This is a genomic window from Sphingomonas sp. P3_C6, from assembly GCF_056402595.1.
Window position 1 is genome coordinate 169,429 of record NZ_JBFUHB010000004.1, and the last position, 54,600, is coordinate 224,028.

Annotated in this window: 59 protein-coding genes and 1 riboswitch (2 of these 60 cut by a window edge); of the genes, 27 read left to right on the top strand and 32 right to left on the bottom strand. The window is 65.1% G+C overall.

The window, feature by feature from the left end:
* On the bottom strand, positions 1-201 hold the 5' portion of the coding sequence (locus AC1DT7_RS07120) for a hypothetical protein (protein WP_478035202.1). 54 nt of this gene lie to the left of the window's left edge; only the first 201 of its 255 coding nucleotides appear in the window; its start codon is at positions 199-201; its stop codon lies beyond the left edge, outside the window.
* Between the two features lie 89 nt (positions 202-290).
* Positions 291-971, bottom strand: coding sequence for a lipoyl(octanoyl) transferase LipB (lipB, locus tag AC1DT7_RS07125; protein ID WP_478035203.1), 681 nt, complete (start codon positions 969-971; stop codon positions 291-293).
* 109 nt (positions 972-1,080) lie between these two features.
* Between lipB and AC1DT7_RS07130 the strand changes: the two genes are divergently transcribed.
* Both AC1DT7_RS07130 and AC1DT7_RS07135 read left to right on the top strand, forming a co-directional pair.
* A complete protein-coding gene (locus AC1DT7_RS07130; protein WP_478035205.1) occupies positions 1,081-1,905 on the top strand; it encodes a hypothetical protein in 825 nt (274 codons plus the stop codon).
* Entirely contained in the window at positions 1,902-2,648 is a 747-nt protein-coding gene (locus AC1DT7_RS07135; protein WP_478035207.1) for a hypothetical protein, read from the top strand. The genes AC1DT7_RS07130 and AC1DT7_RS07135 overlap by 4 nt, the downstream gene beginning before the upstream one ends.
* Here AC1DT7_RS07135 and AC1DT7_RS07140 read toward each other — a convergent pair.
* The 3 genes from AC1DT7_RS07140 to AC1DT7_RS07150 form a co-directional block, all read right to left on the bottom strand.
* Positions 2,615-3,211 carry a GNAT family N-acetyltransferase gene (locus tag AC1DT7_RS07140; RefSeq protein ID WP_478035209.1) on the bottom strand — a complete coding sequence of 199 codons (597 nt, stop codon included), beginning with the start codon at positions 3,209-3,211 and terminating at the stop codon, positions 2,615-2,617. The two genes, AC1DT7_RS07135 and AC1DT7_RS07140, sit on opposite strands and share 34 nt — an antisense overlap.
* 4 nt (positions 3,212-3,215) lie before the next feature.
* Positions 3,216-4,055 (bottom strand): oxygen-dependent coproporphyrinogen oxidase, encoded by an 840-nt coding sequence (gene hemF, locus AC1DT7_RS07145; protein WP_478035210.1) that lies wholly within the window; start codon positions 4,053-4,055, stop codon positions 3,216-3,218.
* 79 nt (positions 4,056-4,134) lie between these two features.
* Positions 4,135-4,584 (bottom strand): tRNA (cytidine(34)-2'-O)-methyltransferase, encoded by a 450-nt coding sequence (locus tag AC1DT7_RS07150; RefSeq protein ID WP_478035212.1) that lies wholly within the window; start codon positions 4,582-4,584, stop codon positions 4,135-4,137.
* 46 nt (positions 4,585-4,630) lie between these two features.
* Here AC1DT7_RS07150 and AC1DT7_RS07155 point away from each other — a divergent pair, with 46 nt between their 5' ends.
* The 8 genes from AC1DT7_RS07155 to AC1DT7_RS07190 all read left to right on the top strand — a co-directional run bounded on the left by AC1DT7_RS07155 (position 4,631) and on the right by AC1DT7_RS07190 (position 9,956).
* Positions 4,631-4,768: a hypothetical protein gene (locus AC1DT7_RS07155; protein WP_478035213.1), complete on the top strand. Its 138-nt coding sequence runs from the start codon at positions 4,631-4,633 to the stop codon at positions 4,766-4,768.
* Entirely contained in the window at positions 4,769-5,353 is a 585-nt protein-coding gene (petA, locus tag AC1DT7_RS07160) for a ubiquinol-cytochrome c reductase iron-sulfur subunit (protein ID WP_478035214.1), read from the top strand.
* Between the two features lie 11 nt (positions 5,354-5,364).
* Positions 5,365-6,654, top strand: coding sequence for a cytochrome b (locus AC1DT7_RS07165; protein WP_478035216.1), 1,290 nt, complete (start codon positions 5,365-5,367; stop codon positions 6,652-6,654).
* Between the two features lie 15 nt (positions 6,655-6,669).
* Positions 6,670-7,515, top strand: a complete 846-nt coding sequence (locus AC1DT7_RS07170) for a cytochrome c1 (protein ID WP_478035218.1) — start codon at positions 6,670-6,672, stop codon at positions 7,513-7,515.
* Positions 7,490-8,095, top strand: coding sequence for an adenine phosphoribosyltransferase (locus AC1DT7_RS07175; protein ID WP_478035219.1), 606 nt, complete (start codon positions 7,490-7,492; stop codon positions 8,093-8,095). The genes AC1DT7_RS07170 and AC1DT7_RS07175 overlap by 26 nt, the downstream gene beginning before the upstream one ends.
* A gap of 96 nt (positions 8,096-8,191) precedes the next feature.
* Complete coding sequence (locus tag AC1DT7_RS07180; RefSeq protein ID WP_478035221.1) at positions 8,192-8,614, top strand: hypothetical protein; 423 nt, start codon at positions 8,192-8,194, stop codon at positions 8,612-8,614.
* Positions 8,615-8,773: 159 nt separating this feature from the next.
* Positions 8,774-9,316, top strand: a complete 543-nt coding sequence (locus AC1DT7_RS07185) for a DUF5681 domain-containing protein (RefSeq protein WP_478035223.1) — start codon at positions 8,774-8,776, stop codon at positions 9,314-9,316.
* Positions 9,317-9,437: 121 nt separating this feature from the next.
* Positions 9,438-9,956 carry a hypothetical protein gene (locus AC1DT7_RS07190; RefSeq protein WP_478035225.1) on the top strand — a complete coding sequence of 173 codons (519 nt, stop codon included), beginning with the start codon at positions 9,438-9,440 and terminating at the stop codon, positions 9,954-9,956.
* A gap of 20 nt (positions 9,957-9,976) precedes the next feature.
* Here the strand turns inward: AC1DT7_RS07190 and AC1DT7_RS07195 are convergent, their stop codons facing one another.
* The 9 genes from AC1DT7_RS07195 to AC1DT7_RS07235 all read right to left on the bottom strand — a co-directional run bounded on the left by AC1DT7_RS07195 (position 9,977) and on the right by AC1DT7_RS07235 (position 17,620).
* Complete coding sequence (locus tag AC1DT7_RS07195) at positions 9,977-10,426, bottom strand: MaoC family dehydratase (protein WP_478035226.1); 450 nt, start codon at positions 10,424-10,426, stop codon at positions 9,977-9,979.
* Entirely contained in the window at positions 10,426-11,676 is a 1,251-nt protein-coding gene (locus AC1DT7_RS07200; RefSeq protein ID WP_478035227.1) for an alkaline phosphatase family protein, read from the bottom strand. Before AC1DT7_RS07200 ends, AC1DT7_RS07195 begins: the two co-directional genes overlap by 1 nt.
* Positions 11,677-11,700: 24 nt before the next feature.
* A complete protein-coding gene (locus AC1DT7_RS07205) occupies positions 11,701-13,143 on the bottom strand; it encodes a hypothetical protein (protein ID WP_478035228.1) in 1,443 nt (480 codons plus the stop codon).
* A 53-nt stretch (positions 13,144-13,196) separates the two neighbouring features.
* Positions 13,197-13,565 (bottom strand): hypothetical protein, encoded by a 369-nt coding sequence (locus tag AC1DT7_RS07210; RefSeq protein ID WP_478035230.1) that lies wholly within the window; start codon positions 13,563-13,565, stop codon positions 13,197-13,199.
* A 14-nt stretch (positions 13,566-13,579) separates the two neighbouring features.
* Complete coding sequence (locus AC1DT7_RS07215) at positions 13,580-14,290, bottom strand: DUF2490 domain-containing protein (protein ID WP_478035232.1); 711 nt, start codon at positions 14,288-14,290, stop codon at positions 13,580-13,582.
* Positions 14,291-14,312: 22 nt separating this feature from the next.
* Entirely contained in the window at positions 14,313-15,413 is a 1,101-nt protein-coding gene (gene ychF, locus AC1DT7_RS07220) for a redox-regulated ATPase YchF (RefSeq protein WP_478035233.1), read from the bottom strand.
* 115 nt (positions 15,414-15,528) lie between these two features.
* Positions 15,529-16,131: a TIGR02466 family protein gene (locus AC1DT7_RS07225; RefSeq protein ID WP_478035235.1), complete on the bottom strand. Its 603-nt coding sequence runs from the start codon at positions 16,129-16,131 to the stop codon at positions 15,529-15,531.
* On the bottom strand, positions 16,128-16,703 hold the full coding sequence (gene pth, locus AC1DT7_RS07230; protein WP_478035237.1) for an aminoacyl-tRNA hydrolase: 576 nt from the start codon (positions 16,701-16,703) through the stop codon (positions 16,128-16,130). Before pth ends, AC1DT7_RS07225 begins: the two co-directional genes overlap by 4 nt.
* Before the next feature lie 230 nt (positions 16,704-16,933).
* Positions 16,934-17,620 (bottom strand): 50S ribosomal protein L25/general stress protein Ctc, encoded by a 687-nt coding sequence (locus AC1DT7_RS07235; protein ID WP_478035239.1) that lies wholly within the window; start codon positions 17,618-17,620, stop codon positions 16,934-16,936.
* Between the two features lie 228 nt (positions 17,621-17,848).
* Here AC1DT7_RS07235 and AC1DT7_RS07240 point away from each other — a divergent pair, with 228 nt between their 5' ends.
* Positions 17,849-18,013 carry a hypothetical protein gene (locus AC1DT7_RS07240; protein WP_478035240.1) on the top strand — a complete coding sequence of 55 codons (165 nt, stop codon included), beginning with the start codon at positions 17,849-17,851 and terminating at the stop codon, positions 18,011-18,013.
* Positions 18,014-18,107: 94 nt separating this feature from the next.
* Here the strand turns inward: AC1DT7_RS07240 and AC1DT7_RS07245 are convergent, their stop codons facing one another.
* Positions 18,108-19,037 carry a TraB/GumN family protein gene (locus AC1DT7_RS07245; RefSeq protein WP_478035242.1) on the bottom strand — a complete coding sequence of 310 codons (930 nt, stop codon included), beginning with the start codon at positions 19,035-19,037 and terminating at the stop codon, positions 18,108-18,110.
* A gap of 50 nt (positions 19,038-19,087) precedes the next feature.
* Positions 19,088-20,101: a TraB/GumN family protein gene (locus tag AC1DT7_RS07250; protein WP_478035243.1), complete on the bottom strand. Its 1,014-nt coding sequence runs from the start codon at positions 20,099-20,101 to the stop codon at positions 19,088-19,090.
* A gap of 202 nt (positions 20,102-20,303) precedes the next feature.
* Here AC1DT7_RS07250 and AC1DT7_RS07255 point away from each other — a divergent pair, with 202 nt between their 5' ends.
* From AC1DT7_RS07255 to AC1DT7_RS07275, 5 genes are all read left to right on the top strand, one after another.
* Positions 20,304-21,143, top strand: a complete 840-nt coding sequence (locus tag AC1DT7_RS07255) for a glycine--tRNA ligase subunit alpha (protein WP_478035359.1) — start codon at positions 20,304-20,306, stop codon at positions 21,141-21,143.
* A gap of 136 nt (positions 21,144-21,279) precedes the next feature.
* Positions 21,280-23,643, top strand: coding sequence for a glycine--tRNA ligase subunit beta (glyS, locus tag AC1DT7_RS07260; protein ID WP_478035245.1), 2,364 nt, complete (start codon positions 21,280-21,282; stop codon positions 23,641-23,643).
* A gap of 81 nt (positions 23,644-23,724) precedes the next feature.
* Complete coding sequence (ppdK, locus tag AC1DT7_RS07265) at positions 23,725-26,391, top strand: pyruvate, phosphate dikinase (RefSeq protein WP_478035246.1); 2,667 nt, start codon at positions 23,725-23,727, stop codon at positions 26,389-26,391.
* Positions 26,392-26,523: 132 nt separating this feature from the next.
* Positions 26,524-27,099 carry a DUF1214 domain-containing protein gene (locus tag AC1DT7_RS07270; protein WP_478035247.1) on the top strand — a complete coding sequence of 192 codons (576 nt, stop codon included), beginning with the start codon at positions 26,524-26,526 and terminating at the stop codon, positions 27,097-27,099.
* Entirely contained in the window at positions 27,096-27,617 is a 522-nt protein-coding gene (locus AC1DT7_RS07275; RefSeq protein ID WP_478035249.1) for a DUF1254 domain-containing protein, read from the top strand. The genes AC1DT7_RS07270 and AC1DT7_RS07275 overlap by 4 nt, the downstream gene beginning before the upstream one ends.
* Here AC1DT7_RS07275 and AC1DT7_RS07280 read toward each other — a convergent pair.
* The 7 genes from AC1DT7_RS07280 to AC1DT7_RS07310 form a co-directional block, all read right to left on the bottom strand.
* Positions 27,614-28,609 (bottom strand): type II secretion system F family protein, encoded by a 996-nt coding sequence (locus tag AC1DT7_RS07280; RefSeq protein WP_478035250.1) that lies wholly within the window; start codon positions 28,607-28,609, stop codon positions 27,614-27,616. The two genes, AC1DT7_RS07275 and AC1DT7_RS07280, sit on opposite strands and share 4 nt — an antisense overlap.
* Before the next feature lie 21 nt (positions 28,610-28,630).
* The gene (locus tag AC1DT7_RS07285) at positions 28,631-29,605 is read right to left on the bottom strand and encodes a type II secretion system F family protein (protein ID WP_478035252.1); all 975 of its coding nucleotides are present in this window, start codon (positions 29,603-29,605) and stop codon (positions 28,631-28,633) included.
* A 72-nt stretch (positions 29,606-29,677) separates the two neighbouring features.
* Entirely contained in the window at positions 29,678-30,967 is a 1,290-nt protein-coding gene (locus AC1DT7_RS07290) for a pilus assembly protein CpaE (RefSeq protein WP_478035253.1), read from the bottom strand.
* The gene (locus tag AC1DT7_RS07295; RefSeq protein WP_478035255.1) at positions 30,968-31,597 is read right to left on the bottom strand and encodes a CpaD family pilus assembly protein; all 630 of its coding nucleotides are present in this window, start codon (positions 31,595-31,597) and stop codon (positions 30,968-30,970) included.
* A gap of 23 nt (positions 31,598-31,620) precedes the next feature.
* Positions 31,621-33,285, bottom strand: a complete 1,665-nt coding sequence (locus tag AC1DT7_RS07300) for a type II and III secretion system protein family protein (RefSeq protein WP_478035256.1) — start codon at positions 33,283-33,285, stop codon at positions 31,621-31,623.
* Position 33,286: 1 nt separating this feature from the next.
* On the bottom strand, positions 33,287-34,312 hold the full coding sequence (gene cpaB / locus AC1DT7_RS07305; protein WP_478035257.1) for a Flp pilus assembly protein CpaB: 1,026 nt from the start codon (positions 34,310-34,312) through the stop codon (positions 33,287-33,289).
* A gap of 49 nt (positions 34,313-34,361) precedes the next feature.
* A complete protein-coding gene (locus tag AC1DT7_RS07310) occupies positions 34,362-34,835 on the bottom strand; it encodes an A24 family peptidase (RefSeq protein ID WP_478035258.1) in 474 nt (157 codons plus the stop codon).
* Positions 34,836-34,884: 49 nt separating this feature from the next.
* Between AC1DT7_RS07310 and AC1DT7_RS07315 the strand changes: the two genes are divergently transcribed.
* From AC1DT7_RS07315 to AC1DT7_RS07325, 3 genes are read left to right on the top strand one after another with little or no spacing between them, the layout of a single operon-like run.
* The gene (locus AC1DT7_RS07315; protein ID WP_478035260.1) at positions 34,885-35,826 is read left to right on the top strand and encodes an alpha/beta fold hydrolase; all 942 of its coding nucleotides are present in this window, start codon (positions 34,885-34,887) and stop codon (positions 35,824-35,826) included.
* Positions 35,827-35,842: 16 nt separating this feature from the next.
* On the top strand, positions 35,843-36,937 hold the full coding sequence (locus AC1DT7_RS07320) for an NAD(P)/FAD-dependent oxidoreductase (RefSeq protein ID WP_478035261.1): 1,095 nt from the start codon (positions 35,843-35,845) through the stop codon (positions 36,935-36,937).
* A gap of 47 nt (positions 36,938-36,984) precedes the next feature.
* A complete protein-coding gene (locus AC1DT7_RS07325; RefSeq protein ID WP_478035262.1) occupies positions 36,985-37,155 on the top strand; it encodes a YegP family protein in 171 nt (56 codons plus the stop codon).
* A 9-nt stretch (positions 37,156-37,164) separates the two neighbouring features.
* On the opposite strand, the gene rnhA is transcribed toward AC1DT7_RS07325, so the two are convergent.
* The 3 genes from rnhA to ispH are packed head-to-tail and all read right to left on the bottom strand — an operon-like array spanning position 37,165 to position 39,540.
* Positions 37,165-37,626 (bottom strand): ribonuclease HI, encoded by a 462-nt coding sequence (gene rnhA / locus AC1DT7_RS07330; protein WP_478035264.1) that lies wholly within the window; start codon positions 37,624-37,626, stop codon positions 37,165-37,167.
* Positions 37,623-38,579 carry a homoserine kinase gene (gene thrB, locus AC1DT7_RS07335; protein ID WP_478035265.1) on the bottom strand — a complete coding sequence of 319 codons (957 nt, stop codon included), beginning with the start codon at positions 38,577-38,579 and terminating at the stop codon, positions 37,623-37,625. Before thrB ends, rnhA begins: the two co-directional genes overlap by 4 nt.
* A gap of 4 nt (positions 38,580-38,583) precedes the next feature.
* The gene (gene ispH / locus AC1DT7_RS07340) at positions 38,584-39,540 is read right to left on the bottom strand and encodes a 4-hydroxy-3-methylbut-2-enyl diphosphate reductase (protein WP_478035267.1); all 957 of its coding nucleotides are present in this window, start codon (positions 39,538-39,540) and stop codon (positions 38,584-38,586) included.
* A gap of 156 nt (positions 39,541-39,696) precedes the next feature.
* On the opposite strand from ispH, the gene AC1DT7_RS07345 reads away from it, so the two are divergent.
* From AC1DT7_RS07345 to AC1DT7_RS07375, 7 genes are all read left to right on the top strand, one after another.
* Positions 39,697-40,302: a hypothetical protein gene (locus AC1DT7_RS07345; protein WP_478035360.1), complete on the top strand. Its 606-nt coding sequence runs from the start codon at positions 39,697-39,699 to the stop codon at positions 40,300-40,302.
* Positions 40,299-40,946: an MOSC domain-containing protein gene (locus AC1DT7_RS07350; RefSeq protein WP_478035269.1), complete on the top strand. Its 648-nt coding sequence runs from the start codon at positions 40,299-40,301 to the stop codon at positions 40,944-40,946. Before AC1DT7_RS07345 ends, AC1DT7_RS07350 begins: the two co-directional genes overlap by 4 nt.
* A 77-nt stretch (positions 40,947-41,023) precedes the next feature.
* Positions 41,024-41,156, top strand: a riboswitch (glycine riboswitch).
* Between the two features lie 170 nt (positions 41,157-41,326).
* A complete protein-coding gene (gcvT, locus tag AC1DT7_RS07355; RefSeq protein WP_478035270.1) occupies positions 41,327-42,454 on the top strand; it encodes a glycine cleavage system aminomethyltransferase GcvT in 1,128 nt (375 codons plus the stop codon).
* Between the two features lie 3 nt (positions 42,455-42,457).
* Positions 42,458-42,829, top strand: coding sequence for a glycine cleavage system protein GcvH (gene gcvH, locus AC1DT7_RS07360; protein ID WP_478035272.1), 372 nt, complete (start codon positions 42,458-42,460; stop codon positions 42,827-42,829).
* Positions 42,830-43,042: 213 nt separating this feature from the next.
* A complete protein-coding gene (gene gcvPA, locus AC1DT7_RS07365; protein WP_478035273.1) occupies positions 43,043-44,401 on the top strand; it encodes an aminomethyl-transferring glycine dehydrogenase subunit GcvPA in 1,359 nt (452 codons plus the stop codon).
* Positions 44,398-45,966, top strand: coding sequence for an aminomethyl-transferring glycine dehydrogenase subunit GcvPB (gcvPB, locus tag AC1DT7_RS07370; RefSeq protein WP_478035275.1), 1,569 nt, complete (start codon positions 44,398-44,400; stop codon positions 45,964-45,966). The genes gcvPA and gcvPB overlap by 4 nt, the downstream gene beginning before the upstream one ends.
* Before the next feature lie 99 nt (positions 45,967-46,065).
* Positions 46,066-46,581: a CcdC protein domain-containing protein gene (locus AC1DT7_RS07375; RefSeq protein ID WP_478035277.1), complete on the top strand. Its 516-nt coding sequence runs from the start codon at positions 46,066-46,068 to the stop codon at positions 46,579-46,581.
* Here the strand turns inward: AC1DT7_RS07375 and AC1DT7_RS07380 are convergent.
* The 3 genes from AC1DT7_RS07380 to AC1DT7_RS07390 form a co-directional block, all read right to left on the bottom strand.
* Positions 46,578-47,045, bottom strand: coding sequence for a methyltransferase family protein (locus AC1DT7_RS07380; protein WP_478035278.1), 468 nt, complete (start codon positions 47,043-47,045; stop codon positions 46,578-46,580). The genes AC1DT7_RS07375 and AC1DT7_RS07380 overlap by 4 nt on opposite strands.
* A 62-nt stretch (positions 47,046-47,107) precedes the next feature.
* Positions 47,108-48,007 (bottom strand): DMT family transporter, encoded by a 900-nt coding sequence (locus AC1DT7_RS07385; RefSeq protein ID WP_478035279.1) that lies wholly within the window; start codon positions 48,005-48,007, stop codon positions 47,108-47,110.
* Positions 48,008-48,045: 38 nt separating this feature from the next.
* Positions 48,046-48,831 carry a hypothetical protein gene (locus AC1DT7_RS07390; RefSeq protein WP_478035281.1) on the bottom strand — a complete coding sequence of 262 codons (786 nt, stop codon included), beginning with the start codon at positions 48,829-48,831 and terminating at the stop codon, positions 48,046-48,048.
* Between the two features lie 104 nt (positions 48,832-48,935).
* Here AC1DT7_RS07390 and AC1DT7_RS07395 point away from each other — a divergent pair, with 104 nt between their 5' ends.
* Positions 48,936-50,471: an aminoacyl--tRNA ligase-related protein gene (locus tag AC1DT7_RS07395; protein WP_478035282.1), complete on the top strand. Its 1,536-nt coding sequence runs from the start codon at positions 48,936-48,938 to the stop codon at positions 50,469-50,471.
* Between the two features lie 644 nt (positions 50,472-51,115).
* Here the strand turns inward: AC1DT7_RS07395 and AC1DT7_RS07400 are convergent.
* The 3 genes in view from AC1DT7_RS07400 to otsB are tightly spaced (each overlapping or abutting the next) and all read right to left on the bottom strand, a layout consistent with a single transcriptional unit that may run on beyond the window.
* Positions 51,116-52,495: an alpha,alpha-trehalose-phosphate synthase (UDP-forming) gene (locus AC1DT7_RS07400; RefSeq protein ID WP_478035284.1), complete on the bottom strand. Its 1,380-nt coding sequence runs from the start codon at positions 52,493-52,495 to the stop codon at positions 51,116-51,118.
* Positions 52,492-54,288, bottom strand: coding sequence for a glycoside hydrolase family 15 protein (locus AC1DT7_RS07405; protein ID WP_478035285.1), 1,797 nt, complete (start codon positions 54,286-54,288; stop codon positions 52,492-52,494). The genes AC1DT7_RS07400 and AC1DT7_RS07405 overlap by 4 nt, the downstream gene beginning before the upstream one ends.
* On the bottom strand, positions 54,285-54,600 hold the 3' portion of the coding sequence (gene otsB / locus AC1DT7_RS07410) for a trehalose-phosphatase (RefSeq protein WP_478035287.1). The gene runs 368 nt beyond the window's last position; only the last 316 of its 684 coding nucleotides appear in the window; the start codon falls outside the window, past its right edge; the stop codon is at positions 54,285-54,287. Before otsB ends, AC1DT7_RS07405 begins: the two co-directional genes overlap by 4 nt.

Below are 54,600 nucleotides of genomic sequence, written 5' to 3' on the forward strand. Positions count from 1 at the left end.
GTCGTTGCCCATCATGTTGCCGTCCATCGACGTGCTGTCGACAGTGGTCATGTTGTCGGTGATGGTCGCGTCGTTGCCCATCTCGGTGACGGTGGTGTCGTTCGTGGTGGTCGTCTCGGTCTTCGTGCCGCAAGCCGAAACCATCAGCGCCGCGCCGGCGATCATCGAACCGGTAACGACCTTGGAAATGAATGCACGCATTGGAAAGCTCCCTAGATAGTGGATTTGGATGGTCTCGAGACCCTTAATACCCAAACCGTGGTGGACATTAGTCTGATATCGAGCGCCCCTCAAGCCTCGTTTTGACGGCCTGACGAAAGAGTGCCGAGGAACGTGGAACTCGCAAACGCGAGTGCAGCGTCAAAAGTTGCAAAGTCCGATGGCTTTCCGAGCACGGCGGCGCTGGTGACAGGATAGTCGGGCAGGCCGCACGGCACGATCCCGCCGAAATGCGACAGGTCGGGCGACAGGTTGACCGAGAAGCCGTGCAGGGTGACCCATTTCCGGACACGCACGCCGATCGCGCCGATCTTGGCCTCCGCCGTACCGCCGAAGGGAGAGGGCACGTTCGTCCAGATACCGATGCGGCCTGGCGCGCGGAAAGCCTCGATGCCGATCTCGGCGAGCGCCGCGATCAGCCAGCCTTCTAGACTATGCACGAAGTGCCGTACGTCGCGCCCGCGACGGTTGAGATCGAGCACCAGATAGCCGATCCGCTGGCCGGGGCCGTGATAGGTATAGCGGCCGCCGCGCCCGGTCTGGACGACGGGGAAGCGTGGATCGAGCAGCTCGGCCGGATCGGCGCTGGTCCCGCCGGTATACACGGGCGGATGCTCGAGCAGCCAGATCAGCTCGCGCGCCTCGCCGGCGGCGACGGCCGCAGCGCGTGTCTCCATGACGGTGATGGCTTCGTCATAGGGCATCGGCGCTGGCTCGACGCGCCACTCGATCTCGTCGGGAAAGGCAGTCACGCGAGCCCGATTGCGCCACTCCGGCGTCTTGCGCAAGCATTGGCGCACTGTGGGAAGCTGCGCTAACAGGGCTGCCGGCGCGGACGCGCCACGGGAGGACGAGACGAATATGGTAAGCATGGGAACGGTCTGGGATCGAACGACCGAATTCTTGAGCGACAATGTCTCCGCGATCTTCCCGATCGCGTTCCTGGCAATCTATCTTCCCGGCGTCCTGTCCTCCAGTCTCGAACCGCTGAGCGCGCAGCCCGGCGCGACTGCCGTTACGGTCCAGATCCTGTCGCTGGTCCTGGCGCTTGTCGGCGCCTGGGGGCAGCTTGTCATCACCGCGCTGGTGCTCGACCCGGGCGGAGGCAGGAGCGTGGCGGCGGCTCTCGCTGCGCGGCGGTTCCTGCCCCTTATCGGCCTGCTGCTGATCCTGTTCGCCGGCCTTTTCGCGCTGATGCTGCCCGTACCGGTGGCGCTCACCTTGTCCGGCTTCGACTTCCAGGCGGCGATGACCGGCGGAAAGGCCGATCTTCCGACGGGCGTGGGCGGCTTTTTGTCGATCTATGTGCTGTTGCTGACGGCGCTGCTGCTGTGGCTCGGCGCCCGGCTAGCCCTGATCACTCCGATCGTGCTGAAGGAGGGGAGCGGGTTCACGGCGCTGCGGCGGTCGTTCACGCTGACACGGCCGATCACGTGGAGAATCCTGGGGGTTATCGTCCTTTACGTGGTGGTCTTCGGGGTGTCGGTCCTTGCGGCCAAGCTGGTGTTCGGATCGATCTTCAGGCTGATCGCCGGCGGCGATGGGCCGGTGACGGTCGGCAGCGTGATGACGGCGCTCCTGGTCGGCATCGTGGTCACTGCCTTCAGCGTGCTCGCCTCCGCCTTCGGTGGAAGGCTCTATCTGGCTGCGCGCGATGCGCGCGAGGCGATTGTCGACTCGCTATGACCCTCGATGTGATCGGCGTCTTCAGCGACGCCTGGCGGTTGTGCAAGCGCGACCGCGACCTGCTGATCGGTGTCGCGGGTTTCTTTCTGTTCGTGCCGCAACTGGCGATGAAGCTGTTCGTCGCCCTGCCGCCGGATCCACCCAAGACGATGGACAATGCCGGGCTTCGCGCCTGGCTCGATGCGGTGGAATCCTGGTCGTCGCAATATAGTCTGACCGTCATCCTGATTTCGCTGATCTCGCTGTTCGGCAGCCTTGCCGTGTTCACCCTCTATCTCGATCCCGAGCGACCGGACGTGCGGCGGGGGCTGACGCGTGCCCTGCGACTGTCGCCGCGCTTCCTGCTGCTCGCAATCATCATGGCGATCCCGGTCCAGATCGGCCTGCTGATGTTCCTCCTGCCGGGCTTCTACTTGCAAGGGCGCCTGTTGCTGGCGGCGCCTGCTGTCGTCGCCGAGCAGCCGCTTGGGGCCGGGGCTGCCATGGCGCGCAGCGTTGCGCTCACTCGCGGCAACGGGCTGATCCTGGCCGGCTTCGCTTGCCTGGCGTTGCTGGTGGGCGACCTCGTCTCGCAGCTGTTCGTTAAGATCGGCGGGATGATGGGCGGCGCACCGATGGCCAATCCGGTGGTGGCGGCCCTGCTCGATCTCGCAGCCGCTGCCGGTGTCACGATCACATTGCTCGCCACGATCCTGGTGCAGGTCTCACTCTACCGGCGACTGGCATCGAGCCGCGGGATCTGAGGCGCTGCGTCGGGCGGCAGCATGCCGATCGCACGGGGATCAGGGAACGTCTCGATCGTCCGCGAGATCGCGGTGAAGCCTGATGCCCGGTAGAAACCGAGCGCCGAAGGATGATCGAGCGTGCAGGTGTGCACCCAGACGCGCTCGACGCCCTTGATCCAGCTGCGCGCCATCGCCTCGGCCATCAGCCAGCGGCCATGACCTTGTCCGGCCAGTTCGGGGATCAGGCCGAAATAGGAAATCTCGCAATCGCGCGACACACGGAAATCCAGCTCGAGCATGCCGACCTCGACGCCGGCGGGATCGACCGCGGCGAAGATGGCGATGCCGGGATCATGGATGATTCGCGTCAGCGCGGCCTCATCCATCGCCAGCCGCGAGAACCAGAGCCAGGGCGCACCGATTCGCCGGAACAGCGCGCGATATTTCTCCGATGACGGTTCTTTCCAGGTGACCAGCCTAAGGCGGGAAGCGGGCAGGGGCCGGAGCGGCGGGCGTTGTCGCATCTCCAGCGTAGTGACGATCGTCGCCACCTCGTTCGGCGAGACCGGCGTCAGTCCCACCCCATCACTCCCATGTGGCGACCGGCGGCAGGCTCATCAGAATCGCGTCAATATTGCCCCCGGTCTTGAGCCCGAACAAAGTGCCGCGGTCATAGACCAGGTTGAATTCGGCATAGCGGCCGCGCCAGGCGCGTTGTGCGGCGACATCCGCCTCGGTGAACGAATCCCCCATCCGCCGCCGCACGATCCGCGGAAAAGCATCGAGAAAGGCGCGGCCGACATCCTGGGTGAAGGCGAAGTTTGCCGCGAAATCACCCTCCAGGTGATCGTAGAAGATGCCGCCCACGCCGCGGTGCACCTGGCGGTGAGGGATGTAGAAATAGTCGTCGGCCCATTTCGTGAAGCGCGGATAATGCGCCGGATCATGCGCGTCGCACGCCGTCTTCAGCGTCGCGTGGAAATCCTCGGTATCGGTCGCGACGGGCAGGGGAGGATTGAGATCGGCTCCGCCGCCAAACCAGCGTTTCGTGGTGACCAGGAACCGCGTGTTCATGTGGACGGCGGGCACATGCGGGTTCGCCATGTGCGCTACCAGGCTGATGCCGGTGGCGAAAAAGCGCGGATCCTCGCCCGCGCCGTGGATCGACTTGGCGAAGTCGCCCTCGAAGGTGCCGCCGACGGTCGAGATATTGACGCCGACCTTTTCGAAGACCTTGCCTTTCATCACACCGCGCACGCCGCCGCCGCCGGGTTCCCCCGAAGGATCGGTGCGATCCCAGGCGATATAGTCGAAGCAGGCGTCCGATCCGGCCTCGGCCTCGATCGATTCGAATTCGGCGCAGATCTGGTCGCGCAGGCTTTCGAACCAGGCGCGGGCGGTGGATTGTTCGGTGTCGAGTTCCATAGGTCACGCCTTTGCCGATGGAATCCCTCGAAGTCGAGAAGACGGATTGTCCCATGCCATCGCCGGCACGGGCGTTGAATCAGGCCGGCCAGCCTTTGGTCTGCCGCAATGCCTCGCCCAGCGCGATTCCCGCGGCGACCGCGACGTTCAGCGATCGCATGCCCTCAACCAGCGGAATGCGTACCGCAAGATCGGCGCGCGTATGGACATGCAGCGGCACGCCGGCGCTCTCGCTGCCCATCAGCAGCACATCGTCCGGCTGGAAGACGGCCTCGTCGATGCGTACGCCGCCTTGAGTCGTCAGCAGCACGATGCGCCCGGGTACCTGGGCCTCGAAGGCGGACCAGTCGACATGGCGAACCACCTGGGCTGTGTCGAGATAGTCCATGCCTGCGCGGGCAAGGGCGCGATCGCCCCAGGCGAATCCCATCGGTTCGATCAGATCGACCCCGACCTTCAGACAGGAGGAAAGCCGAAGGATCGTGCCGACATTGCCGGCGATATCGGGTTGGTAAAGTGCCACACGCATGCATCTCGCTTAGGCCTTTGCCCGCTACCGTAACAACAGGGCTAAAATGCTGTTGGCAAAGCGCACCGCCCGCGTCTATCAGGCCGCCAGCCTCCGTGGGGACGGAGGGTCGGTGGGCGTGCGCGGACAATTCGCAAAGCGCCTCGCCGAACGTCGCCGCGACATGAAGTGCAAGGGCAAGTGAATGGCAATTGTTGATACCGCCGTACCGCCTGGGGAAGACCCGGCACCGTTCCATGAGGAGGTGGAAGATCCCCGCCGCCGCGATTTCATCAATATCGCGGCTGTGGCCTGGATCGGCGTCGGCGGTGCTGTCACCGTGCTGCCCCTGCTCAACCAGATGAACCCGTCGGCCGACGTGCTCGCGCAGTCGACCACCGAGATCGATCTGTCGAAGATCCAGCCCGGCCAGGCGATCAAGACCTCGTTCCGCAAGCAGCCGCTCTTCGTGCGCAACCTGACGCCGAAGGAAATCGCCGAGGCCGAGGCGGTCCCGGTGAGCGAGCTGCGCGACCCGCAGACCCTGGCCGAGCGCACCAAGCCGGGCCACACCAACTGGCTGATCACGCTGGGCGTGTGCACCCATCTCGGCTGCGTGCCGCTGGGCGCCGGCGAAGGCGAGAATCGCGGCCCGTTCGGTGGGTATTTCTGCCCGTGCCACGGTTCGGCGTACGACACCGCAGCGCGCATCCGCAAAGGCCCGGCCCCGAAGAATCTCGCGGTGCCCGAATACACCTTCAATTCCGCTACGACCGTAACGGTCGGTTGAGGTAACGCATCATGAGCTTTCCCTGGGCCAAGCATTATGCACCCACCAACCCACTGATGAAGTGGGTCGACGAGCGGCTGCCCGTTCCGCGCCTCGTCTATAACGCCGTCGGTGCCGGTTACCCGGTGCCACGCAACCTCAATTATTTCTGGAACTTCGGCGTCCTCGCCGGGGCCGCGCTCGGCATCCAGATCATCACCGGAATCATCCTCGCCATGCATTATGGCGCGACGGCTGACGGCGCATTCAATTCGGTCGAGCATATCATGCGCGACGTGAATGGCGGCTGGTTCCTGCGTTATGCGCATGCGAACGGCGCCTCGATGTTCTTCATCGTCGTGTACATCCACATCTTCCGCGGCCTCTTCTACGGTTCCTACAAGGCGCCGCGAGAAATGGTCTGGCTGCTCGGCGTGGTCATCTTCCTCCTCATGATGGCGACCGCCTTCATGGGCTATGTACTTCCCTGGGGGCAGATGAGCTTCTGGGGCGCGCAGGTGATCACCGGCTTCTTCTCGGCGATACCCGTCGTCGGCGAATCCATCCGCATCTGGCTGCTCGGCGGTTTCGCCCCCGACCAGGCAGCGCTGAACCGCTTCTTCTCGCTCCACTATCTGCTGCCGTTCGTGATCGCGGCTGTCATCATCCTGCACATCTGGGCGCTGCACATTCCGGGTTCGAACAACCCGACCGGCGTGGAAGTGAAGGGCGAGCAGGACACGGTTCCGTTCCACCCCTATTACACTGCCAAGGACGGCGTAGGTCTCGGCGTGTTCCTGGTGCTGTTCGCGGTGCTGCTGTTTTTCGCGCCGAACTATCTCGGTCATCCGGACAACTACATCCCGGCGAACTCGCTCTCCACGCCTGCGCACATCGTTCCCGAATGGTATTTCTGGCCGTTCTACGCGATCCTGCGCGCCTTCACCTCGGACTTCATCCTCCCGGCGAAGCTGTGGGGCGTGCTGGCGATGTTCGGGTCGATCCTGCTGCTGTTCTTCCTGCCCTGGCTCGACAGCTCGCCGGTGCGTTCGGCCAATTACCGGCCGACCTATCGGGTGTTCTTCTGGATCCTGGTGGCCGACGTGCTGATCCTGGGCTGGTGCGGTGGTTCGCCCGCGACGCCACTCTACGTCATCCTCAGCCAGGTCTGCGGCGCTTATTATTTCGCGCACTTCCTGATCATCCTGCCGATCATCTCGCGGGCCGAACGCCCCACGCCGCTGCCCAACTCGATCACCGAGGCGGTCCTGGCGAAGCATGGCGGCACCTCGACGGCGCAGACCGCGCTCGCGGCCGAATAAGGGGCAATAGCTACAATGGTCCGCTTTTTTGCAATGTTGGTCGGTACGGCGTTCGTCGTCGTACTCGCCTGGGCTCTCTCCTGGACCGTCTGGGGTCAGATCACCGATCCGGCGGCACCGTCGATCGAGACGAGCGAATGGCACAAGCACCCGAAGGAACTCGAGCTCGAGTCCAACGGCGTGTTCGGCAAGTTCGACAATCGCCAGCTCCAACGCGGCTTCCAGGTGTTCAAGGAAGTCTGCTCGGCTTGCCACTCGCTTCATCTGGTGTCGTTCCGCGATCTCCAGAAGATCGGCTATAACGAAGCCCAGGTGAAGGCGATCGCCAACCAGTGGGTTATCGAGCAGCCCTCGATCAATCCGGACACCGGCGAGCCCGCGACCCGCAAGAACATCCCGTCGGATCGTTTCCCGTCGCCCTTCGCGAACGAGATCGCCGCGCGCGCCGCAAACAACAATGCGAACCCGCCCGACCTCTCGCTCATGACCAAGGCGCGTCATGACGGCCCGGCCTATGTCTACTCGCTCCTGACCGGCTACGAGCCCCAGTCGGCCGAGATGCTCAAGGAATTCCCGGACGTGAAGACGCCCGCGGGCCTGCACGCGAACCCCTATTTCGCGACGATGAACATCGCGATGCCGCCGCCGCTGACCAGCGAAGGCCAGGTACAGTATCTTGACGGCACCAAGCCGACGGTCGACCAGATGGCCAAGGACGTGTCTGCGTTCCTGGTGTGGACGGCGGAACCGAACCTGACAGCGCGTCATCAATATGGCTTTGCGGTGCTGATCTTCCTCCTGATCTTCTGCTTCCTTGCCTGGGGGGCCTATCAGAATGTCTGGCGCGACAAGGAGCATTGAGACCGTCGGCACCTCTGAGACTCTGGCGGCCGGTGGAGACACCGGCCGCGACAATGACGATCTCAGGGCGCTGATCCGGACGATCCCCGACTTTCCGAAGCCGGGGATCATGTTCCGCGACATCACGACATTGCTGCTCGACGCGCAGGGCTTCGCCCTCAGCATCGAGCGCATGGCCGCTTCGGTCGACGGCAGGGTCGACCTGGTGGCCGGCATCGAAGCCCGCGGTTTCATCTTCGCCGCGGCGCTGGCTGCGCCGCTTAACGCCGGCGTGCTGCTGATCCGCAAGGACGGCAAGCTGCCCGGCGCGACGATCGCCGAAGATTATGCCCTCGAATATGGCACCGACCGGATCGCGATGCATGCCGATGCCTGCGCGCCGGGCGCTACCGTGCTGCTGGTCGACGACCTGATCGCGACCGGGGGCACCGCGCGTGCCGCCGTCAGGCTGCTGCGCAAGGCCGGCGCGCTGGTGACCCAGGCCCGGTTCGTCGTCGACCTGCCCGAACTTGGCGGTGCCGATGCGCTGCGCGCCGACGGCATCGAGGTCGGCTCGCTGGTGGCGTTCGACGGGCACTGAGCCGGCAGGCGCTTCGGGCGTCGCATCTCCCAAGAAGCCCAAGCGCCCCAGCGTCAGCCAGAGGGCACAAGCGTCCGGGTCCGCCGGGACTGGTTCGTGCCACGTCATGACGACCGGCTCTTCGCTGCCCGCCGGTTTGATGACCCTCACCCTTTTCCGGTCATAGCCGATCGCTTGCTCGTAGAGCGACCGCTCGACTCGTTCGTCGGCCAAGCGCCGGCCAGTAGCGATGGCTTCGGCAAAGTCCGGATAATGCCGGTGCCAGTCCTGGTAGGTCTCGATCGAAATCTCGAAGAAATCGGCGATGTCGGCTGGGTCGGCGCCGAGCAGGCACAGACGCCGCGCCTGTCGGGCACAGTCCGGGCGATAGCCGAGGCTTGCAACGGTGTCGGACGGCGCGATTTTCCCTGTTCCGATGGTGGTAACAGGGAAATTAACAGGGAAATTCGTTTTTTCGGGTGCTTCAGTCATGCTGATTTTGCCAAAATAATCAGCCTGTATCAACGTCTTGATGGTTGATTCCCTGTTATGCCGGAACAGGGAATTTTGCAGCGGAGAACAGGGAATTGCCCGCCGCGAACAGGGAAATGCCGCGGGCAACGGAACCGGGGCTTGATTCAACCATGCGGCGGAATCGGGTTTGAGGGAGGCGACGTGAATCATGAAGGGAGTCGTCGCATGGCCAAGGGCAAGGTTGAATCACGCAAGGATGGCGAAACGTCGAGTCGTGTCAGCGAGGCGGGCGGCACGGGATATGGCAAGCCGCCGGTGGAGCATCGTTTCCGCAAGGGCCATTCGGGCAATCCAGCCGGCCGGCCCCGCGCAACCGGAGCGCCGGGCGACAGGCTGCGCGGAGCGGCAGAGCCGGGCCGGGAAATGATCCTGGCCGAAGCCTATCGCCGGGTCATGGTCGAGGAGGACGGCGCGGAAATCGAGCTGTCGACTCACGAAGCGGTGCTGCGGGCGATGGCGACGGCAGCGCGACAGGGCAACCAGACCGCGCAATATCGCTGGACCCAGTTGGTGAAAGCGGCGGAGGCCGAACAGAAGCGGGCGCAGATCGCGCTCTACAATGTGCTGGAACGGGAAGAGATCAGGCGCGAATGGTCGGACAGCGAGGGGCGGATGGTGCCCTGTTCCTCCTATCAGGACGACATCGTCGTGGATTCGCGTAGCGGCACCGTGGTGGTGCGGGAGGTGCCGGACAGCGACGGCGAATGAGCCGCGGACTGTGCCGCCGTCCTCGTCGAGGCCTGGAACCGCGCGGGCCTTGTACCGTTGATCAGGCATCGAAGCGCCGCTGCCGCACCACATCGGCGCTCCCATCACGGGAGTTGCGTCAATGTCACCCTTCAAGATTTCTATCGCTGGGCTCGCGCTTGCCGCGGGGTTCGGCCTCTCCGGCTGTGCGACCGACGGCTATGGCTATGGCGGCGGCTATGGGGGCGTCTCGGTCGGCTATACCGACTGGGACCCCTATTATGGCGGCTATAGCGGCAACCCCTATTGGGGCTGGTACGGCGACTATTATTATCCGGGCACCGGCTATTATGTCTTTGATCGCCAGAACCGCCGCCATCGCTGGAACGACGGCCAGCGCAACTATTGGCAGGGGCGTTCGCAAAACTGGCATCGCGACCGGCGCGATGTCCGGCCGATGTGGCGCGATTTCGGCGGCAACCATGGTGCCGTGCGCAGTGGCGGCGGGTTCCGCGACCGTGGCGCTATTCGTGGCCAGGGCGGGAACCGTGGTGGCGAGGGAATCCGTGGCAATGGTGGCGGCAACCGCGGCGGCTTCGGCAATCGCGGTGGTGGCGGACATCGGGGAGGCGGCGGCAGGGGGGGCGGCGATCGGCGCTGACCGCAAGCCAGGCGAACGCCTCAGCCTGCCGGGCGGGTCCGGATCAGCCCGATCGAAATGAAGGTCATCACCGGGATATCGTCCTGGTTGAGTACGGTCATCCTGCTGCGATAGCTGCCCATCTCTGGCCGGCTTTGGGACGCGCGTTTGTCGAGGATCTCGGTTTCGCAGCGTAGGATGTCGCCCGGATAGACCGGCTTCAGCCAGCGCAGTTCGTCGATTCCCGGCGATCCTAATCCAGCCTGGCTGTTTGCCTTGAGATTTTCGACCACCATCGACATGGTCATCGCGCAAGTCTGCCACCCACTCGCCGAGAGTCGGCCGAAATGCGTTTCCGCCGCCGCTTCATCGGAGAGGTGAAAAGGCTGGGGATCATATTTCGAGGCGAACTCGACCACCTCGTCGCGCGTCACTTCGTACCGACCGAAGCTGGCCTTGGTGCCGACCTCAATGTCCTCGAAATATTGCATCAATCTTTCCTTTTCGGGGCGATCAGAGCAGCCAGGGTTGCCGGGTTGCCCTCATTGGGCAGGGGCGTAACGCCGATCAAGTCGGCAAGCATGGGATAGAGATCGACATTATCAAATTTCGCCGGAATTTTCGCGTCGCGACGGAAGCGCGGGCCATTGGCCAGGAATAAAGCGGTCATGTCGGGATCGTCGGGCTCATAGCCGTGATCGCCCTTGTTGGTCGGCATGCCAAGCATCACCTCACCACCGGAGGCAGCCTGGCACACAAACGCGCCGACCCGGGGATTGGCCCCGTAATGGAAGCGCGCCGGAACGTCCGCCTTGCGCCAGCATGTCATGTTGGGGTTCGGCGCCAGCAGAACGCGGGCGACCTCCTCCTCCTGTCCCGGCATCGGATCGAGCGTGGCGAACGGGCCGTAGCTCGCCAGCCTGTAGCTCTCCCGGGAGAGAATCCGATCGAGCGACACGGTTCGCTCAGGCTGAATGGCACGCATGCCATGATCGGAGACGATGACGAGATCGACCGGCTGGTACATCCTATCGAGCCCGGTCTTGAGATCGCCAATCAGCCGGTCGACCAGCCGAACCGCGTCGCGCGTTTCTGGCGCCGCAGGCCCGAACTTGTGGCCGGCCTTGTCAACATCATCGAAATAGATCGTCACGAACCTGGGGCGGATCTCGGCCGGCCGCCGCATCCAGTCCGTTACCGTGCGCACCCGCTGCTCGCTGGTGAAATTGGGGTCGAACCTGACCCAGTCGAATGGCCGGACGTTGCCGTGCGCGGCCTCCTCGCCGGGCCAGAACATGGTGGCGGCATGGATGCCGTTCTTCTCGGCGGTGATCCATAACGGTTCGGACTCGGCCCACCAGAAGGGGTCGGAGCTCTCCAGTTCCTTGCTGTAGAAGCGCACGCCCGGCCTTTTCGGGTCATACATCGTGTTGGCGACGATGCCGTTCCTGTCGGGCCGCAGGCCCGTGACGAGGGTAGTATGGTTGGGGAAGGTCAGGGTCGGGAAGCTGGGCCGCATGGTCGCCTGCACACCCTGTCTGGCCAGCGCGTCCAGCACCGGCGTATCCCCCTTGCCCATATAATCAGGGCGGAACGCGTCGATCGAGATCAGGATGGTGACGGGCGCACGTTGCTCGCCCGTCAGCACCGAATGGTCAGTGGGTGGCGGGGGCGACATCGCGGCGCAGGCGGAAGCGCCGATGGCGAGCAGGGCAGCTAGAAGCGGGCGAAAGCTGGCCATCGGCGACTCCGTGAGATTCGCCGCCTATTGCCCGAGCGAGAGCTTGGCGAACAGCGTGTAACTGACCGGCGCGGTACCATAAGCAGTATCGAGCGCGGCCGGCTTCACATAGGCCGCCATGGCGCCGCCAAGGGCCAGCCCGAACGGGCCGGGCAGCTTCAGTCGATAGGCATAGCCACCCTCGACCTTGCTCACCCGGAACATGCGGTCGTGAAGCGGATCGGCATGACCGGGGAAGAGCTCGTCATTGGCGACATTCTCCGCCCGGCCGAACAGGCTATGGTGCCGGTCGATGTTCCAGTTTGCCTCGGCCAGCCAGGCGGTCGAGGTGCGACCGGGCAGGTCTTTCTTCGCGGAGAAGGCGAACGTCGTGGAGAGACCGCCTTTGGCATATTGGACGCTTGCCGTGGTGCGCGCCTCGTTGCGGGTCGGTTCGAGCTGTTCGGGGCTCTCCAGCCGGCCATGGCTTACCTGAATCGCCCAGGCGGGCGAGGGAGTCCAGGTCGCACGGACGCTCCAGCTGTCGAGCTTGGGCGTTTCGATGTTCCAGCGATACTGGTCGGGCTCGCGGCCGTGGAAAGCCGATCCTTCGAACTGGAAGCGGGGCGTCGCGATGCCGGCCGTCACCACGCCATAGGTGATATGCGTGCTGTCGAACCAGTGATGGGTGATCGGCGCGAGCGGCAGATACTGCGCCGAGGCCCGGTGCATGAAGGCGGACGGCCCAAGCGCCGGCTCGGCAACCGGGCCGCCATAGAGGAACAGGCTGGTATCGGGGGCGATATCGACATCGACCCGGCCGGACAGCTCCATGAACAGGTCGTGCGGGTGCTGGCGATCGACCAGATGGGTGACGCCGTCCGCCGTCTCTCCCGTAGCGAACAGGCTGGGATAGCCTTTGGCACCCATCAGCGGTTCGAGGCTGAGCATCGTCTGGAACTGGAGGCGCACGCCGGGGGCGACGGCGCCCGAGGCAGTGACCATCGCCATCGATTCGACAAACGCTTCCTTGTCGCCGCGAGGCCCGCCCTGATCGGTGTAGGCGCCCCAGGCATAGCCGTGGAGCATCACCATCCAGTGGCCTGCCGGAATGTGCAGGCCGTGCATCATGCCCTCATTAGCGGGCAGGCGGGACGTGCCCGAACCATAGGCGATGGCCGGCATCGTCATCGGCGGGGCGTCGTCCGGCATCACCATGCCGGCGTGGTGGCCCTGATGGCCCGGCGGCGCTGCGGGAGCCGGCATTGGCATCGACATGTCGGGGGGCATGCCGTGATCCATCGCGGGCATATCGTGAGGCATGTCGGATGTGGGTGTGTCGGGCTGTTGGCCCTCATGCCCCGTCGCCGGGGCAGGCGTGGGTGTCGGTGCCGGCATATGCATGCCATGGTCCATGGTCTGCGCTGATGCGGCCATTGGCATCAGCGCCGCCGCGGCCGTGGCCGCGAGCAGCTTGTGTCGAATCATCGAAAGGAACTCTCGCAAAGAGGAACATGATCGGGGCGGTAACGCCCCCGGGATCATGCCTCTGCGCGCGGAGGCGGTGTGGCGGGTGCCGGCGTCCTGCCGGGATCGAAGCTCATCGGACCGGCGATGCGGATTTCGACGGTCTTCGCCAGGAAAATGGCGGCGGACCCGGCCTTGAGCGTCGAGGGCGGGATGCAGCCGATACAGGCATGCACCATCGCCCGGTCGTCAGGTGTGGCCGGAGCGGGTGCAGGGTGATGGCCGGGTGACGGCATGGCCATTACCATCGCAGGGGCTGTCTCGTCATGGCACGGCACGGTCGCCATCGCAGGCAGCGCAAAGGCGGCGAGCAATAGCGACAGGATCAGCCGGGCGACCATGACCGCGAGAATAGGCAGGCAGACCCCATGGGACAACCCCATCGGCGTGCCGGTGGTCAGTCGTGCACCGGCGCGCCGGTGAAGCCCTTCAGATTGATCGTCATCTGGACGCTCAGCGCGTGATCCATCTGCGCCTCGGCGCCATCGCGGCCCAGGCGATATTGATTGAGATAGCCGATGTCGGTGGTGACCGCACGTCCGAGAGGAAGCGTCACGCCGACCATATTGCGCATCCGCTCATAGCCGCTGCGCTGTCCCCAACTCGTGCTGTTGGGCAGGAAGAAGCTTTCGTGGCTGACAAACAGGGCCACGCCTCTCGCGCCGACCCGATGATTATAGCGGATGAGCGGGCGGATGCGGAAACCGACCGCGCTGCCGCGCGGGTTGAAACGCTCATCGACGCGGAAGCGCGTGGTGAGGGGGCCAAACGTGCCGACCATCTGCTGGCGCAGGCGATCCTCGTCGGCGCCGGTATTGCCGTTATGCGCCCCGACCCAACGATAGCCGAAGCCGAATTCGATATTCTTCGTCGCACGAAAGCCGAGCAGCGCGCCGAATTCGGTCTGGTACAGTCCGTCCTGCCGGTCGCTGAAACGGGCGATCTGCTCGAGCGTGACGCGCACGCGCTTGGCGAGCGGCACGTTCGTGTTGACCTGAAGCCATAGCTGCTCGTCCTGCTGCTGCGCGTGAGCGGGCGTTGCCGCCAGCGCAAGCGGTGCGGCGAGCAACAGGGGGCACAATGCTGAGTATCGAAAACGGCTTGGCATGTGCGACCCCCCGGTACAGACCTCAGACGTTGAATCGGAAAAGCAACACGTCGCCGTCCTGGACGACATATTCCTTGCCTTCCGAACGCAGCTTGCCCGCGTCGCGCGCGCCGGCTTCGCCCTTGAACGCGACATAATCGTCGAAGGCAATCGTCTCGGCGCGGATAAAGCCGCGTTCGAAATCGGTGTGGATCTCGCCGGCCGCCTGCGGCGCCTTGGCGCCGACATGGACGGTCCAGGCGCGCGCTTCCTTCGGGCCGACGGTGAAGAAGGTCAGCAGGTGGAGCAGCTTGTAGCCGGCGGTGATGACGCGGGCGAGGCCGGTTTCCTCAAGGCCGAGTTCGGACAGGAACTCACCGCGCTCCTCGGGCGCCATGGTCGCGATCTCGGCCTCGATCGCGGCGGAGACGACGACGGCTTCGGCGCCTTCGGCCTTCGCCTTTTCGAACACCCTGGCCGACAGCGCGTTGCCGTTGGCAGCATCGCCCTCATCGACGTTGCACACATAGAGGACGGGCTTCGATGTCAGCAGCTGGGCCTGGGCGAAGACGCGTTCTTCCTCCTCGTCCTTCGGCTTGGTCAGGCGGGCAGGCTTGCCGTCGCGGAGCAGGTCGAGCGCTTGGCCGAGCACCGAGGCGGCAATCTTCGCTTCCTTGTCGCCCTGTGCCGCCTTCTTGGCGAAGTTGGGCACGCGCTTTTCGAGGCTCTCCAGGTCGGACAGCATCAGCTCGGTCTCGACCGTCTCGGCATCGGCGATCGGATCGACCTTGCCCTCGACATGGGTGACGTCGCCATTTTCGAAGCAGCGCAGGACATGGACGATCGCGTCCACCTCACGGATGTTGCCGAGGAACTGGTTGCCCAGGCCTTCGCCCTTGGAGGCGCCGCGCACCAGGCCGGCGATATCGACGAAGCCGAGCTGGGTCTCGATGATCTTGGCCGAGCCGGCGATGGCGGCGAGCTGATCGAGGCGCTTGTCCGGGACCGCGACGTTGCCGACGTTCGGCTCGATCGTGCAGAACGGATAATTGGCCGCCTGCGCCGCTGCCGTCTCCGTCAGCGCGTTGAACAGCGTCGACTTGCCGACATTGGGCAAGCCCACGATACCACAACGGAAACCCATCTTCGTTCCTTGTCAGATTGTCGCGACCGGTCTTTCAGGTCGCCGTGATTGCGCGGCCAGATAGGCGTTTCCCGGGCCTAATGCCAGCGTCAGCGCCCCGGTATCGTCTTCCGGGTCACCGATAGTTGAAGCTGATGCTGATCCGCTCGTCCTTGGCGGTGCCGGGCGGCACCTCGTGACGGAGCCAGCTTTCCCAGAGGAGCACGGTACCGGCCTCGGGCTCGACATAGACGAAGCTGCGCAGATCCTCCGGCGCATCGTCCGTGCGGGTGGGGGCGGCCATCATCAGCGGCAGGCGCGGATCCTCCAGCTTGAGCGGGCCGGCGCCGGGCGGCACCGCGATATAGGCCGTGCCCGAGACCACGCTGTGCGGGTGGATATGGCCCGAATGCGTGCCGCCGGGCTTCAGGACGTTCACCCAGAAGCTGTCGAGCTTCAGCTTGCGCCCGTCGAGATCGAAGGCGCACTCGGCCGCGAAGGTCGCGACATGCTTGTTCAGCCGCTTTGCCAGCTCGCCGAACACCGGGTCGCGCTGCGGCAGGTCGTTGAGCGAGGCGTAGCTGGTATAGCCGCGATAACCATGGGCCTTCGACCAAGCCCGCCCGGCGCGATCGTCCTCGGCCAAGATACGGCACGAATGGTCGAGTTCCGCGACGAAATCGGCGTCGTTCAGAACGCCCTGATAGAGTCGGGTTGCGAACAGGCTGCGTGTCGTCATTTCGTGTCCCCAAGCCGCAGCGCGACGTCGCTCATGAAACGGGCGTCATTGCCCTCGGCCAGCCATTTCGCTTCGGCAGCCACCGCGCCGAGCAGGTCGGCGAGCGGGTCCATTTCCGCCTTGGCATAGTTGCCGAGGACATAGGGACTGACCTTGTCCTTGTGGCCCGGATGGCCGATGCCGATCCGCACGCGGCGGAATTCGTTGCCGATATGGGCCTCGGTCGAGCGCAGGCCGTTATGGCCGGCAGTGCCGCCGCCCGTCTTCACCTTGACCTTGAACGGCGCGAGATCGAGCTCGTCATGGAAGACGGTGACGTCGCCGACATCGAGCTTGTAGAAACGCATCGCCTCGCCGATCGAGCGGCCGCTTTCGTTCATGAAGGTCGCGGGCTTGAGCAGCAGGATTTTCTCGGGCCCGATGCGGCCTTCCTGGGTCCAGCCCTGGAACGCCTTCTTCACGGGGCCGAAATCATGCATCTCGGCGATGGTGTCGACGACCATGAAGCCGACATTGTGCCGCTGCAGCGCATATTGCGCGCCGGGATTTCCTAGGCCGACCCAGATCTGCATGGTGTTCCTTAGAGCATTTTTGAACCGGGTTGATCCATCATCTCCGTTCGTCCTGAGCTTGTCGAAGGGCTGTCCTGTCTTCCGAAGAAGAGAAGATCAGGGCTTCGACAAGCTCAGCCCGAACGGGGGGAGGTGACGGAGTCTCGCCGAGCAAAGAAAAGGGGCAGGGAAGCCGTTGCTTCCGCTGCCCCCGATCCTGTCCCACGCCGGTGCTGGCGCGGTTCGTTGGCTCAGCCTTCCTTGGCTTCGCTCTCGGCTGCTTCGGCAGCAACCTCGGCGGCATGCTCTTCCGATGCTGCTTCGGCTTCGGCTGCCTCTTCGGCGGCCTGTTCAACGGCTTCGGACTTGAGCGCCGACGGCGCGACCAGCGTCGCGATGGTGAAGTCGCGGTCGTCGATCGCCGAGGTGACGCCCTTGGGCAGGGTCACGGCGCTGATGTGGATCGAATCACCCACGTCGGTGCCCTTGAGCGAGATGGTGATCTCGTCGGGGATCTTGGACGCGTCGCAGACCAGTTCCAGTTCGTGGCGTACGATGTTGAGAACGCCGCCGCGCTTGATGCCGGGCGATTCTTCCTCATCGGTGAACACCACCGGCACGTTGACGTGCACGGTCGCATGCTCGGAGATGCGCAGGAAATCGACATGGACCGGACGATCGGTCACGACGTCGAACGCGACATCCTTCGGGAGGGTGCGCACGGCCTTGCCGCCGACCTCGACCATCACCACGGAATTCATGAAATGACCCGTCATGAGCAGGCGCATCAGCGCCTTTTCCTCGACGTGGATCGAGACGGGGTCTTGCTTGTTGCCGTAGATTACGGCGGGTACGCGGCCTTCACGACGAAGCGAACGGGAGGCTCCCTTGCCAACCTGTCCACGCGTCTCGGCTGCGAGCGTCAGCTGTTCGCTCATTGCAGTCTCCGATATGCTTGGTTCAAATCTCCGGGCAGGCCTCCAGGGATGACCCTGACCGGAAGCGCGCGCCTATAGGCGAGAGGGGCGAAAGAGGCAAGCGCTGCGATGGAGTCGCTCCAGGCACGCCGTGGTTCGGCCGGACAGGACTGCAATGGGCCTGACGCATTGAGGTGTCAGCCTTGGTCAGCCGCAAAGTCGCGGCCGATTCCTTTGCGGAGACCCTCCATGTTCGAGAACGACGAAGTGCAGGAAAACGAGCTGAATCCGACCGATCTGGTCGAGGACGAGCAGGAAGGCGCTCTCCTCGAGGACGGGGATGAGGACGAAGTCGGCGCCGATGAAGAAGGTGACGAGGACGAAGATGGGGATGAAGACGAAGACGAGGACTAAGAGGGCGCCGAAGAGGGCGAGGACGAGGCCCTCTAATCAGCTATGTCCGCGCCGGACGATCCACGAATGCGGGATCGTCCGGCCGTATCGGTGATCAGTATTTCACCCGCTTCGCGTTCAGCCGATAGCCCTTGAGCTGTTCGAGCACGCTGTCCTGGCCAGCGAGATGCCCGGCGCCGACCGCGATGAACACGGTGCCCGGCTGCTTCATCCGGTTGCTGATCCAATAGGCCCAGCGCTTGTTGCGATCGACCAGCAACGCCTTTTTTACCTCGGGTGAGGCATCCAGATCCTCGTTCAGCGTCTTGCCGAGGGAATCGGGATCACCCTTGGCCCAGCTATCGACCATCTTGTTCATCGTCCCGTCGAGCTTGGGCAGTTCGTCGATCGTATTGATCAGGAAAGTGACCTGCGCCGGCATCGACAGGCTGTCGAAGATGTTGAGCTGCTCCTCCGCCGTCTCCAGCCCGATGACCGGCTTGCCCTGCGCCGCGGCCGCCTTGCTGATCGACTGTTCCGGGCCGTTGCTGACGTCATAGCCCTTGCGCATCAGCGGCAGCAGCGAGAGGTTGGTCGCCGCATACCAGGGCTCCATCGCGTCGAATGCGGTCGCGGGAAGGCCGAGATCGGTCAGCGCCTTGCCCAGCGCCGGGCGGTTCGCCTCGGGCAGGCGCTGGGTCAGCGCGATGCCGTCATGCGCCATGCCCTTGGAGGTCACCAGCGCCTGCATGGTTGCCGTATCGGGCATCACCAGTTCGAGCACGACCTGGCCCGAGGAATCGAATGCCTTCTTCACCCCGTCGTCGAACCAGCTCAGGCCCGGCTTCAGCACATGGATCGTGCCGAACAGATAGATGGTCGTATCCTTGTCCTTGAGTACCCAGAGCGCCGGATCGGCATCGCGCACCGCCGCCTTGCCCGCCGCCGCCGTCGGAGTCGGCGCCGCATTGGGGGCGGGCTGGGCGCAGGCGGGGGCCGCGAGCAACAGGGTGAACGGCGCGATCAGCTTGCCGAGCGTCTTCATACGGGTTTCCTGAAAGAAAATGTCGCGCGTGCTTATCGGCAATCCGGGCGTCACTCCACCCGCTTTACCGTGATTCCGCGCCGGCGGAGCAGGTCGATCACCGATCCGGGCCCGCTGAAATGCCCGGCGCCTGCCGCAAAGAGCGCCGTGCCCGGCTGGCGCAGGCGCAGGACGAGATTGTCTGCCCAGATACGGTTGGTCGCGGCGGTCAGCGTGTCGGGGCTAACCGACTGTGCCGACGTCTCGCCTCGTGCCCAGGCATGGACCGGCGCGCGCAACTCCTCCGGATTGCGGTCGGGAGCGTCGAGCGCCTGATCGAGCATCAGCCGCTGGTCACCCTCGGGAATGGCGGCCGCCGCCGCTGGCGGGCGGGTGCTGTCGTCGATGGGGACCACCGGCTTGCGGGCCGAGCGGAACTGGCCGGCAAGCCAGTCGTCGGCGCCCGGGCCGGGAATCTCGCCCGCACGGACGGCGCGGATATAGCCGATGGTGACCGCTGCGATCCAGGTCGGCATCCTGTCGAGCGACGCGGCGGCCTGGGGTGCCAGGCTGTCGGTGAAGCGCTTCAGCGCCGCGCGGTGATCGGGCGACACGCGTAACTTCAGCGATGGCAAGGCCGGCCCGGGCGGGGGCTCTGCAATCGCGCCCGCGTTACGCTCCTCGACCGACTCGACGATCAGCGTGGCCGCCTGGCTCACCACCCGTTCGAGCGTGGGGCTGCGCCATTGGAAGCCGGGCGGCAGGACATGCATGGTGCCGAACAGATAGATGGTCGTGTCGCGATCGCCGATCTGCCAGATCGCCGGCCTCGGCCGATAATTTTGCGGCACCGGTGGCGGGGGAGGCGTGCTGCCGACGCTCCTGCTCGGCGCGGGGCTGCGCAGGGGCGCCAGCCGGGTATCGACCGGGAGCGGCGGATAGGCGATACGTGGCGGCCCGACATGCTGCCCGCGCCAGGTGGCGAAGTCCGGCTCGTCGATCGGGACATAGGCAATGAGAGGATAGCGCAATCGCTCGGCGATCGTCGGGATGGCGGCGATCGACAGGAGTATGGCGAGCCCCACGGCGATACGCCGTGGCCAAAAGCCGTTTCCCGGCCGCCGTGCGCGAGTCCGGGGCATAGAGTTAACACGCCTCAAACCATGACCGCTGTCAATTGGTGGCGGTTGACCCGTTTCGGGCCATGCGCCAAAGCGACGCGCATCGATTTACCGCATCTGCGAAGGGTTTTTACGCACCGTGACAGAGCCGCTGAGCTTCCAGCGCATGATCCTCAAGCTCCATGACTATTGGAGTGAGCGCGGCTGCCTGATCCTCCAGCCTTACGACATGGAGATGGGGGCAGGGACCTTTCACACCGCGACGACGCTTCGCGCGCTCGGCCCGGAAAAGTGGAATGCCGCCTTCGTCCAGCCGTGCCGCCGGCCGACCGACGGGCGTTATGGCGAGAATCCCAACCGGCTGCAGCATTATTACCAGTATCAGGTGATCCTGAAGCCGAGCCCGCCGGATCTGCAGGAACTCTATCTTGGGTCGCTCGCCGCGATCGGGATCGATTTCACGCGGCACGACATTCGTTTCGTCGAGGACGATTGGGAGAGCCCGACTCTTGGCGCCTGGGGGCTTGGCTGGGAAGTCTGGTGCGACGGCATGGAGGTGACCCAGTTCACCTACTTCCAGCAGATGGGCGGATTCGACTGCAAGCCGGTCGCGGGCGAACTGACCTATGGGCTCGAGCGGCTGGCGCTGTACCTGCAGAACAAGGACAGCATCTACGACCTGGCCTATAATAATGCCGGCGTGACCTACGGGGACGTGTTCCTAGAAAACGAGATCGAGCAATCGACCTGGAATTTCGAGGTGGCGAACACCGAGGCGCTGTTCGACCTGTTCCGCAAGGCGACCGCCGAATGCGAGAATTGCCTGGAAGCGAAACTGCCGATCCCCGCGTATGAGCAGGCGATCAAGGCGAGCCACGTCTTCAACCTGCTCCAGGCGCGTGGGGTGATCTCGGTCGCCGAGCGCCAGGCCTATATGGGCCGGGTGCGCGATCTGGCGAAGGGCAGTTGCCAGGCGTGGATGGACAAGAACGGGTGGACGGCGTGATGATCTCTCTTCTTCCTCCCCTCCCGCGTGCGGGAGGGGCCGGGGTTGGGCTCGCGCTCTCCCCTAGCGTTCCGTTCGCGGTGAGCGGGTGCCCACCCCTCGATCCCCTCCCGCAAGCGGGAGGGGAGGAAGTAAAATGACCGATTTCCTCCTCGAACTGCGCTCGGAAGAGATCCCGGCGCGCATGCAGGACAAGGCGCGCGACGATCTCGCACGCCTGTTCGCGGCCGAGCTGGAAAAGGCCGGGCTGCGGGCCGATGCAATCGTCACCTCTGCGACGCCGCGCCGGCTGGCGCTGATCGCGCGCGATCTGCCGACCGAAACCGAAGCGACCAGCGAGGAACGCAAGGGCCCGCGTGCCGATGCGCCCGCTCAGGCGCTCGAAGGCTTCCTGCGGTCGACCGGCCTGACCCGCGATCAGCTCGAAGAGCGGGACGACGGCAAGGGCAACAAGGTGCTGTTCGCCGTCACGCAGAAGCCGGGCCGCGCCACCGCCGCCGTGCTGGCCGAGGCGATCCCGGCGATTATCCGCGCCTTCCCCTGGCCCAAGTCGATGCGCTGGGGCGATGCCTCGCTGTCGACCGAGAGCCTGCGCTGGGTCCGTCCGCTACAGGGGATCGTCGCGCTGCTGGGCGACGATGTCGTGCCGTTCGAGATCGCCGGCATTTCGTCCGGTTCGGCGACGGTCGGGCATCGCTTCCACCATCCGGGCGTGATCACGATCGGGTCGGCCTCCGACTATGCCGAGAAGCTGCGCGCCTGCCATGTCCTGGTCGATCAGGATGAGCGCCGCGCGATCATTCGCGAGCGGGCATCGGCCCTGGCGGCGGAAGCCGGGCTCGAGCTGATCGAGGATGAGGGGCTGGTTGCGGAGAATGCGGGGCTCACCGAATGGCCGGTGCCGCTGCTTGGCCGCTTCGATCCTGAATTTCTTCAGGTGCCGCCTGAGGTTATTCAGCTGACGGCCCGAGTTAACCAGAAATATTTCGTCTGCCGCGGGGCTGACGGGAAACTGGCCGACGCCTTTGTCTGCACTGCCAATATCGATGCGGTCGATGGCGGGGCGAAGATCGTCGAGGGCAACCGCAAGGTACTCGCGGCGCGGCTGTCCGACGCGAAATTCTTCTACGAGACCGATCTCAAGGTGCCGCTCGACGAGCAGGCGAAGAAGCTTGAGAAGATCGTGTTTCATGAGAAGCTCGGCACGGTTGCCGACAAGGTCGATCGTGTCGCGAAATTGGCGCGGTGGCTGGTCGAAGAAGGCATCATTTCTCCCCTCCCGCTTGCTGGAGGGGTCGGGGGAGGGCCTGTCACCAATGACGGCGCTGCTTCGGACATGCCCTCCCCTAACCCCTCCCGCAAGCGGGAGGGGGATGAGGTTGCGGCGCTCGCCGACATGGCCGAACGCGCAGCGCGTCTGGCCAAGGCCGATCTCGTCACCGGGATGGTTGGCGAGTTCCCCGAGCTTCAGGGCTTGATGGGCGGCTACTATGCGCGGGCCCAGGGCGAGCCGGCCGAAGTCGCGGACGCGGTACGCGATCACTACAAGCCTGTTGGGCAGGGCGATGATGTTCCGACCGCACCCGTAACGATTGCCGTATCGCTGGCGGACAAGCTCGATACCTTACTATCCTTCTTCTCGGTCAATGAAAAACCGACAGGATCGAAGGATCCGTTCGCGCTGAGGCGGGCGGCGATAGGTGTAATCGCGGTGTTGCTCGGTGCAAAGATCAGACTTCCGATCTCGGATGTCGAACGAAGCGCTCGTGACACGCTTTCGCATCAAATGCTCGCAAGAATCGAGGTGCTCGGGCTCGTGGTCTCGCACGGTGAAGCTGCCAGCATGGTCCTGCGCGAGGAGGATAGCGGAACTACGGCGGTTTATTCATTTTCGAACCGGGAGGACGCCACGGTTACCGGTGCCGATGCTGTCGCGATTAAACGGGCCGTGGATTTGATGGGCGCGATGCTCGAGGCGCCATTAGATATCGTCGACTTCTTCGCCGACCGCCTCAAGGTCCAACAACGCGAAGCCGGCGTCCGCCATGACCTCATCGACGCGGTATTCGCACTCGGCGGCGAGGACGATCTCGTCCGTCTGCTCGCCCGGGTGCACGCGCTCCAAGCCTTTGTCACAACCGAGGACGGCACCAACCTCCTGGCCGGCTACAAGCGTGCGTCGAATATCCTGAAGAAGGAGGGATACACCCCTCTCCCGCTGGGAGAGGGGTTGTTGGGGTACACGCCCGAACCCGCCGAGGCCGATCTCATCGCTGCGCTTGACGACGCCGCGCCGCGCGCTGCGACTGCGGTCGAGGCGGAGGATTTCGAAGCCGCCATGGCCGCACTCGCCTCGCTTCGCGCGCCGATCGACCGCTTCTTCGACGACGTGACCGTCAACGACCCCGACCCCGCGAAGCGCGAAGCGCGCCTCGCGCTGCTCGCCCGCGTCCGCGATGCGGTCCATTCGGTCGCCGACTTCTCGAAAATCGAGGGCTGACGACACGCATCGCCGCCCCGACCTGACACCAAGTTTGCCTCGCCTCCCCAGCGAAAAACCAGGCACACAGAGGACTGAGCAATGACGCAGTACGTTTACCGCTTCGGCGGGGGTGTTTCCGATGGCGGCAAGGGCGACCGGAATTTGCTGGGCGGCAAGGGTGCGAACCTTGCCGAGATGGCCTCGATCGGCCTGCCGGTGCCGCCGGGCTTCACCATCTCGACCGAATTCTGCGCCGTCTATTATGACGAGGGTGGCCAGTTTCCCGAGGGCCTGCGCGCCGAAGTCGCCACCGGCATCGCCCATATCGAGGGCGTGACGGGGAAGAAGTTCGGTGATGCGGCCGATCCGCTGCTCGTCTCGGTCCGCTCGGGCGCCCGCGCGTCGATGCCGGGCATGATGGATACGGTGCTCAACCTCGGCCTCAACGACGAAACGGTGCAGGGGCTTGCCGAGACCTCGGGCGATGCGCGCTTCGCCTGGGACAGCTATCGCCGCTTCATTCAGATGTATTCGGATGTCGTGCTCGAACTGGATCATCACAGTTTCGAGGAAGCGCTTGAAATCGCGAAGGAAGACAAGGGCTATTTCCTCGACACCGACATGACGGCCGAGGATCTCCAGGCGCTGGTCGTCGAGTATAAGGCGCTGGTCGAAGCACAGTGGAGCAAGCCGTTCCCGCAGGACGTGCACGATCAGCTCTGGGGCGCGGTCGGCGCCGTGTTCGGATCGTGGCAGTCGGAACGCGCCAAGGTCTATCGCCGCCTGAACGATATCCCCGCCGCCTGGGGCACGGCGGTCAACGTCCAGGCGATGGTGTTCGGCAATATGGGCGAGACCTCGGCGACGGGCGTTGCCTTCACGCGCGATCCGGCCAAGGGCGACCGGGCCTATTATGGCGAGTTCCTGATCAATGCGCAGGGCGAGGACGTCGTCGCCGGCATCCGGACGCCGCAATATCTGACCAGGGCCGCCCGCGAAGCCGCCGGGGCGAAACCGGCCTCGATGGAAGAGGCGATGCCGGTGACCTTCACCGAGCTGGCGAAGGTGTTCGACCTGCTCGAGACTCATTATCGCGACATGCAGGACATCGAGTTCACGGTGCAGCAGGGCAAGCTCTGGATGCTCCAGACCCGATCGGGCAAGCGTACCGCCAAGGCGGCGCTGAAGATCGCGGTCGACATGGCCGAGGAAGGGTTGATCACGCGTGAAGAGGCCGTAGCCCGGGTCGATCCGGCCGCGCTCGACCAGTTGCTTCACCCGACGCTCGATCCCGCAGCGACACGCGACGTGATCGCCAAGGGCCTGCCGGCGAGCCCCGGCGCCGCCTCCGGCGCGGCGGTGTTCGACAGCGATACGGCGGAGAAGCGGTCAAATGCGGGTGACAGTGTCATCCTGATCCGTGTCGAAACCTCGCCTGAGGATATCCACGGCATGCATGCCGCCAGGGGCATCCTGACGGCGCGCGGCGGCATGACCAGCCATGCGGCGGTGGTCGCGCGCGGCATGGGTCGTCCCTGCGTCTCGGGCGCCGGATCGATCGCGATCGATTCCAAGGCAGGCGTGATGCGCGTGGGTGGCCGCGAAGTGCGCGAGGGTGATATCGTGACGATCGACGGCTCGACCGGCGAAGTGATGATGGGCGCCGTGCCCACCGTCCAGCCGGAACTGGCCGGCGATTTCGGCACGCTGATGGAGTGGGCCGATGGCGTGCGCCGGCTGAAGGTGCGCGCCAATGCCGAGACTCCGCTGGATGCCCAGGTCGCGCGCGATTTCGGGGCCGAGGGTATCGGCCTGTGTCGCACCGAGCACATGTTCTTCGACGCGGCCCGCATCACCGCGGTGCGCCAGATGATCCTGGCGGAGGATGAGAAGGGCAGGCGCGTCGCGCTCGACCGGCTGCTGCCCGAGCAGCGGGGCGATTTCGTCCAGTTGTTCCATGTGATGGCGGGACTGCCCGTCACCATCCGCCTGCTCGATCCGCCGCTGCATGAATTCCTGCCACATGAGGAGGCGGAGTTCGCCGAGGTGGCGAGCGCCGCCGGTGTTGCGGTCGAGGTGCTCAAGCGCCGCGCGGCCGAGTTGCACGAATTCAACCCGATGCTCGGCCATCGCGGGTGCCGCCTCGGCGTCACCTATCCCGAAATCTACGAGATGCAGGCGCGGGCGATCTTCGAGGCCGCGGTCGAGATCGCAGAGAAATCGGGCGCAGCGCCGATCCCCGAGGTGATGATCCCGCTGGTCGCGACGCGGCGCGAGCTCGAGCTGATGAAAGCCGTGGTCGACAAGGCCGCGGCTGCGGTGTTCGCTGAAAAAGGCAGGACTATCGAGTATCTCGTTGGAACCATGATCGAATTGCCGCGCGCCGCGCTCAAGGCCGGTGAGATTGCCGAGGTAGGCGCCTTCTTCTCGTTCGGCACCAATGACCTGACCCAGACGACGTTGGGCGTGAGCCGCGACGATGCGTCGCGTTTCTTGACGACCTATGTCGAGCGCGGAATCTATCCCAAGGATCCGTTCGTCAGCCTGGACATCGAGGGCGTCGGCGAGCTGATCGAGCTTGCGGCGGAGCGGGGCAGGGCGACTCGCCCCGACATCAAGCTCGGCATCTGCGGCGAGCATGGCGGGGATCCGGCGAGCATCGCGTTCTGCGAGAAGATCGGCCTCGATTATGTGAGTGCGTCTCCGTACCGCGTACCGATTGCGCGGCTCGCGGCGGCTCAGGCGGCGTTGGCGGCAAAGGGCTGACCTGCCCGTGCCCCGGACGTGTTCCGGGGCCATCGTCGGGCTTGGCTGTGGCGGTCGTCGCTCCCATAACCACGGTCGCGCCATTGGCGCGATGGCTGCCGGAACCGGCATGACCGTGGAGAGGGGGCGTCGATGAAACCCTGGGTGCGCTATTTGATGGGCGCCGTCGCAGGCGTGCTGCTCGGTGCCGGCGGCGCCGTGTGGAGCGTCCGTGCCGGCGCGCTCGGCTCCTCCGACAAGATCGGCGCCTGGACCACCGGCCGCGATTTCGGCACCGCGGAGGCGGGGGCCTATACCCGCGCGGTCGTCGCCCTGCGCGGCTTGCTGGCCCTGCCGGCGACCGAGGCGCGCTATTACAACGCCGCAGTCGATGATTCTGGCCGCCCGCTCGAGGGGCGCTGCACCTATGCCATCAATGGCGGCGGCCTTCCCGCGCGCTGGTGGAGCATGACGCTCTACGACCGCGCCGGGTATCTCGTGGCCAACAGGCCCGGCATCTATTCGGTCGGCAGTGCGGCACTTCCTTCGCCGGAACAGGCGCACTGGACCGTCATCGCCTCGCCCGACCGGCAGACGGGTCATTGGCTGCCGACCGGCGGGATCGACCGGTTCGAGCTGACCTTGCGCGCCTATCTTCCCGACGATGGCGGCAAGGGCAATTTCACCCAGGCGCAATTGCCGGGCATCGTGCGGGAGGCGTGCAAATGATCCGCCGCTGGCTTGGCCCGCTCATCATCGGAACGCTGCTCGGGGCCGGCGCGTGGCAGGCGGTGACGGTGATGATACCCGATGCGCTGATGCGCCTCGCGCTCGACCGTGTTTCAAAGGTCGGTGGCCCCAACCGCTTCACCCACGCCCCGCTTGCCACCGCCGAATCGCGCGCGATCGTCAGGCCGAGTCCCGACCTGGCCTATTCATCCTGTCCGTTCGACCTGTCGAAGGGGCCGCTGCTGATCGACGCGGTGCCGGTTCCGGCGCCCTATTGGTCGCTGTCGATCTTCGACACGCATACCGACGCGGTGCTGGTGCGCAACGCCATCAAGGCGGGTGACAAGCCGTTCCGGGTCGCCGTCCTCGCGGCGAGCCAGTCGGCGCCTGCCGGCTATGAGCCGGTCCGTGTCGACGGCACGCGCGGCATCGCGCTGATCCGTATCCTGATCGACGATCGGAGCAAGTTCGCCACGATCGACCGGGAACGGCGCTCGACGACCTGCCGCGCGGGTTAGAACCCGCCCTTGAAGGCGTCGGAGATCGAGCAGGCGGCCGGGCCGAGAATGACGATGAACAGCACCGGCAGGATGAACAGGATCAGCGGCACGGTCATGATCGCCGGCAGGCGGGCCGCCTTCTCCTCGGCGCGCATCATGCGTTCGTTGCGGAACTCCGCGGAAAGCACGCGCAGCGCCGATGCGAGCGGCGTGCCATATTTCTCGGTCTGCACCATCGTGGTGACGACACCCTTCAGCGCGTCGAGCTTCACCCGCATCGCAAGGTTCTCGAAGGCCTGGCGGCGCTCGGCGAGGAAGCCGAGCTCGATGGCGGTGAGGGTGAATTCGTCGCCCAGTTCGGGATAGGCGCGGCCGAGCTCGCGGGCGACGCGGCTGAAGGCGGCGTCGACGGTCAGGCCGGCCTCGGCGCAGATGACGAGGAGATCGAGCGCGTCGGGCAGGCCCTTGCGGACCGCGTTGGAGCGCTTGTCGATCTTGTTCTTCAGGAAGATATCGGGCGCCTTGTAGCTCAGGATGAAGCTCACCGCGACAATGCCGTAGCGCTTCAGCGGACTGTAGTCGGCAAACATGTCCGTGCCGTAGACGAGATAGAGCATCAGCCCGCCGAACACGATCGGCAGGACGAGGCGGCCGAAGATGACCGCGACGGCATATTCCTTGGACCGGATGCCGGCCTGCATCAGCTTGATCTGCGCCGCCTTGACCTGGCTATCCTGAAGCACCTTGAGGCTGGACAGGATCGATTTGATCCGGTCGGTCGTCTCGTTCTTGGTGACCAGCTTGGCACGGCGCTTGGTCGAGGCGGTGATGCCCGCCTTGAGCTGTTCGCGGCGGTCGTTCAGGGCCTTGACCCGCTTGGCCATGGGGTCGCGCGCGGTGGTCGCGGCATAGACCGCCAGCAGCACCGCGAACGCGGCGACGCCGGACAGCAGGGTCGCCACCCACATAACATCGACCCCAAGGATCGTCGGTCCAGCCGTCTCGCCCATGAAAACCCGTATCGCTCCCGCTCAGATTTCGAAGTTGATCATCTTGGCCATGATCGCGGCGCCGATCGCCATCCAGATCATGCCGCCACCACCGGCGACCATCAGCCGCTGGTCGATGAAGAATGTCTGCATATAGCTGCTGTTGATCATCCAGATCATGCCGAAGACGATGAAGGGCAGGGACCCGATGATATAGGCCGAGGCCTTGGATTCGGACGACATCGCCTTGATCTTCAGCTTCATCTGGCCGCGCATGCGCAGCACGTTCGCCAGGTTGGCGAGCGTCTCGGCCAGGTTGCCGCCGGTCTCGCGCTGGATCGCGATGGTGATGACGAAGAACTGGAATTCGGGCGTGCCGAGCCGGTCGGCGGTTTCCTGCAGCGCGACGTCCATCGTCCGGCCGATCTTCATCTTGTCGGTGATCGAGCGGAACTCGACGCCGACCGGACCTTGGACCTCCTGGCCGACCACGCCGATCGTCTCGGAAATCGGAAGACCGGAACGCAGGCCGCGCACGAGCAACTCGATCGCGTCGGGGAATTTCGCGGTGAACTGGGCGATCCGGCGCTTGATGAAGTAGCCGACCGCGAAATGCGGGATACCGGCGCCAAGCATGAGGCCGACGAGCAGCGACAGAGCGATCGGCATGCCCTTGAACCAGAGCAGCAGGGCAACGACGACGGTGATACCCATGGTCGCCATGCCGTACTGGCCGACGGTCCAGGTCTTGCCCGTCATCGCCAGCCGCTTCTTGAGCAGGGCCGGGCGAGGCAGGAACCTCATCACCGCGACGTCCATCTTCGTGGCGCGGTTCGCGGTGATGCGGCGCAGCTGCGCCTCGACCAGGGCGTTCGATGAGTCGCTGTGCCGCGCTCGCACCGCGCCAAGCCGGCGCGCGCGGGCGCGCTCGGGCGAGGGCCCGGCAAAGGCGAACGCCATCAGCACGAGCACGGCGGCCGCACCGGCGAACAGCATTATGTACGGCATCAGGTCCATTGCTGTATCAAGCGCCTCGTTTCGTTGACGGACGGTTTACGCCCGCGCATTTTTCGGCTGCGGTGCCGGCGGTCATTTCTTTGCCGAACGCTTCGGCATCATCGACTTGAGATCGGCGAACTTGCCCATCAGGGACGCGCCCTTGGCATCCGACTTCTTCTTGCGGTTCTCGTCGGGATCGGCGGCGTCGCCCACGCCCATCAGCTTCGTCGCCAGATCTATCATGGGCTGGACCGTCTTCGATCCCTTGCCGGCCTCGGCAAGCGGCTTGCCGAGCTTGGCCGCCTGGGCGCCCAGCTTCTGGTCGAAGGGGATGACGAAATCGATCCTGCGCTCGATCGAGCCCTCAAAGTCCTTGCGGCTGATCTCGAGCTGGCCGTTGACGTGCATCTTGTTGGCGACGACGAACACCTGGGTCTGCGGGGCGTTGGACTTGAGCCAGGACAGGATCCGGATCGAGTCGCGGGCGGCGGCCAGGGTCAGCTCGGTCACCACGACAGCGACCTGCACGTCGGTGATGAGATGCGGATGCTGGACCAGCATGTTGCGTGGCAGATCGACGACGGTGCACTCGAACGCGGCGCGCATCTCCTCCTGCAGCTGGTAGAAGGCAGCGCCGTCCGTCAGCACCGGCGAGTTGATCGGAGCCTCGGCGGAAAGCACCGACAGGGTCTCGCTTGCCTTGACCATCGCGCGTTCGATGAACAGCCCGTCGATGCGGCTGGGGTTCTCGATCGCGTCGGTAAGGCCGCGGCCCGGCTCGAGGTCGAGCGCCAGCGCGCCGGTTCCGAAATGCACGTCCAGGTCGAGCAGGGCGGTGCTGCGTGCGCCCTTCTCGCTGAGGATCCAGGCGACCGAGGTCGCAAGGGTCGATGCGCCGACGCCGCCGCGCGCGCCGATAAAGGCGGTGGAGCAATGCGGGCGCTCGTTGCTGGTGTCGACAAGCTTGGGCGCGTTGAGCACTGCCTGGGCGTGCGTGAACGCCTCGCGCAGCATGTCGGGGCTCAGCGGCTTGAGCAGATAGTCCTGGATGCCGCTCACCACGAGATCGCGGTACAGGCGCACATCATTGACCTGTCCTGCCGCGATCACGACGGTGCCGGGCTCGCAAACCTCTGCCAGCGCGTTGATGTCATTCAGCGGATCGCCGGATTCGGACAGGTCGACGAACAGGATCTGCGGGCTGGCGGAGACCGAGAGCGACTGAACCGCGTTGCGCAGGCCGCCCTTGTTCACCTTTTCCGGCACCCAGCCCATTTCGACCGCGACGGGGCGGACGATCTCCGCCGTGGTCTCGTCGCAGACAAAGGCTACGAAGGGTTCGCGGTGGCCGATGCGACCGCTGTTGAAGGGAGCGTTCATTTACTTGGACCCCGCGTCTTTCAGGCCGCCGTTGCCGGTCGGCGTGGCCTTGCGATACGTCCCGATCGCGCGGGTCGAGATGGCGGTATCGTTGGTCTCTGCACCGGGCTGGCCACGTACGAGATCCGCCGGGTTGGCGATCATCGCGGCCAGATTGGTGTTGACGGCGCAACCCAGGTTCGAGCTGGTGTTGCTTTCGAATTCGGGCTGGGCCGTTCGGCTGTAATCGGGGCAGCCGGGCACCGTCGCCTTCATGCGGCTGACGACGATACGCGCCGTGCCGGGCGCGACGGTGGCGCCGGTTACGGGTGCGTCGTCGGAAAGGAGCAGGCCATAGCGTGCGATCTGGCCCGAGACCTCGTCGCGAATGCCGCCACCATAAGGGTTGGGATCATCGATCGCGACCCGATCGCCATAGCCGAGGCGGAGCGACGCCATCCATCCGGCGAGGCGCTGCGCCTCACCCGGCGCCAGCGTGTTGCCGCTGGTGTTGACGTCGAACACATAGTCGCTCCGGCTGACCACCGGCTGGTGGACCGATTCAAGACCGCGGTTCGGCGTGCCGGCACAGGCGCCCAGGAACAGGGCCGGGGCGATGACGGTTGCGAGCAGGATCGTACGCGTGATCATAGGTCTGTCCCTCGATACTGCGGTCAGTTGATGTCGAAGCCGGGTGCGACGTTCGCGCCCTTTTTCGGCTTGGTCTTTGGTTCGCTCTTCGTGGCCACGTCTTCGCGGCGCGATTGCTGCGTGGGCACGGGGAGGACGGGGACGGGGGCTGCCGCGCCGAACGCGGGCTCGCCGCCGACCGGTGCGGCCATGCTCGGCTTGGGACGGTCGCCGCCATTGGTGCCGCCGCCAATCTGGCCGAGCAGGATACGATCGAGATCGGTCGGCGCCTTGTAGCCATCGGTCGGCAGCGCGATGTCGTTCGCGTTGACCGGCTTCACCAGATAAGGGGTGATGACGATCACGAGTTCGGTTTCGTTGCGCTGGAAGGCGTTGGAGCGGAACAGCGCGCCGAGGATCGGCACGTCGCCGGCGCCGGGGATCTTCTCGAACGAGTTGTTGTGATTGTTCTGCAACAGGCCGCCGATCATGAAGCTCTGGCCCGAGCCGAGTTCGACGGTCGTTTCGGCGCGGCGCGTGGTCAGGCCGGGCACCCGGGTGCTGCCGATCGTCACCGAATTGGAATAGTCGAGCTGCGATACTTCCGGGCGAACCCGAAGCGAGATGCGACCATCCGCCAGGACCGTGGGCGTATAGGCCAGGCTGACGCCATATTGCTTATACTCGACCGACACAGTGCCGAGGCCGCCCGAAATCGGGATCGGCACCTCGCCACCCGCGAGGAAGGTTCCGGTTTCGCCGGACAGCGCCGTCAGGTTCGGGTTGGCAAGCGTCGACACCTGGCCGATCGTCTCGCCGAGATCGATCGCGCTCAGCAGATCCATGCCGAACAGCTTGCCGGCAAGGCCGAGCGTGCTGAACTGTGGACCGTTCTGGAAGGTGAAGGACGTGCCGGTGCCCGGCGTCGTCGCCGTGGGCGGCACCCCGGGGGTGATCGTGCCGGCATCCCGGCCGGAGCCTATGCCGAACAGGAAGCCGCCGGTCCTGTCGAGGGACTTGAGATTGACCCCGACATTCTTGATGAAACTCCGGCTGACTTCTGCAAAGCGCACCTGCAGGTTTACCTGCAATGGCGTCGCAGTGCGAAGGCGATTGAACACGCCGATCTTCAGGGCCGCGCCGCCTGCCGAGACATCTACGCCCGGGTTGAGCAGCGATGCCACCAGCCGTTCGGCCTGAGCGCTGTCGTCGGGCGAAGCCACGGTGCCGGTCAGCACTGCGATCTGGCCGGTCGTCGCGACATGGATGTCGGCATCCGGCATCGCCAGCTTCAGCATGCGATCGATCGATGTGATGTTCTGGCTGACCCGGATGTTCGCCGAATAGATCACACCGCCGGCAGCGTTTGTGGCGAACATGGTCGCTTCGCCGAACTCCTTGCCGAAGAGATGAATCTGGCGCGGGTTGCTGATGTAGACATCGGCCGAGTTGGGGTTCGACACCCAAACATCGGCGACATCGGCCGGCAGCGTGATCAACTCACCTTCGCCGATCGACAGCAATATCTCGCGGGACGGGCGCTGCGACCCGACCGGAGGCTTGCCGACCCGGGCCGGGCGCGGCTTGGCGGCCGCGGGTTTCGACCTGGCACGGGCTGCACCGGCGGCTGCGGTCGCTGGCATGGTGGCGACCAGGGCCGCCACCGCCGTAACCGCGACCGAGCGGTGCAAGAATGTCTTGATGCGCATCCTACTTCTTCCCCCCGACCGGAACATCGGTCACAGAATTCCCTCGTGCGACGCGCACCACCGGACCGGCGGGGACGGCCACGCCGACAAACCCACCCGGCGCACCGTTCGGGTTGGGCGCGACTGATTCCGCCGCCTTGCCGGGCACGGTGCTGCGCTGGAAGCGCGATACGTCGGCGCCCGTGGCGAGCGTCGAGCTGCCCGCCTGAGGCTGGTTCGCCACCTGCAGCATCATCGCCTTTTCGGCCTTGGGATCGCTGCCTTCCGGCACCTTGATCTCGCCATTGGCGATCGCTTCCTCGAGTTCGCTGCTATTGTCGGCGATCGAGCGCAGCGACAGCGAAAGCGCGCCGAGCGTCTGGGCGACCGCGATCTTTTCGGCGATCTTCGGCGTTGCCTCGATCGTCACGTTGGAGAAGGTGTGGACGACGGTCTTGCCGTCTTCACCCACCTGATTGTCGGTACGCTGGTCGGTTGCCAGCACGCGCAGGTTGCGCATGACCGTCTCGGCGACCTTCAGTGGCGGGCCATCGCCGCCACCGGTCACCGTCTGGGTCAGGACCAGGTCGATCCGGTCGCCCGGGAAGACGAAGCCGGCGACGCCGGTCTGCACCGACACGGGAAAGGTGACGGCGCGCATGCCCGGGCCGAGTGCCGCCGCCAGGAAGCCGCGGTCGCCCGGCTTTACCAGGGCGCCCTGCGTGACAGGCTGGCCGGCGGTGATCGCGTTGCGGACGACAGTGCCCTGAAGCGATTTCAGGTCGGTGCTGGCCTTGATGAAATAGGCGTTGTCGACCAGCTCCTTGGGCCAGGGCTGGAACTTCAGCGCGGTGGCATCGAGGATCGTGCCCACCGGCAGTGCGCGCGTGGCGACCAGCACTTCCGGGCCATCGACTGGCGGCGCGACCGCGGTGACGGCGCCGGCCTGGGGCGCTGATCCGCCGACGAGCAGGCTTCGCGCCATGAACGCCGTGATCGCTGCCACGATCAGGGCACCAACCAGAAGAATGATCTTGCGACTATCCATGACGTTTCAGGCCTTTCGGGCGCGGGAGGATTGAACCCGCGTTAAGCATTCACAGGAAGTGGTTAAGAATCGGTTCGCGAAGAGTCAGAAGGGCGGCAATCGCGATCGCCACGCCGTACGGAATCTCCGGTTGTTCGCTTTTTTTGAGCAACTTGCTCTCGATCAGGAGCAGCAATGTCAGTGCGCCGCCGATCAGCGACATCACGACCAGCATCCAGACAAGCGCATTATAAGGGAGCCACAGGGCGAGCGCGCCGATCATCTTGACGTCGCCGCCGCCCATCCAGTTCATGTAGAACGCGCCGACGAACAGGGCGAAGACGATCGCGGCAACGCCGACCAGGATCGCGATGTCGGGCCAGACGGCCCAGCCGTTCGTCAACCACCACAAGGGGGCGATTGCAGCGATGGCGATGTTCTTCCAGTCGGCGATCTCGCGGGTGCGCGCATCCTGGATCCCCGCCGAGACAAGGAGCAGCGCCAGCGCGCCAAGTAGTAAAGCGTTCGGTAATCCCCCACTCATGGGCAATTTACCTAGACGACATGGCTTTCTAAAAAGTAACCAGCATCCCATGGTTTCCCCGCAGCTCTATCGTCGCGCGATTCCGGCCACCGCTCGGATTTCGCTCTGGACCGCGCCCGATGGCTGGAAGCTGCGCCGTTTCGACTGGCCCGCTGAAGGATCGCCGCGCGGCAGCATCCTGTTCCAGGGCGGCCGGGGCGACATTTTCGAGAAATATCTGGAAGCATTCGCGCACTGGCATGGTCAGGGCTGGTCGATCACCGCGGTCGACTGGCGCGGGCAGGGCGGGTCGGGGCGGTTATCGCCCGACCAGCATGTCGGGCATGTCGAGACCTTCGACACCTATATCGACGATTTCGCAGCGTTCTGGTCGACATGGTCGGTCGAGGCCGCAGAGCCCCAGGTGGCGATGGGCCATTCGATGGGCGGTCACCTCGTCCTGCGTGCGCTGACCGAGGGTGTGGCCCGACCGGCCGCAGCGGTGCTGATTGCCCCCATGCTGGGCCTGCACAGCCCGCTCGGCGCGGGAGTGGGGGAGCGGCTGGCCAAATTCCTCGGTGGGGTCGGCAATTCCGCGCGGCCTGCCTGGAAGGTCAACGAACGCCCGGCGACGACCGCGACGCGCCAGGCGCTGCTAACTCACGATCCCGCCCGCTATGAGGATGAGATCTACTGGCAATCGAGCAAGCCGGAACTGCTACTCGGCCCACCGAGCTGGAAATGGGTGATCAAGGCGTTCGAATCGACCCGCCGACTGCGCGACGATCCGCGTCTCAAGACGATGACGGTGCCCGTGCTGATGATCGTGGCGGAGGCGGACAAGCTGGTCAGTGCCAAGGCGGCGCTTCAGGTCGCGGCGAAGATGCCCGATGTGCGGGTGGTGCGTTTCGGGCAGGAATCGGCGCATGAGGTGCTGCGCGAGGTAGACAGCGTGCGCAACCGCGCGATCGGCGAGATCGACATCTTCCTCGCCGCGCGCGCGCAACGCTGAGGCAGCGGGCACGATCATGAAGCGATACGATGTGGCGATTGTCGGGGCCGGGATCGCAGGCGCCAGTCTGGCCGCCGCGGTCGCTCCCCATGCATCGGTGTTGCTGATCGAGGGAGAAAGCGCGCCAGGTTATCACGCCACCGGCCGGTCGGCCGCCTTCTGGTCGGAAAGCTATGGCGGCCCGGGGGTTCAGCCGCTGACCAGCGCATCCGGTCCGGTTCTTCAGGCTGGCGGCTTTCTGGCGCCGCTGGGTTCGCTCCATATCGGCCGCGCTTCGGATTCGGCGCTGATCGATGCATTCCTCGCCGAGTTCGATGGCACTCAGGTCGCGTTAGAGCGGGTCGATCCGGCGGCGATCGTGCCGGGCTTGCGCGACGAATGGACCCTTGGCGTGATGGAAGCGAGCAGCGCCTATATCGACGTCGCCGCACTCCATGCCGATAGTATCGCGCGGGCACGCCGCGCCGGTGCCGAGATGATCGTCAACGCGCCGCTGCGAGCCGCGGCGCGGCAAGGCGGACAATGGCGGATCGCAACCGTCGCCGGTGATTTCGCCGCGACCGTGCTTGTCGATGCGGCCGGCGCCTGGGCAGATCCCGTGGCGCGGCTCGCCGGCGCCGCGCCGGCCGGTATTCAACCCTATCGCCGCACCATGACCCAGTTGCGCACGGACCCTGCGGTGCCGCAGGGGCTGCCGCTCGTTTCCGACATATCCGGCAACTTCTATTTCAAGCCGGAGACGGGCGGGCGACTATGGCTCAGTCCGCATGACGAGACACCGGTCGATCCGTGTGACGTCCAGCCGGAAGAGATCGACATCGCCATTGCCATCGACCGGTTCCAGCATGTCGTCGACTGGAAGGTCGATGCGGTCGAGCGGCGCTGGGCAGGGCTCAGGAGCTTCGCGCCGGACAGGCTGCCGATCTACGGGTTCGACCCGCAGGTGCCGGGATTCTTCTGGTGCGCGGGGCAGGGCGGTTTCGGCATCCAGACCGCGCCTGCCGGGGCCGCGCTTGCCGCCGGGCTGCTGCTGGGCCGGGAACCCGATCCGATCGCCGCTGCGATCGATCCGGCGCCATATGCGCCCGGCCGATTCCGAACGCTGGCGTAACGGTTCGCCCAAAGCTAACCTGCATCAGCCCAAGGTGGAGGAACGATATGGCACATAAGTTCGTGATCGAGCAGAACAAGGCGGGCGAGTACGTCGCCAAGTTCAAGTACAACAGCGAAATCATGTTCTGGACCGAAGGCTATTCGAGCAAGGCCAGCGCGCAGAACGCGATCGATTCGATCAAGAAGAATGGCCCCGAGGCACCCGTCGAGGATTGACGATCCGCTCTAGGCTCGGCCAGCGGCGACAGCCGCGTCGCTGGCCAGCTTGTCGGCCCGCTCATTGTCGGGATGGCCGGCATGGCCCTTGACCCATAACCATTCGATGCGGTGAGGCTTGGCGGCGGCGAGCAGCGCCTGCCAAAGGTCGGCATTCTTGACCGGCTGCTTCGCGGCTGTCTTCCAGCCATTTTTCTGCCAGCCTTTGATCCATTTGGTCAGGCCGTCCATCACGTAACGGCTGTCGGTCGACAGGACGACATGGCAGGGCCGCTTGAGCGCGTTGAGCCCCTCGATCGCCGCGGTGAGTTCCATCCGGTTGTTTGTGGTGAGCTTCTCGCCGCCGGAAAGCTCCCGCTCGCGCGTGCCGGCACGGATGATCGCGCCCCAGCCGCCGGGCCCCGGATTGCCTTTGCAGGCCCCGTCGGTGGCGATCTCGACCTTTGTGAGCTCGGAGGACGATTCAGTCATGCGAACAGCGTCTCACCCTGCGCCTCATAGGCCCTCAGGCGGCGGAGATAGGCGAGCGGGTCCTTGCGCGTGACCAGTGCATCGGCCGGCGTATTCAGCCAGTCCCAGGCACGGGAGAGCAGGAAACGGATACAGGCGCCCCTGGCCAGAGTCGACAATTCGGCGCGTTCGTCCGGCCGAAGCTCGATCGACTGGGTGTAGCCGTCGATCAGCGCCCGTCCGACCGCCCAATCGGCTTTGCCTCCCGTCGCGTCGAAGGACCAGGCCGTATGCATGACGGCAAGGTCGTAGGCGCGAATATCGGTGCAGGCGAAGTAGAAATCGATCAGCCCGGTCACGACATCGCCGCGCATCAAGACATTGTCGGGGAAGAGATCGGCATGGATCGCCCCGATCGGAAGATGGGCCGGCCAATTTGCGAGAACGGAGTCGAGCGCGAAGCCGACATCGTCGTAGAGGCCTTGCGCAATGCCATCGAGATCGCGGCCACAGCGTTCGAACAACGGTCGCCACGTATCGACGCCCATCGAATTCGGGCGGGTAAGCGTGAAATCGGCCAGCGCCTCGTGCATCCGTCCCATCGCCGAGCCGGTCGCGAAGGCCTGCGTTCTGGTGGGATGCGATAACGAAACGCCCGTCAGGAACTCGATCAGGCAGGCGGGGCGGCCCTCGATCTCATGGATCACGGTGCCGTCGCGGTCCGGCAGAGCGCGGGGAACCGGCAGCTCATGCTTGCCGAGATGATCGATCATGGCGAAGAAGAAGGGAAGATCGTCGAGATCGACGCGCTTCTCGTAGAGCGTCAGGATGAAGCGGCCCTTCGTCGTATCGACGAGGTAATTGCTGTTCTCGACGCCCTCGGCGATGCCCTTGGCCGATACGAGCTCGCCATGGTCGAAGCGCGCGAGGAAGGCGCTCAGCGCCTCCGCCGAAACCTGAGTATAGACGGCCATGAGGTCAGGCCGCGACTTCGAGGCCGCGGGGCAGCTTGAAGGAGATGGTCTCGCGGGTCGTCTCGACCTCATATTCGCTGACCTCGAAACGCTCGGACAGTCGCGTGACGAGTTCGCGCACCAATATCTCGGGCGCGGAGGCACCAGCGGTGATGCCGAGCGTCCGAACCCCGTCCAGAAAATCGAAATTCAGGTCGCTCGCGCGCTGCACCAGCTGGGCGCGGGTGCCCTCGCGCTCGGCGACTTCGACCAGCCGGACCGAGTTCGAGGAGTTGGGCGCGCCGATCACCAGCATCGCATCGCAGGCGTTGGCGATCTTCTTGACGGCGGCCTGACGGTTGGAGGTTGCGTAGCAGATATCCTCGCCGCGCGGCGCCTGGATCGCCGGGAAGCGTTGCTGAAGCGCCTCCACGATGGCGGCGGTATCATCGACAGACAGGGTCGTCTGGGTCAGGAAGGCCAGATTGTCCGGATCGACCGGCTGCATGGCCTCCACGTCGGCGACGGTCTCGACCAGCGACATGGATCCTTCCGGAACCTGGCCGAAGGTGCCGATCACTTCGGGATGCCCTTCATGGCCGATAAAGACGATGTGGCGGCCGGCCGCTACCAGGCGTTCGGCCTGGCGATGGACCTTGGAGACGAGCGGGCAGGTCGCATCGAGATAGGAAAGGCCGCGCTGCGCTGCCTTGGCCGGCACCGCCTTGGGCACGCCATGGGCGGAAAATACCACCGGCACGCCGTCCGGCACCTCTTCCAGTTCCTCGACGAAGATCGCGCCCTTTTCACGCAGGGCGTCCACGACATATTTGTTGTGGACGATCTCGTGCCGGACATAGACCGGGGCGCCATATTTCTCGATCGCCAGCTCGACGATCTGGATCGCACGGTCGACACCCGCACAGAAGCCGCGGGGAGCGGCAATGAGCAGTTCGAGCGGCGGCTTCTTGGGATCGGTCATTGGGGAGCGCTCTACGCGATTGCTTGCGTGCGCGAAAGCCGGTTCCTATGGTGCCCGCCGTTCCGGGGCCGGTGCGCGCGAGCGCGAGGCCCCTTCCTATGTGATAAGGTGCGTGTGCCCGTGACAGCCCGGAAATTTGCCGTTCCCGCCATATTGATGCTGCTGGCAGGCGGCTGCTCCACCACCGGCGACATCGACGAGACGGGCGGCATCACGGCTATCCGTTCCGCTTGCCCCAATGTCGGCGTTCCTGCCGCGACCGGCGACATCACGCTGTTCGATCCTCCCGCGAGCACCGCCGCGACGGCGATCGACGTCGCCGCGGTGATGACCAATGTCAGATCCACCTGTGCCGATGCGACCGACGACATCATCACCACCGTCACCTTCGACATCCAGGCGCGCCGTACCCGCACCGATTCGGCGCGGGACGTGAACCTGCCTTATTTCATCACCGTCGTGCGTGGCGGCACCGCCGTGATCGCCAAGCGCGTCGGCCATGTCTCGGTGCATTTCAACGCAGGGCAGGATCGCGCCACCACGAGCGGTCAGGCGACCACCACCATTGCCCGCGCCGCCGCCACGCTGTCCGACGATGTCCGCAAGAAGCTGACCGAGAAGCGCAAGGCGGGCGGCACCGACGCTGCCGTCGACCCGTTGAGCCGCCCCGAGATTCGCCAGGCGGTGATGCGTGCGACCTTCGAAGCGCTTGTCGGTTTCCAGCTGACCGACGATCAGCTGAAGTATAACGCGACGCGGTGACCGGCGTTCGGGCCTTCGCCCTGCTTGCGGGCAGGGCACGGTATCTCGGGCGTGGTGAAAACAGCGCCATTGCCAAGTCTCCCGTTTCGGGGCCGGTAAAGATCGGATTCCTCGGGCTGGAGGGCGACGAGCAGGTCGACCTGACCGTGCATGGCGGACCGGACAAGGCGCTGCATCACTATCCGAACGACCATTATGCACGGTGGGGCGAGGAAAGGCCGAGCGACCCGGTGCTCGCCGGGCCGGGGGCGTTCGGCGAGAATGTCGCCACCCTGGGGCTGATGGAGGGCCAGGTCTGTATCGGTGATCGTTTTCGCCTCGGCAGCGCACTGGTCGAGATAAGTCAGGGTCGGCAGCCCTGCTGGAAGCAGGGCGAGCGGCTGCACTGGCCGGCGCTTCCGGCGCTGATGGTCAAGGAACGGCGCAGCGGCTGGTATTACCGCGTGATCGAGGAAGGCACGGCCGAACCCGGCGAGACCCTGTCGATGGTCGCGCGCCCCTTGCCCGACTGGACCGTCCGGCGCGTGTTCGGCCTGCTGATCGCGGGCGACCATCGAAGCGATCCCGCGGCGCTTGCCGAGCTTGCCGGCATGGAGTCGCTCTATGTCGGCTGGCGGGACCGTGCCCTCAAATTGATGGGGTGAGGTAAAAGCAGCCAAGCCCGATTGACTCGCCTGCCGCGCCGCGCCACACCGGAAATGTCGATGAGGGGCAACCTTCATGGGCACGCGCGGGAGAGACCCCGGACGCGGGACCTTTGTCAAAGCAACAGCTTGGCATTGAATCCCCGATCCAGGGCGCCGAAGGAGCAACCGCCCCGGAATCTCTCAGGCACACCGGACCGCGCGGGCTATCGACACTCTGGAAAGCGGCTGGAGCGACGTTCGCGCGGCCCACCGAAGGGGTAAGCCGGCCTGCATCAGCGGGCGGTCAAAGCTCTCAGGTTCCCGTGACAGAGGGGGCGGCGAAACTCGGCGTATCCTGCGCTGCGTAACGCCGTGACACCTTGCGACGGAGACCGGCATTGAGCGACACCGAAGGCCCCGAAATCGAAATCCAGACCCTGCCGCTCGATGCGTGGCACCGTGCGCGTGGCGGCCGGATGGTCGAGTTCGCCGGCTATCACATGCCGGTACAATATGAAGGCATCATGGCCGAGCATCTGTGGACCCGCGAGTCCGCCGGCTTGTTCGATGTCAGCCATATGGGCCAGCTGCTCTTCACCGGCGAAGGCGCCGACGCCGCGCTCGAGGCGCTGCTGCCGGGCGACATCAAGGGGCTCGGCACCGCGAAGATGCGCTATTCGCTGCTGCTGGCGGAGAATGGCGGCATCCTCGACGATCTGATGGTCACGCGCCGTGAGGACGGCATCTACATGGTCGTGAACGGCGCGACCAAATATGACGATATCTCTTACTTTCTCGATCATCTGCCCGACGACATCACGATCAACATCATGGACGAGCAGGCATTGCTCGCGCTCCAGGGCCCCAAGGCGGTCGACGTGCTGTCGCGGCTGGTGCCGGGCGTCGAGGCCCTGGTGTTCATGACCGCCGGCGGGTTCGAATGGAACGGTACGCCTCTGTGGATCAGCCGGTCGGGTTATACCGGTGAGGACGGGTTCGAAATCTCGGTGCCGGGCGAGATCGCCGAGGCGCTTGCCGAGGCGCTGACGGGCGAAGCAGAGGTCAGGCCGATCGGACTGGGCGCGCGCGATTCGCTGCGGCTCGAGGCGGGTCTGCCGCTCTACGGCCATGATCTCGATCCCGAGACGACGCCGGTGATGGCCGACCTCGGTTTCGCCTTGTCCAAGCGTCGCCGCGAAGAAGGCAATTTCATGGGTGCCGAACGCATCCTGCTCGAGCGAGAGCAGGGCCCGGTCGTAAAGCGCGTCGGGCTTGTCGTCGAAGGCCGCCAGCCGGTGCGCGAGGGTGCGGCGGTGGTCGATGCCGACGGCTCGGATGTCGGCAGGGTCACCAGTGGTGGCTTTGCCCCGAGCTTCGGTGCGCCGATCGCCATGGCTTATGTGCCGGTCGCGATGTCAGCCATCGGCACCGTCATCCAGCTTTCGCAGCGCGGCAAGGTTCATCAGGCGACCGTCGCCGCAATGCCGTTAATTCCCCACCGCTACGTCCGTACAGGAGGCAAGTGAGCCATGAGCCGTTATTTCACCGAAGATCATGAATGGGTCGATGTCGACGGCGACGTCGGGACGGTCGGCATCAGCGAATATGCGCAGAGCCAACTCGGCGACATCGTGTTCGTCGATGTGCCTGCAGAGGGCAAGGAACTTGCAAAGGGCGACGATGCCGCCGTGGTCGAATCGGTCAAGGCAGCGTCCGACGTCTATTCGCCGGTCTCGGGCACCGTGATCGAAGGTAACCCGGCGCTCGGCGACAATCCGGGCCTCGTCAACGAAGATCCCGAGGCCGAGGGCTGGTTCTTCAAGCTGACCCTCAGCGATCTGGAAGAACTGAAGGGCCTGATGGACGAGGCTGCCTACGCGGCGTTTGTCGCGAAGCTTTGATGTGACTTACTCCCCTCCCGCTTGCGGGAGGAGTTTGGATTGCCATCGGGTCAATCATGCCCCCGGCATGATTGAGAAATGCCTGGGAGGCATTTCGGCCCGACGGGAATCAAAACTGGGGTGGGCTCGCGCTCACCTCCGGCGAACCGCCCGGAATTAGCCGGGCGCCCACCCCCGACCCCTCCCGCAGGCGGGAGGGGGGAGATTGCGTGAATGCGTTACCTGCCTCTTACCAACAACGATCGTCAGGCGATGCTCGCCGTGATCGGCGCCAACTCAATCGACGATCTGTTCGTCGATGTTCCCGCGGTCGCCCAGCTCGACGGCCCAATCCACGGGTTGCCCGGCCATGCGAGCGAACTGGCCGTCGAGCGCCATATGGCGGCGCTGGCGCGCAAGAACCTGGCGGCGGGCGACGCGCCCTTTTTCCTTGGCTGCGGCGCCTATAAGCATCATGTGCCGGCGAGCGTGGATCACCTGATCCAGCGCGGCGAGTATCTGACGGCTTATACGCCGTACCAGCCCGAGATCGCTCAGGGCACGCTGCAGATGCTGTTCGAGTTCCAGACCCAGGTGGCGCGGCTGCTCGGCACCGATGTGGCGAACGCATCGATGTACGACGGCTCGACCGCGTGCTGGGAAGCGATCGGCATGGCGCGCCGGGTGACCAAGCGGGCCAAGGCGATCCTGTCGACCGGGCTCCATCCACATTACGTCTCGGTCGCGAAGACCATGGCGAAGTTCACCGGCGATGTGCTCGAAACGGGCTCGCCGACATTGTCGGCCGAAACCGACATTGCCGACCTGATCGCAGCGATCGACAACGACACCTCCTGCGTCGTCGTCCAGTATCCCGACATTCTGGGCCGTATCGAGGACTTGTCCGAGCTGGCTGCGGCCTGCCACGCCAAGAAGGCGTTGCTGATCGCCGTCGTTACCGAGCCGGTGGCGCTTGGCGCGATCAAGTCGCCGGGCGAGATGGATGCCGACATCGTCGTTGGCGAAGGCCAGTCGATCGGTGTCGGCCTCCAGTTCGGCGGTCCCTATGTCGGGCTGTTCGGGTGCAAGGAGAAATATCTTCGCCAGATGCCGGGCCGGCTCTGCGGCGAGACGCTCGATGCCGATGGGCGTCGCGGCTTCGTGCTGACGCTCTCCACGCGCGAGCAGCATATCCGCCGCGAAAAGGCGACCTCGAACATCTGCACCAATTCCGGGCTGTGTGCGCTGGCTTTCTCGATCCACATGACCCTGCTGGGCGAGGCAGGGCTGCGTGCGCTGGCCGAGACCAACCATGCCGGGGCGGTGGCTGCGGCTGAGCGGCTGGTGCAAGTGCCGGGTGTCGAACTCGTCAACGGCAGCTTCTTCAACGAGTTCACGCTGAAGCTGCCGGTCGAGGCGCGGCCGGTGGTCCGCACGCTCGCCGAACGCGGGATTCTGGCCGGCGTGTCGCTCGGGCGACTCTACCCCGACGAAGCGGGCCTCGCGACCGGACTGGTCGTCGCGGTGACCGAAACCACGACCATGGAGGATGTGGAGACACTTGCCTCCGCGCTCCAGGAGGTGCTGGCATGACGATCAACGCAAGCGGTTGGCGCCCGGAGCGCCCCGAGGCAGGCGTCGCAACCGCCCCGACCTTCACCGGTAACAAGGCGCTGATGCTGGAAGAGGCGCTGATCTTCGAGATCGGCTCGACCGAGACGAGCGGCGTCGAAGTAGCTGCGCCGGCCCAGGTCGCCTCGCGCCTCGGCAGCCTGGGCCGGTCCAAGCCGATCGGGCTTCCGGGCCTGTCCGAGCCTGAAGCGGTGCGCCACTATACGCGCCTGTCGCGGCAGAATTATGCGATCGACCTCGGCCTGTTTCCGCTTGGCTCGTGCACGATGAAGCATAATCCGCGCCTCAACGAGAAGATGGCGCGGTTGCCGGGTTTCGCCGACATCCATCCGCTTGCGCCGGTCGATACGGTGCAGGGCGCGCTCGAGGTGATCCATCAGCTCGCGCACTGGTTGGTGACGCTGACCGGCATGCACTCGGTCGCGATGAGCCCCAAGGCCGGCGCGCACGGCGAATTGTGCGGTATCCTGGCGATCCGCGCCGCACTGGAAGCGCGCGGCGAGGGGCATCGCAAGGTGATCCTGGTGCCGGAGAGTGCGCACGGCACCAACCCGGCAACGGCGGCGTTTGCCGGCTATTCGGTCGAGGATATCCCCGCGACGAGTGAAGGCCGGGTCGACCTGGCGGCGCTGACCGCGCGGCTCGGGCCCGACGTTGCCGGCGTGATGATCACCAACCCCAATACCTGCGGGCTGTTCGAGCGCGACATGCGCAAGATCTCCGACGCCGTGCATGAAGCGGGCGGGCTGGTCTATTGTGACGGCGCGAACTTCAATGCGATCGTCGGGCGCGTCCGCCCGGGTGATCTCGGCATCGACGCGATGCACATCAACCTGCACAAGACCTTCTCCACCCCGCATGGCGGCGGCGGACCGGGCTCGGGGCCGGTGGTGTTCTCGGAGGCGCTGGCCCCCTATGCGCCGCTGCCCTTCGTCGAGCAGACGGCGGACGGCTTCCGCCTGGTCGAGGAAGAGACGGCCGAGAAACATCATGCCGGCAGCTTCGGCCGCATGGTCGCCTTCCAGGGCCAGATGGGCATGTTCACCCGGGCACTGACCTATATCCTCAGCCATGGTGCCGACGGTCTGCGCCAGGTCGCCGAGGATGCGGTGCTCAACGCGAACTATATCCTGCGGTCGCTCGACAGCACGCTCGACGCGCCGTTCGGGGCGTCGGGGCCGTGCATGCATGAGGCTCTGTTCTCGGATTCGAACCTGGCCGAGGGCTTCTCGACGATCGACGTCGCCAAGGGGCTGATCGACGAGGGCTATCACCCGATGACCATGTACTTCCCGCTGGTGGTGCACGGCGCGATGCTGGTTGAGCCGACCGAGACGGAGAGCAAGGCAGCGCTCGACCAGTTCATCGGCGCGCTGCGCTCGGTGGCGGAACGGGCCAAGGCGGGCGATGTCGCGCTGAAGTCCGCGCCGCACTTCGCGCCGCGCAGCCGGCTCGACGAGACGCTGGCCGCGCGCAAGCCGGTGCTGGTGTGGAAGGATCAGGAACTGGCCCAGGCGGCCGAATGAGCGGGGAGGGGAGCGATGGCCGCTCCCCGACCTTCCGGGCCGCGCGCGGCGCCGCCCGCTGAGATGACGATACACGGGTCAATCGGGGGATAGAGGCCAATGCAGGTTCATGCCGGGCAGCCAGCGGGCTGGATTCAATATGCGCTGCCGACCGCGATCTTCGTCCTGGTCTTTGCCTTTCGCGCCCGGCGCCTGACCCGGCTTCGGCCGCTCAGGATCGAGCGGCTGTGGATCTTCCCGACTATCTACCTGCTCGTCTGTGCCTGGATACTGGTGCAGTTCCCGCCGACTTTGCTCGGTTGGGGGTTGTGCGCGGGTGCCCTTGTGGTGGGTGCGGCTCTCGGATGGCAGCGGGGCAAGGCGATGCGGATCACCGTCGATCCGGAGACGCACCAGCTCAACCAGAAGGCTTCGCTTGCCGGTATCGCCTTCCTGTTCGTGATCGTCGGGTTGCGCGCTGCGGCGCGTGCGGGGAGCAGCGCGCTCCATCTGAACGTCGCGATGCTGACCGATACGCTCGTCGTTCTTGCACTCGGCCTGTTCGCGGCTCAGCGCATCGAGATGTATCTGCGGGCTAAACGGCTGCTCGACGAGGCAAGGGCGGCGAAAGCCTAGAACCAGCGCGGGACGCTTTTCTTGTAGGCGACATAGTCGGCGCCGAACTTGCCGAGCAGATACCGTTCCTCGCGCGCGATCACCTGGGTGCGGATCAGCAGGATCGCGACCGGCAGTAGCAAAAGAGCGGTGAAGCTGTTGAAGAGGAACGCGAGCCCGGCGTGAAGGATCGCCATGCCGAGATACATCGGGTTGCGCGTGACGCGGTAGATGCCGGTCGTCACCAGGCTGCTCGATGCGCGCCAGGGCCGTGCGGCGGTCCCCGCGCTGCGGAATCGTTCCGAGCTTGCGATGATCACTGCGGCGCCGATGACGAAAAAGGCGCCACCGGTGACGAACGAGAGCGTTCCGGCGGGGCCGAGCCTGCCGGTCAGGCCGGTCCAGGCGAACCCCAGCAGCAGCAGGCCGACATAGATGAGGGGTGGCGGAAAGCTTACCCTCGCGCTGTCCTGATCGACCTGCATCTTTTTCTCCCGAATATGCCCGCCCATCATGCGGATGGATGTCGTGTAGGCAAGCCGGGAGGCTAAACGATCGCCTGTTCGGTTTCGGTCCGTCGCCGGATATGCTCACGCCAGACGATGTAGAGGCCGCTGCCGATGATGATCGGTGCGCCGATCCATGTCGCGAGACCCGGCAAGGTGCCGAACAGCAGCCAGCCGTACAGCGTCGCCCAGAGCAGCGACGAATAGTCCATCGGCACGACGATCGAAACCGGACCGAGCTTGAGTGCCGTGGTGAGCGCGATCTGGCCGAGATTGCCGACGACGCCGATGCCGATCAGGAGCAGCCAGACATCCACCGAATGCGCCTGATGATCGAACGCATAGGCGATGCTCAGTGGCACCATGGAGAGGGTCGCGAACCAGAACACGGTGGTGAAGGGATTCTCGGTACGCCCGATCCGGCGAAGCTGGATCGAGATGACGGCGGTTAGGAACCCGGCGGTAAGGCCCGCCACGGTGCCCCACAGCATGAAATGCCCGGTGCCAGGCCGGGCGACGATCAGCACGCCCACGAAACCCGTCACGACGGCGAGCCAGCGATGCCAGCCGGTCGGCTCTCCCAGCACCAGCGCACCGAGGATTGTCGCAAAGATCGGTACGGTGAATTGTAAGGTGGTCGATTCGGCGAGCGGCAGCAACGTCACCGCGGTGAACAGGCATGTCATGCTGGTCAGCCCTACGACGGCGCGCATGATATGGGCGGGGAACTGGCCGGTCCGGATCGTCGCAAGTCCGGGGCCGAGCGCGATCACCGTCGCGACCAGCGGTACCCCGACCGCCTGCCGGAAGAACAATATCTCCGACAGGCGCGCGCCGCGCATCTCCGCAAGCTTGATCAGGGCCGCCATCGTCGCGAGGAACGCGACCGATAGTAGACGAAGCGCAATGGCGGGGAGAATGCGGTCCGTGTTGTTAGGCACGCGGGTGCGCTAGGCCGACGGCGCCCCCGCGGCAAGCATCAGCTCGTTTCCCCAGCCATCATGGTCGCGAAAACCCGATCGCGCTGTTCACCGGGAAGGGAACTGATCGCCCGGATCAGATGATGGGTGACGCCGCACCCAATATCGACGCTGGCATCACTGATCTGGTTGCGCGCAAAGGCTTCGAACTCGAGTTGGGACATGCCGTCGCGACGCAACGCCTTCGCCACTGCTTCCCGGTCGGCGGTCGCGAGTGGGCCCCTTGCCCTTTTTGCGGGGGTGTCGCGGCCAGCCGCCATAGCGCGCCATTGGGCGACGACGAAGCTGGTCATCAGCTCGCGCGGCCTTCCGTCGGGCATCTCCGCCAAAGAGAGATTCGACCCGCCGAATTTCGCGCAGAGCGGCGGGGATTCCTCGCGTAAATTGTTGATAAGGTCGATCTCGGCGGCGAGCAGCTCAGTCAGATTGTCATGCGGGGCCTGGGCAAGGTCCGCGAGATGGCGCTTGCGCAAGTCATTGAGGAAGGCCTGGGTCGCGACCGATATTTCTTTCGGGCCCTGATTATGTTTGAGGCGGTTCTCGATATCGCTTTCCAGCCGCTTGAGGTCGGCCGGGAATGTGGCGTCGATCGTCCGGAACAGGGCGCCCGATGTCGGATCCGAGATTAGGGACTGGTGGATTTCCGGCAAAGCCGGGGCCGGCCCCATGCCGAACACCGGCAGGAGCATCTTGAAAGCGTAGCGCGCGCCGAAGACCAATACGATTGCGGTGATGCCGATCGTGGCACCGCCCCTGTAGCCGTTCTCACGGCCGAAATAGGACATGTCGGTCCCCCCCCGGTCGGCAATAGACCATCCGAGCCGTAGACTCGCAAGCGCGCTCGAAAGCCCTCTTTGACCAGCGGGTCTTTCGGGCTATCCGGCCTCGCATGATCAAGCATGCACTCCCCGTCACCCGCGAGGCCGATTTCTCGGCCTGGTACCAGTCCGTCATTGCGGAAGCCGATCTCGCCGAGGAATCCGGCGTGCGCGGCTGCATGGTCATCCGGCCATGGGGCTATGGCATCTGGGAGCGGATCCAGCGCCTGCTCGACGACCGGATCAAGGCGACCGGCCATGAGAATTGCTATTTCCCGCTGTTCATCCCGCTTTCCTATTTCGAGAAGGAAGCGGAGCATGTCGAAGGCTTCGCCAAGGAGATGGCGGTCGTCACGCATCACCGGCTGGTGAGCGACGGCAAGGGCGGGCTGATGCCCGATCCGACCGCAAAGCTGGAAGAGCCGCTGGTCGTGCGGCCGACATCGGAGACGGTGATCGGCACTGCCTTTGCGCGCTGGGTCCAGTCGTGGCGCGACCTGCCGGTGCTGATCAACCAATGGGCGAACGTCGTGCGCTGGGAGATGCGCACGCGCATGTTCCTGCGCACCAGCGAGTTCCTGTGGCAGGAAGGGCATACTGCCCACGCCTCCGCCGAGGAGGCGCGCGAAGAGACGCTGAAGATGCTCGAAGTCTATCGCAGCTTCGCCGAGGACTGCCTCGCGCTGCCGGTGGTCGCGGGCGAGAAGCCGGAGAATGAGCGCTTCCCCGGCGCCGTCGCGACCTATTCGATCGAGGCGATGATGCAGGACGGCAAGGCGCTCCAGGCGGGCACCAGCCATTTCCTCGGCACCAATTTCGCGAGCGCGCAGAATATCCGCTTCCAGAATGCCGCAGGCGAGCTCGAACTGGCCAATACCACGAGCTGGGGCGTGTCGACGCGCATGATCGGCGGCGTCATCATGGTCCATGGCGACGATGACGGGCTGCGCGTGCCGCCCCGCATCGCACCGTGGCAGATCGTGATCGTGCCGATGCTGCGCGACCAGCCGGAAGACGCGGCGATCGTCGATTATTGCAAGGCATTGCAGGCCGGGCTGGCCCAGCAGTGGGCGTTCGGCGAGCCGGTGCGGGCGCTGCTCGACCTCAAGCCCGCCAAGGCGGCGACGAAGCGCTGGGGCTGGGTGAAGAAGGGCGCGCCGATCATCATCGAGGTCGGTGGGCGCGATGTGGCCGGCGGAAACGTCTCGGTGATCCGGCGCGACCGGCTTTACCGCGAGGACGGCAAGCTCGACAGCGCTGTGGTGGCCCAGGACGATTTCCTGGTCGAGGCGGCCGGGCTGCTGGAGGTCATCCAGGGGCAGCTTCATCGCCAGGCGCGTGAGCGGCTCGAGGCGAACATTGCGCGCGACGTCACCGATTTCGCGGGGCTGGAGCGGGCTTTTGCCGAGGGCGTGAAGAACCCCGGCTGGGTCGAAGTGCAATGGTCGAAGCCGACCGGCGCCGCGCTCGGCAAGGTCGTGGAGCGGCTGAAGGGGCTGAAGCTGACCATTCGCAATGCTGCGATGGACGCGGCCGCGGCCGATGGCGCGTGCCTGTTCACCGGCGAACCGGCGGTGGAACGCGTTCTGGTGGGGCGGTCCTACTAAGCCTCGCCTTCTCCTGTCGCTACGCCGGCACGCCGCCCGTGATGCGGTAATGGATCGGTCATGGGAAAGAGCGGGGCGGGATGATGCTCACGCCCTCGCATGCCTGATGACGCCGTTGAATCGATCGGTAGTCGAGCGGGTGGCGTTGTTCGATCCAAGCGCTTTGCCGGTGATCGGGGATGCACCCGCCTGGGTGGGCCAGCCGGTGCGGCAGTAATGCTTTCGGCGGTTGGAGCCGTGACGCAGTATCGCAGATGAACAGATGTTGGAGCCTGCACGACAACGCTCGATTTCATCAAATAATCGTCGATTTATGCGAGGCACCTGCGAGTATGGCGAAATCGGGTGGTTCTTGAGGGTTGTCTGAGAATTATTGTGAGTCGCGGATTGTGGGATGCTCGGGACTGCGGCATTCGAGTTTCCGACGATGTGGCATATTGCAGCGATATTGTATTTTTACTCGCCGAATTTCGCGAGAGGTATCGGTTTTTCATCGCGCTGTTCTTTCGGCTTGAATCGGATACTTGCCGGCCGGCCGTGGATCGGCAGGCCCGGGTGTTCGGGAGATTCCAGCACGAAGGGACGGGGGCTTGAATCGGGCTTGGGCCGATCGCTGACGTTCGAGGCCCGAAAGCTTTCGCGGGTCAGGCGACGACCGGCAGCGCCGCCAGCGCATCGGTAAAGCGCTTGCGCCACCAGATGACGTCCTCGTTGCGGACATTCTCGAACATCGGCCGCCACCGCGCGATCCGCTCCTCGCGCGGCATCGCCAACGCGCGCTCGATCGCCTCCGCGATGTCGTCGGGGCTGTACGGATTGACCAGCAGGGCATTGTCGAGCTGCGCGGCGGCGCCGGCGAACCGCGACAGGATCAGCACGCCGGGATCGTCGGGGTCCTGCGCCGCGACATACTCCTTCGCGACCAGGTTCATCCCATCGCGCAGCGGCGTGACGAGACCGATCCGGGCCGCGCGATACACGCCAGCAAGCACGTTGCGCGGGAAGCCCTGGTTGACGTAGCGCAGTGGGACCCAGTCGATATCGGCAAAGGCGCCATTGATCCGGCCGGACAGCGCATCGAGCTGCGCCCGGATATCCTGATAGCTTTGTACCGACGCCCGTGAGGGCGGCGCGATCTGCAGCAGATAGACGTTGGAATGCGCGTCGGTATGCGTTTCGAGATACCGCTGATAGCCGTTGAACCGTTCTTCCAGCCCCTTCGAATAATCGAGCCGGTCGACGCCGACGATCATGCTGCGCCCGGCCGAGCTTTCGATCATCCGGGCATGGGTCGCCCGCGCCTGCGCACTATTCGCACCGGCGACGAATTCCTTCGCATCAATTCCGATCGGGCACGCGATCGCCCGGATCGTCCGCCCGCCGACCGTGATTTCCCCATTCTCGCCGATCGACCCGCCCATCTGGTTGATGACATAATCATGGAAGGTCTCGAGCCATTCGTCGGACTGGAATCCGATCACGTCATAGGCGAACAGCGCCTCGACCAGCCGGCGATGTTCGGGAAGGGCGGTCAGCAGCCGGGTCGGCGGCCAGGGGATGTGCAGGAAAAAGCCGAGCCGGTTGGTCAGCCCGCGCTGGCGCAACACCCATCCGAGCGGGATCAGGTGATAATCATGCACCCAGATCAGATCGTCCGGCAGGAGATGCGGCCCGATAACGTCGCCGAACACGCGGTTCACGCGCTCATAGCCGCCCTGGAAATCGCGCTCGAACTCGGTCAGGCCGAGCCGATAGTGAAACAGGGGCCACAAGGTCCGGTTGGCATAGCCGTCATAATATTCCTCGACATCCTGTTCGGGCAGATCGATCGTCGCCGAGGTGACGCCGTCATAGGTCTCGAATTTGAGTTCGCCCGTTTCCCCCGTCCCGCCCGACCAGCCGAACCAGATTCCGTGAGCCTCGCGCAGCGCGGCGGTCAGCGCGACGGCCAGTCCGCCCTGTGCGCCGGGCTGATCGGCGGTCGGCGCCGATACCCGATTGGAGATCACGATCAGCCGGCTCATCGGATCGAGCTCCAGGGTTTGCTCAGCAGGACGGCGCAATTGACCATCCCGACGAGCGAATAGGTCTGGGGGTAATTGCCCCAGAGCTCGCCGGTCACCGGATCGATATCTTCGGACAACAGCCCCGCAGGCGTGCGGCGCGACAGCATCTCCTCGAACAGTGCGCGAGCATCAGCGTCGCGGCCGGTGAAATGCAGGGCTTCGATCAGCCAGAAGGTACAGACGTTGAACGCGGTGTGCGGCAGGCCGAAATCGTCTTCGGTCGCGTAGCGCAGCATGTGCGATCCGCGCCGCAACCCGCCCTCGACCGCGTCGAGCGTGCCAAGGAAGCGCGGATCGTCGGGGGCGAGGAAGCGCAGGTCAAGCAGCTGGAGCAGGCTCGCATCCAGATCGTCCCCGGCAAAGGTGGCCGACAATCGCGCGCTGTCCGGCCGCCAGGACGCCTGCTCGATCCGTCGGCGCATCTCGGTTGCCCGGTCGCGCCAAAAGGCCTGGCGATCCGCCAGCCCAAGCACCCCGGCGGCATTGGCCAGCCGGTCGCACGCCGCCCAGCACATCGCGGCGGAATAGGTGTGGACATGGCTCTTGGTCCGCAATTCCCACAAACCTGCGTCGGGCTGGTCATATTTCTCCCACGCCCTTTCGCCCACGGGTTCGAGCGCCTTGAAATCCTCGACGCCGCCGATCCGCAACAGTCGGTGATCGAAGAATGCCTGTGCGTTGGAAAGGATGATCTGGCCATAAGCGTCGTGCTGGATCTGCTCATAGGCCTGGTTACCGACCCGCACCGGCCCCATGCCGCGATACCCGCTGAGCGCCGTTGCCTCGCGCTCGATCAGCGTAGCCTCCCCGCCGACGCCATAGAGCGGCTGGATATGCCCGCTGGCCGCGTTGTCGACGATGTTGCGCAGATATTCGAGATACCCCTCGAGCACGTCGAGCGCCCCAAGCCGGTTCAGCGCCTGGACCGTGTAATAGGCGTCGCGCACCCAGCAATAGCGATAGTCCCAGTTGCGCTGCGACCCGGCATGTTCGGGGATGGATGTCGTCAGCGCCGCGACGATCGCGCCGGTTTCCTCATGCTGGCACAGCTTGAGGGTGATCGCGGACCGGATCACCGCTTCCTGCCATTCATAGGGCGTCGCCAGGCCGCGCACCCAGTGCCGCCATTCGTCGATCGTGTGGTCGAGCATCGATTCCAGCGCGCCGCCGATCTCCTGCGAAAAGCTCTCGTCGGGGCCAAGGAAGAAATAGAGCGACCGCTCGACGCGAAACAGCCGTTCGTCCTCGATCCAGCCGACCGCCGCGGTGGTCGAAAGGCGCAGTACGCTGTCCTCGACCAGATAGCGTATGTGGTTCGATCCGCGGGTGATGGGCGCGCGCGATGCGCCCCATTGCCGCGCCGGGCGCAGCCTGATGCGGATGCGCGGGCTGCCCGAGACTGGTCGGACGATCCTGGCAAATGCGACCGGACGATACATCCTGCCGGCCCGTTTGAACCGCGGACAAAAATCGATGACCTCGATCGCATTGCCCTGGGCATCGGCATGCCGCGTGACGAGCACCGGGGTGTTGCGGAGATAGGATTGAGTCGTCTCCACGACGCCGTCCAGGTCGATCTCCCAGAATCCATAGGCGTCGGCACCCGCTGGCGGGGCGTCATCGAGCAGCGAGCAGAAGGCGGGGTCGCCATCGACCCGCGGCGTACAGCCCCAGACGAAACGTCCCGCGCGATCGACAAGCGCTGATACCTGGCAATTGCCGATCGGCCAAAGGTCCAGCGTTGCCGTCACGCCGCCGTCTCCAGCCATGCACGCACCGCAGCGACATCGTCGAGCCGATAGCCCGCGATCGTGGCGCGTGGCGGGCCGACAAGCACGCCCATGCCGCCAAGCGCCGCGACCGCGGCAAAGCCTGCCTCGTCGGTAACGTCGTCGCCCGCAAAGACCGGACTCGTCCCGGCAAAGGGCGGCTGTTCCATCAGCGCGGTGATCCCCGTGCCCTTGTCATGGCCAGCGCCGCGAAGTTCGATCATCATTTTTCCTTCCTGCAATGCCAGGCCATTTTCGGCCGCGATGCGACCGGCCAGAGCATGTGCGGCCGGC

What these genes read in the sequence shown, in the direction of transcription:
- AC1DT7_RS07130 (WP_478035205.1), top strand. Translation starts at nt 1,081, where the DNA reads ATGGTAAGCATGGGAACGGTCTGGGATCGAACGACCGAATTCTTGAGC.
- AC1DT7_RS07135 (WP_478035207.1), top strand. Translation starts at nt 1,902, where the DNA reads ATGACCCTCGATGTGATCGGCGTCTTCAGCGACGCCTGGCGGTTGTGC.
- hemF (WP_478035210.1), bottom strand. Translation starts at nt 4,055, where the DNA reads ATGGAACTCGACACCGAACAATCCACCGCCCGCGCCTGGTTCGAAAGC.
- AC1DT7_RS07150 (WP_478035212.1), bottom strand. Translation starts at nt 4,584, where the DNA reads ATGCGTGTGGCACTTTACCAACCCGATATCGCCGGCAATGTCGGCACG.
- AC1DT7_RS07155 (WP_478035213.1), top strand. Translation starts at nt 4,631, where the DNA reads ATGCTGTTGGCAAAGCGCACCGCCCGCGTCTATCAGGCCGCCAGCCTC.
- petA (WP_478035214.1), top strand. Translation starts at nt 4,769, where the DNA reads ATGGCAATTGTTGATACCGCCGTACCGCCTGGGGAAGACCCGGCACCG.
- AC1DT7_RS07165 (WP_478035216.1), top strand. Translation starts at nt 5,365, where the DNA reads ATGAGCTTTCCCTGGGCCAAGCATTATGCACCCACCAACCCACTGATG.
- AC1DT7_RS07170 (WP_478035218.1), top strand. Translation starts at nt 6,670, where the DNA reads ATGGTCCGCTTTTTTGCAATGTTGGTCGGTACGGCGTTCGTCGTCGTA.
- AC1DT7_RS07175 (WP_478035219.1), top strand. Translation starts at nt 7,490, where the DNA reads ATGTCTGGCGCGACAAGGAGCATTGAGACCGTCGGCACCTCTGAGACT.
- AC1DT7_RS07185 (WP_478035223.1), top strand. Translation starts at nt 8,774, where the DNA reads ATGGCCAAGGGCAAGGTTGAATCACGCAAGGATGGCGAAACGTCGAGT.
- AC1DT7_RS07190 (WP_478035225.1), top strand. Translation starts at nt 9,438, where the DNA reads ATGTCACCCTTCAAGATTTCTATCGCTGGGCTCGCGCTTGCCGCGGGG.
- AC1DT7_RS07195 (WP_478035226.1), bottom strand. Translation starts at nt 10,426, where the DNA reads ATGCAATATTTCGAGGACATTGAGGTCGGCACCAAGGCCAGCTTCGGT.
- AC1DT7_RS07200 (WP_478035227.1), bottom strand. Translation starts at nt 11,676, where the DNA reads ATGGCCAGCTTTCGCCCGCTTCTAGCTGCCCTGCTCGCCATCGGCGCT.
- AC1DT7_RS07205 (WP_478035228.1), bottom strand. Translation starts at nt 13,143, where the DNA reads ATGATTCGACACAAGCTGCTCGCGGCCACGGCCGCGGCGGCGCTGATG.
- AC1DT7_RS07210 (WP_478035230.1), bottom strand. Translation starts at nt 13,565, where the DNA reads ATGGGGTTGTCCCATGGGGTCTGCCTGCCTATTCTCGCGGTCATGGTC.
- AC1DT7_RS07215 (WP_478035232.1), bottom strand. Translation starts at nt 14,290, where the DNA reads ATGCCAAGCCGTTTTCGATACTCAGCATTGTGCCCCCTGTTGCTCGCC.
- ychF (WP_478035233.1), bottom strand. Translation starts at nt 15,413, where the DNA reads ATGGGTTTCCGTTGTGGTATCGTGGGCTTGCCCAATGTCGGCAAGTCG.
- AC1DT7_RS07225 (WP_478035235.1), bottom strand. Translation starts at nt 16,131, where the DNA reads ATGACGACACGCAGCCTGTTCGCAACCCGACTCTATCAGGGCGTTCTG.
- pth (WP_478035237.1), bottom strand. Translation starts at nt 16,703, where the DNA reads ATGCAGATCTGGGTCGGCCTAGGAAATCCCGGCGCGCAATATGCGCTG.
- AC1DT7_RS07235 (WP_478035239.1), bottom strand. Translation starts at nt 17,620, where the DNA reads ATGAGCGAACAGCTGACGCTCGCAGCCGAGACGCGTGGACAGGTTGGC.
- AC1DT7_RS07240 (WP_478035240.1), top strand. Translation starts at nt 17,849, where the DNA reads ATGTTCGAGAACGACGAAGTGCAGGAAAACGAGCTGAATCCGACCGAT.
- AC1DT7_RS07245 (WP_478035242.1), bottom strand. Translation starts at nt 19,037, where the DNA reads ATGAAGACGCTCGGCAAGCTGATCGCGCCGTTCACCCTGTTGCTCGCG.
- AC1DT7_RS07255 (WP_478035359.1), top strand. Translation starts at nt 20,304, where the DNA reads ATGATCCTCAAGCTCCATGACTATTGGAGTGAGCGCGGCTGCCTGATC.
- glyS (WP_478035245.1), top strand. Translation starts at nt 21,280, where the DNA reads ATGACCGATTTCCTCCTCGAACTGCGCTCGGAAGAGATCCCGGCGCGC.
- ppdK (WP_478035246.1), top strand. Translation starts at nt 23,725, where the DNA reads ATGACGCAGTACGTTTACCGCTTCGGCGGGGGTGTTTCCGATGGCGGC.
- AC1DT7_RS07270 (WP_478035247.1), top strand. Translation starts at nt 26,524, where the DNA reads ATGAAACCCTGGGTGCGCTATTTGATGGGCGCCGTCGCAGGCGTGCTG.
- AC1DT7_RS07275 (WP_478035249.1), top strand. Translation starts at nt 27,096, where the DNA reads ATGATCCGCCGCTGGCTTGGCCCGCTCATCATCGGAACGCTGCTCGGG.
- AC1DT7_RS07280 (WP_478035250.1), bottom strand. Translation starts at nt 28,609, where the DNA reads ATGGGCGAGACGGCTGGACCGACGATCCTTGGGGTCGATGTTATGTGG.
- AC1DT7_RS07285 (WP_478035252.1), bottom strand. Translation starts at nt 29,605, where the DNA reads ATGGACCTGATGCCGTACATAATGCTGTTCGCCGGTGCGGCCGCCGTG.
- AC1DT7_RS07290 (WP_478035253.1), bottom strand. Translation starts at nt 30,967, where the DNA reads ATGAACGCTCCCTTCAACAGCGGTCGCATCGGCCACCGCGAACCCTTC.
- AC1DT7_RS07295 (WP_478035255.1), bottom strand. Translation starts at nt 31,597, where the DNA reads ATGATCACGCGTACGATCCTGCTCGCAACCGTCATCGCCCCGGCCCTG.
- AC1DT7_RS07300 (WP_478035256.1), bottom strand. Translation starts at nt 33,285, where the DNA reads ATGCGCATCAAGACATTCTTGCACCGCTCGGTCGCGGTTACGGCGGTG.
- cpaB (WP_478035257.1), bottom strand. Translation starts at nt 34,312, where the DNA reads ATGGATAGTCGCAAGATCATTCTTCTGGTTGGTGCCCTGATCGTGGCA.
- AC1DT7_RS07310 (WP_478035258.1), bottom strand. Translation starts at nt 34,835, where the DNA reads ATGAGTGGGGGATTACCGAACGCTTTACTACTTGGCGCGCTGGCGCTG.
- AC1DT7_RS07315 (WP_478035260.1), top strand. Translation starts at nt 34,885, where the DNA reads ATGGTTTCCCCGCAGCTCTATCGTCGCGCGATTCCGGCCACCGCTCGG.
- AC1DT7_RS07320 (WP_478035261.1), top strand. Translation starts at nt 35,843, where the DNA reads ATGAAGCGATACGATGTGGCGATTGTCGGGGCCGGGATCGCAGGCGCC.
- AC1DT7_RS07325 (WP_478035262.1), top strand. Translation starts at nt 36,985, where the DNA reads ATGGCACATAAGTTCGTGATCGAGCAGAACAAGGCGGGCGAGTACGTC.
- rnhA (WP_478035264.1), bottom strand. Translation starts at nt 37,626, where the DNA reads ATGACTGAATCGTCCTCCGAGCTCACAAAGGTCGAGATCGCCACCGAC.
- thrB (WP_478035265.1), bottom strand. Translation starts at nt 38,579, where the DNA reads ATGGCCGTCTATACTCAGGTTTCGGCGGAGGCGCTGAGCGCCTTCCTC.
- ispH (WP_478035267.1), bottom strand. Translation starts at nt 39,540, where the DNA reads ATGACCGATCCCAAGAAGCCGCCGCTCGAACTGCTCATTGCCGCTCCC.
- AC1DT7_RS07345 (WP_478035360.1), top strand. Translation starts at nt 39,697, where the DNA reads ATGCTGCTGGCAGGCGGCTGCTCCACCACCGGCGACATCGACGAGACG.
- gcvH (WP_478035272.1), top strand. Translation starts at nt 42,458, where the DNA reads ATGAGCCGTTATTTCACCGAAGATCATGAATGGGTCGATGTCGACGGC.
- gcvPA (WP_478035273.1), top strand. Translation starts at nt 43,043, where the DNA reads ATGCGTTACCTGCCTCTTACCAACAACGATCGTCAGGCGATGCTCGCC.
- gcvPB (WP_478035275.1), top strand. Translation starts at nt 44,398, where the DNA reads ATGACGATCAACGCAAGCGGTTGGCGCCCGGAGCGCCCCGAGGCAGGC.
- AC1DT7_RS07375 (WP_478035277.1), top strand. Translation starts at nt 46,066, where the DNA reads ATGCAGGTTCATGCCGGGCAGCCAGCGGGCTGGATTCAATATGCGCTG.
- AC1DT7_RS07380 (WP_478035278.1), bottom strand. Translation starts at nt 47,045, where the DNA reads ATGCAGGTCGATCAGGACAGCGCGAGGGTAAGCTTTCCGCCACCCCTC.
- AC1DT7_RS07390 (WP_478035281.1), bottom strand. Translation starts at nt 48,831, where the DNA reads ATGTCCTATTTCGGCCGTGAGAACGGCTACAGGGGCGGTGCCACGATC.
- AC1DT7_RS07395 (WP_478035282.1), top strand. Translation starts at nt 48,936, where the DNA reads ATGATCAAGCATGCACTCCCCGTCACCCGCGAGGCCGATTTCTCGGCC.
- AC1DT7_RS07400 (WP_478035284.1), bottom strand. Translation starts at nt 52,495, where the DNA reads ATGAGCCGGCTGATCGTGATCTCCAATCGGGTATCGGCGCCGACCGCC.